45 protein-coding genes (1 of these 45 running past the window's edge) are annotated in these 57,671 nt (G+C 45.3%); 26 read left to right on the forward strand and 19 right to left on the reverse strand.

Annotated elements, in window-relative coordinates:
• The first annotated feature begins 224 nt into the window (after nt 1-224).
• Together QUA90_RS17495 and QUA90_RS17500 are read left to right on the forward strand one after the other, a co-directional pair.
• Nucleotides 225-872, forward strand: a complete 648-nt coding sequence (locus QUA90_RS17495) for a sigma-70 family RNA polymerase sigma factor (RefSeq protein ID WP_333446839.1) — start codon at nt 225-227, stop codon at nt 870-872.
• A 112-nt stretch (nt 873-984) separates the two neighbouring features.
• Nucleotides 985-1,305, forward strand: coding sequence for a 2Fe-2S iron-sulfur cluster-binding protein (locus tag QUA90_RS17500; protein WP_242724852.1), 321 nt, complete (start codon nt 985-987; stop codon nt 1,303-1,305).
• Nucleotides 1,306-1,652: 347 nt separating this feature from the next.
• Here QUA90_RS17500 and treS read toward each other — a convergent pair whose 3' ends face one another.
• Nucleotides 1,653-5,033: a maltose alpha-D-glucosyltransferase gene (treS, locus tag QUA90_RS17505; RefSeq protein WP_333321701.1), complete on the reverse strand. Its 3,381-nt coding sequence runs from the start codon at nt 5,031-5,033 to the stop codon at nt 1,653-1,655.
• Between the two features lie 566 nt (nt 5,034-5,599).
• Here treS and QUA90_RS17510 point away from each other — a divergent pair.
• Entirely contained in the window at nt 5,600-5,830 is a 231-nt protein-coding gene (locus QUA90_RS17510; protein ID WP_006634333.1) for a photosystem II protein, Psb35-related, read from the forward strand.
• Nucleotides 5,831-6,117: 287 nt separating this feature from the next.
• On the opposite strand, the gene QUA90_RS17515 is transcribed toward QUA90_RS17510, so the two are convergent.
• The 3 genes from QUA90_RS17515 to QUA90_RS17525 form a co-directional block, all read right to left on the reverse strand.
• Nucleotides 6,118-6,369 carry a DUF5615 family PIN-like protein gene (locus tag QUA90_RS17515; protein ID WP_332947107.1) on the reverse strand — a complete coding sequence of 84 codons (252 nt, stop codon included), beginning with the start codon at nt 6,367-6,369 and terminating at the stop codon, nt 6,118-6,120.
• Nucleotides 6,366-6,596: a DUF433 domain-containing protein gene (locus QUA90_RS17520; protein ID WP_333446774.1), complete on the reverse strand. Its 231-nt coding sequence runs from the start codon at nt 6,594-6,596 to the stop codon at nt 6,366-6,368. Before QUA90_RS17520 ends, QUA90_RS17515 begins: the two co-directional genes overlap by 4 nt.
• A gap of 82 nt (nt 6,597-6,678) precedes the next feature.
• Nucleotides 6,679-9,627 (reverse strand): AAA family ATPase, encoded by a 2,949-nt coding sequence (locus tag QUA90_RS17525; RefSeq protein ID WP_333446776.1) that lies wholly within the window; start codon nt 9,625-9,627, stop codon nt 6,679-6,681.
• A 275-nt stretch (nt 9,628-9,902) separates the two neighbouring features.
• Here QUA90_RS17525 and QUA90_RS17530 point away from each other — a divergent pair, with 275 nt between their 5' ends.
• The 3 genes from QUA90_RS17530 (at nt 9,903) to QUA90_RS17540 (ending at nt 14,347) form a co-directional block, all read left to right on the forward strand.
• The gene (locus tag QUA90_RS17530; RefSeq protein WP_333446778.1) at nt 9,903-11,318 is read left to right on the forward strand and encodes an MBOAT family O-acyltransferase; all 1,416 of its coding nucleotides are present in this window, start codon (nt 9,903-9,905) and stop codon (nt 11,316-11,318) included.
• A 5-nt stretch (nt 11,319-11,323) separates the two neighbouring features.
• Entirely contained in the window at nt 11,324-12,295 is a 972-nt protein-coding gene (locus QUA90_RS17535) for a DUF459 domain-containing protein (protein WP_333321689.1), read from the forward strand.
• 276 nt (nt 12,296-12,571) lie between these two features.
• Nucleotides 12,572-14,347: a hypothetical protein gene (locus QUA90_RS17540; protein WP_333446780.1), complete on the forward strand. Its 1,776-nt coding sequence runs from the start codon at nt 12,572-12,574 to the stop codon at nt 14,345-14,347.
• 93 nt (nt 14,348-14,440) lie between these two features.
• Here QUA90_RS17540 and gloA read toward each other — a convergent pair whose 3' ends face one another.
• The 4 genes from gloA to QUA90_RS17560 all read right to left on the reverse strand — a co-directional run bounded on the left by gloA (nt 14,441) and on the right by QUA90_RS17560 (nt 17,998).
• Complete coding sequence (gloA, locus tag QUA90_RS17545) at nt 14,441-14,869, reverse strand: lactoylglutathione lyase (RefSeq protein ID WP_333446782.1); 429 nt, start codon at nt 14,867-14,869, stop codon at nt 14,441-14,443.
• Between the two features lie 110 nt (nt 14,870-14,979).
• Nucleotides 14,980-15,492, reverse strand: coding sequence for a cupredoxin domain-containing protein (locus QUA90_RS17550; protein ID WP_333446783.1), 513 nt, complete (start codon nt 15,490-15,492; stop codon nt 14,980-14,982).
• Between the two features lie 19 nt (nt 15,493-15,511).
• Complete coding sequence (locus QUA90_RS17555; protein WP_333321677.1) at nt 15,512-17,767, reverse strand: heavy metal translocating P-type ATPase; 2,256 nt, start codon at nt 17,765-17,767, stop codon at nt 15,512-15,514.
• A 36-nt stretch (nt 17,768-17,803) separates the two neighbouring features.
• Complete coding sequence (locus QUA90_RS17560; protein ID WP_333252630.1) at nt 17,804-17,998, reverse strand: heavy-metal-associated domain-containing protein; 195 nt, start codon at nt 17,996-17,998, stop codon at nt 17,804-17,806.
• Between the two features lie 321 nt (nt 17,999-18,319).
• Here QUA90_RS17560 and QUA90_RS17565 point away from each other — a divergent pair, with 321 nt between their 5' ends.
• The 5 genes from QUA90_RS17565 (at nt 18,320) to QUA90_RS17585 (ending at nt 25,474) form a co-directional block, all read left to right on the forward strand.
• Nucleotides 18,320-19,051 carry a DUF305 domain-containing protein gene (locus QUA90_RS17565; RefSeq protein WP_333321674.1) on the forward strand — a complete coding sequence of 244 codons (732 nt, stop codon included), beginning with the start codon at nt 18,320-18,322 and terminating at the stop codon, nt 19,049-19,051.
• Nucleotides 19,052-19,404: 353 nt separating this feature from the next.
• A complete protein-coding gene (locus QUA90_RS17570) occupies nt 19,405-19,602 on the forward strand; it encodes a hypothetical protein (protein WP_333321670.1) in 198 nt (65 codons plus the stop codon).
• A gap of 193 nt (nt 19,603-19,795) precedes the next feature.
• On the forward strand, nt 19,796-21,751 hold the full coding sequence (locus QUA90_RS17575) for an efflux RND transporter periplasmic adaptor subunit (protein ID WP_445300118.1): 1,956 nt from the start codon (nt 19,796-19,798) through the stop codon (nt 21,749-21,751).
• 90 nt (nt 21,752-21,841) lie between these two features.
• Nucleotides 21,842-24,955 carry an efflux RND transporter permease subunit gene (locus tag QUA90_RS17580; protein ID WP_333446786.1) on the forward strand — a complete coding sequence of 1,038 codons (3,114 nt, stop codon included), beginning with the start codon at nt 21,842-21,844 and terminating at the stop codon, nt 24,953-24,955.
• 39 nt (nt 24,956-24,994) lie between these two features.
• Entirely contained in the window at nt 24,995-25,474 is a 480-nt protein-coding gene (locus QUA90_RS17585; RefSeq protein ID WP_333321665.1) for a hypothetical protein, read from the forward strand.
• Nucleotides 25,475-25,587: 113 nt separating this feature from the next.
• Here the strand turns inward: QUA90_RS17585 and QUA90_RS17590 are convergent, their stop codons facing one another.
• From QUA90_RS17590 to QUA90_RS17600, 3 genes are all read right to left on the reverse strand, one after another.
• Nucleotides 25,588-26,532, reverse strand: a complete 945-nt coding sequence (locus tag QUA90_RS17590) for an FTR1 family protein (protein WP_333321663.1) — start codon at nt 26,530-26,532, stop codon at nt 25,588-25,590.
• 73 nt (nt 26,533-26,605) lie between these two features.
• Nucleotides 26,606-27,637 carry a helix-hairpin-helix domain-containing protein gene (locus tag QUA90_RS17595; RefSeq protein WP_333321660.1) on the reverse strand — a complete coding sequence of 344 codons (1,032 nt, stop codon included), beginning with the start codon at nt 27,635-27,637 and terminating at the stop codon, nt 26,606-26,608.
• A 160-nt stretch (nt 27,638-27,797) separates the two neighbouring features.
• Nucleotides 27,798-28,802 carry a multicopper oxidase domain-containing protein gene (locus tag QUA90_RS17600; protein WP_333446788.1) on the reverse strand — a complete coding sequence of 335 codons (1,005 nt, stop codon included), beginning with the start codon at nt 28,800-28,802 and terminating at the stop codon, nt 27,798-27,800.
• Nucleotides 28,803-29,103: 301 nt separating this feature from the next.
• Between QUA90_RS17600 and rppA the strand changes: the two genes are divergently transcribed.
• The 5 genes from rppA to rpmB all read left to right on the forward strand — a co-directional run bounded on the left by rppA (nt 29,104) and on the right by rpmB (nt 34,274).
• Complete coding sequence (rppA, locus tag QUA90_RS17605; protein WP_333321656.1) at nt 29,104-29,793, forward strand: two-component system response regulator RppA; 690 nt, start codon at nt 29,104-29,106, stop codon at nt 29,791-29,793.
• 77 nt (nt 29,794-29,870) lie between these two features.
• Nucleotides 29,871-30,110, forward strand: a complete 240-nt coding sequence (locus QUA90_RS17610) for a hypothetical protein (RefSeq protein WP_333446790.1) — start codon at nt 29,871-29,873, stop codon at nt 30,108-30,110.
• Between the two features lie 198 nt (nt 30,111-30,308).
• On the forward strand, nt 30,309-31,640 hold the full coding sequence (gene rppB / locus QUA90_RS17615) for a two-component system sensor histidine kinase RppB (protein WP_333446792.1): 1,332 nt from the start codon (nt 30,309-30,311) through the stop codon (nt 31,638-31,640).
• A 253-nt stretch (nt 31,641-31,893) separates the two neighbouring features.
• Nucleotides 31,894-33,882 (forward strand): molecular chaperone HtpG, encoded by a 1,989-nt coding sequence (gene htpG, locus QUA90_RS17620; RefSeq protein WP_333446794.1) that lies wholly within the window; start codon nt 31,894-31,896, stop codon nt 33,880-33,882.
• Between the two features lie 155 nt (nt 33,883-34,037).
• A complete protein-coding gene (gene rpmB, locus QUA90_RS17625; RefSeq protein ID WP_006634309.1) occupies nt 34,038-34,274 on the forward strand; it encodes a 50S ribosomal protein L28 in 237 nt (78 codons plus the stop codon).
• 84 nt (nt 34,275-34,358) lie between these two features.
• Here the strand turns inward: rpmB and QUA90_RS17630 are convergent, their stop codons facing one another.
• From QUA90_RS17630 to proS, 3 genes are all read right to left on the reverse strand, one after another.
• Nucleotides 34,359-36,419, reverse strand: a complete 2,061-nt coding sequence (locus tag QUA90_RS17630; protein WP_333446796.1) for an adenylate/guanylate cyclase domain-containing protein — start codon at nt 36,417-36,419, stop codon at nt 34,359-34,361.
• Between the two features lie 143 nt (nt 36,420-36,562).
• A complete protein-coding gene (locus tag QUA90_RS17635) occupies nt 36,563-39,541 on the reverse strand; it encodes an adenylate/guanylate cyclase domain-containing protein (protein WP_333446797.1) in 2,979 nt (992 codons plus the stop codon).
• Nucleotides 39,542-39,984: 443 nt separating this feature from the next.
• Nucleotides 39,985-41,790, reverse strand: a complete 1,806-nt coding sequence (gene proS, locus QUA90_RS17640) for a proline--tRNA ligase (protein WP_333446799.1) — start codon at nt 41,788-41,790, stop codon at nt 39,985-39,987.
• On the opposite strand from proS, the gene QUA90_RS17645 reads away from it, so the two are divergent.
• The 4 genes from QUA90_RS17645 to QUA90_RS17660 all read left to right on the forward strand — a co-directional run bounded on the left by QUA90_RS17645 (nt 41,789) and on the right by QUA90_RS17660 (nt 47,040).
• Nucleotides 41,789-42,190: a hypothetical protein gene (locus QUA90_RS17645; RefSeq protein ID WP_333446801.1), complete on the forward strand. Its 402-nt coding sequence runs from the start codon at nt 41,789-41,791 to the stop codon at nt 42,188-42,190. The genes proS and QUA90_RS17645 overlap by 2 nt on opposite strands.
• A gap of 66 nt (nt 42,191-42,256) precedes the next feature.
• Nucleotides 42,257-43,180: a hypothetical protein gene (locus QUA90_RS17650; RefSeq protein WP_333446803.1), complete on the forward strand. Its 924-nt coding sequence runs from the start codon at nt 42,257-42,259 to the stop codon at nt 43,178-43,180.
• A 90-nt stretch (nt 43,181-43,270) separates the two neighbouring features.
• Nucleotides 43,271-43,516, forward strand: a complete 246-nt coding sequence (locus QUA90_RS17655; protein WP_333446805.1) for a hypothetical protein — start codon at nt 43,271-43,273, stop codon at nt 43,514-43,516.
• 368 nt (nt 43,517-43,884) lie between these two features.
• Nucleotides 43,885-47,040, forward strand: a complete 3,156-nt coding sequence (locus QUA90_RS17660) for an MFS transporter (protein ID WP_333446807.1) — start codon at nt 43,885-43,887, stop codon at nt 47,038-47,040.
• An 86-nt stretch (nt 47,041-47,126) separates the two neighbouring features.
• On the opposite strand, the gene QUA90_RS17665 is transcribed toward QUA90_RS17660, so the two are convergent.
• On the reverse strand, nt 47,127-47,714 hold the full coding sequence (locus QUA90_RS17665) for a Uma2 family endonuclease (protein ID WP_333446809.1): 588 nt from the start codon (nt 47,712-47,714) through the stop codon (nt 47,127-47,129).
• Between the two features lie 288 nt (nt 47,715-48,002).
• Between QUA90_RS17665 and QUA90_RS17670 the strand changes: the two genes are divergently transcribed.
• Nucleotides 48,003-48,482 (forward strand): orange carotenoid protein N-terminal domain-containing protein, encoded by a 480-nt coding sequence (locus QUA90_RS17670; protein WP_333321637.1) that lies wholly within the window; start codon nt 48,003-48,005, stop codon nt 48,480-48,482.
• A 222-nt stretch (nt 48,483-48,704) separates the two neighbouring features.
• On the opposite strand, the gene QUA90_RS17675 is transcribed toward QUA90_RS17670, so the two are convergent.
• From QUA90_RS17675 to QUA90_RS17690, 4 genes are all read right to left on the reverse strand, one after another.
• Nucleotides 48,705-49,379 (reverse strand): acetoacetate decarboxylase family protein, encoded by a 675-nt coding sequence (locus tag QUA90_RS17675; protein WP_333446811.1) that lies wholly within the window; start codon nt 49,377-49,379, stop codon nt 48,705-48,707.
• Between the two features lie 272 nt (nt 49,380-49,651).
• A complete protein-coding gene (locus QUA90_RS17680) occupies nt 49,652-51,133 on the reverse strand; it encodes an S-layer homology domain-containing protein (RefSeq protein WP_333446813.1) in 1,482 nt (493 codons plus the stop codon).
• A 166-nt stretch (nt 51,134-51,299) separates the two neighbouring features.
• On the reverse strand, nt 51,300-52,286 hold the full coding sequence (locus QUA90_RS17685) for a DUF6263 family protein (protein ID WP_333446815.1): 987 nt from the start codon (nt 52,284-52,286) through the stop codon (nt 51,300-51,302).
• Between the two features lie 4 nt (nt 52,287-52,290).
• On the reverse strand, nt 52,291-52,980 hold the full coding sequence (locus QUA90_RS17690; protein WP_333321628.1) for a polysaccharide deacetylase family protein: 690 nt from the start codon (nt 52,978-52,980) through the stop codon (nt 52,291-52,293).
• A gap of 594 nt (nt 52,981-53,574) precedes the next feature.
• Here QUA90_RS17690 and QUA90_RS17695 point away from each other — a divergent pair.
• From QUA90_RS17695 to QUA90_RS17715, 5 genes are all read left to right on the forward strand, one after another.
• Complete coding sequence (locus QUA90_RS17695; RefSeq protein ID WP_333321626.1) at nt 53,575-54,342, forward strand: ChaB family protein; 768 nt, start codon at nt 53,575-53,577, stop codon at nt 54,340-54,342.
• A 369-nt stretch (nt 54,343-54,711) separates the two neighbouring features.
• Nucleotides 54,712-54,870, forward strand: a complete 159-nt coding sequence (gene rd, locus QUA90_RS17700) for a rubredoxin (protein ID WP_333321623.1) — start codon at nt 54,712-54,714, stop codon at nt 54,868-54,870.
• A 24-nt stretch (nt 54,871-54,894) separates the two neighbouring features.
• Entirely contained in the window at nt 54,895-56,142 is a 1,248-nt protein-coding gene (locus QUA90_RS17705; protein ID WP_333446817.1) for an NAD(P)/FAD-dependent oxidoreductase, read from the forward strand.
• A gap of 176 nt (nt 56,143-56,318) precedes the next feature.
• Nucleotides 56,319-56,996: a hypothetical protein gene (locus QUA90_RS17710; protein ID WP_333446818.1), complete on the forward strand. Its 678-nt coding sequence runs from the start codon at nt 56,319-56,321 to the stop codon at nt 56,994-56,996.
• 95 nt (nt 56,997-57,091) lie between these two features.
• Nucleotides 57,092-57,671 carry the 5' portion of a class II aldolase/adducin family protein gene (locus tag QUA90_RS17715; RefSeq protein ID WP_333208643.1) on the forward strand. The gene runs 194 nt beyond the window's last position, so the window shows 580 of its 774 coding nt (coding positions 1-580); its start codon is at nt 57,092-57,094; its stop codon lies beyond the right edge, outside the window.

Genomic DNA, 57,671 nt, shown 5'->3' on the forward strand with positions numbered 1-57,671 from the left:
GTTAATATTAAGCACTTTAAAAACTGGTTTACAAGCTGCTGCTACTGTACTTCATAAACCTGGAATCCCCTGTATTATCTTGAAAGAGGGACAAAATGCCAGAAATACCGCTCTGCTGGCACCGCACCGCTAAAAAATGGCCCTCAACTCTGGAATGTCGATCGACAAATCGTGTAGAATCGGGCTGCACCCGCATTTATTCTCCAAACCTTTCCAGAACAATTGTGCAAACACCTAATTTTTCCGAATTCAACCATCCTGTGGTCAAATCCCTGTTTCACCACAGCGACCAGGAATTATTGACTCTGTTTCAAAACCATCCCGATCAGGGTAGGTTCTTCACGGCGATTTTTTGCCGCTACGCTCAAATTGTACACTCCCTGATTCGCCATTCCGTACGATCGCCCGTACAAGGCGATTACCTGTTTGCCCACACTTGGCTGCACATCTATCACGAACTCCGAGGCCTCGATTTGCGCCGCGAAATCCAAGAGTCTGATGGCGGAAATCTCAGTCTCCAAAACTGGCTGATTAATGTCACCGCCGTCTGCATCAATCAAGCGGAATTGCCCCCTGTTGAGTCGATTCACTACTCTTTACAATCGGCTCCGCCTCCCCTATGGTGTTACGTCAAACAAGCCTTAGAATTGTTAGCGCCGCTGCCGCGTTTAGTGGTGTTGATGGCTCAGACTTTCCGCTGGAGCGAAACTCGAATTGCAGCTTATTTGCAAGCAGAAGGCGAAGCTATTTCGCCAGCTCAGGTAAAGGCTTTACTGCAAAAAGGATATCAAACTTTAGAATCAAATTTGCCGGAGGATATTCGGGCTATTTATCTCGATGAAAATCTCGATTATCAAGAAGCAATTGTCTAGATATACACCATATAAATCCGCCCTTTCTAGTTGTAGGGGCGGGTTTTACCCGAAATATTTGCTAGGACTAACAGCATCGTAAACCCGCCCTTTCGCAAGGAATAAGAAAAAAATGGCAGTTTATCAAGTTCGGTTGGTGAATCAGGAACTTGCGCTCGATCGCACGATCGCAGTACCAGACGACCAGTATATCTTAGATATGGCAGAAGATGCCGGCATCCGCTTGCCGAATGGATGCAAGCAAGGAGAGTGTTCTGCTTGCGTTGTCAAACTGCTGAGCGGTGAAATCGACCAAAGCGAACAAAAGTTTTTGAAGCCCTCAGAATTGCAAGCTGGCTATGCTGTTACTTGTGTGGCTTACCCGCTTTCTGACTGCACTTTGTTAACTCATCAAGAACAAGTTTTATATCAAGCCGCTCTTTATTTTAAGTAATACGAAATCATTTTTTTACCATCTTTTCTTCTAGCCTCGCGGGGCGCGAAATTTGTTTGTAGAAGAGCGCATTATATTCGCCGATCAAATCGTTATCAAAGTAGATTTGGTATGGTGTCATATCGTTTCCGGTTGCATCAGAATAATAAAATCGAGTCAACAGTTAACACTCAACCATTCAGTTTTTCGACCCCGATTCAACAGTCAACAGTCAACAGTCAACAGTCAACAATCATGTATGAGTGCAACCGGAATTGATATAAGGTGCGTGACTTTCTAGCATCTCGCTGTTAATTGAGGAACTAAAAAGCCACGCACCCTAACGAGTATAGATAAACCCGCCCTTATTAATTCAGCAATTGTAGAATCCGCTGAAGCGGAATTTCCGCGAAATCTAAGCGGTAATTGAGTTCGTAGGCTAGCTCGGCAACCGCTTTTTCCAAAATGTAAGCATCCAGCAAAACTTGTAGTTCCGGTATAGATTTGGGCAAGAAACTTGCATCGGCTGCAGTCGCCAAATAACTCTTGACAAAAGTTAGGCTGACCCAGCGGTGCCAAACGTTCGCCCACTGCTGCATCTCCGGGAGATTTTCAGGGCGAATCATGCCGCTTTCTACTTCATTGCGGAGTGCCAAAGTAACAGCGTAACTTATAGATTGCAGCATTCCTGCAACATCTCGCAGGGGCGACCTCTTCATCCGCCGCTCGCTTAAGGGTCGATCGCGTTCTCCTCCGAAATCAATAATTACGAAGTCTTTACCTGTATAAAGAACTTGCCCGAAATGAAAGTCCCCGTGACAGCGAATTCTATCGGCGGTGATTCTCAAGTTCAAAATAGACTTGAAACGTTCCATGAGCAAATCTTCGCGGTTGAGGAGCTTTTGCGCCGATTTTTGTATTTCTGGCGGCAGTTTGGACAGCCGTTTTTTCAGATCCAGCAAAGTTCTTCCCGCCAGATTTCTCATGTGTTGATAGATGGAACGCTGGTAAAAGGAGGTGAAGCTTTCTGGGGCAAAAGCGGGATTTTCTGCGTCAGACGCTAAAGCGAGGTGAAGTTCGGCTGTCCGTTGACCTAAAAGCTCGGCTGATGCTAAGTAAGAGCCGATGAGTTCGCGAGCTAATGGCGGAATTTCTAGGGATAAATCCGCTACTAGCGAGTTTGGCTGTCGCTGGGTTTGTCCGGTCAAAGCGTTCGGCAAATAATTTTCCGGGGCAGTAGATAAATTCTCGCCAGAATGCTTTGCTTCTACTGTCATTACTTGCTCGAAATAGTCGCGCAGTGTGTCTAATGTATAAGACCAAGCATCTACGCTGTCGGGGATTAATTTTTGTAGGATTCCGACTGTAAGGACTTGTTGTGCTGGTGTGTGATATTCCAATGCTCCGGCAATTGGAGCATAGTGTTGGATCGAGTTGCGCTCTGTTAAAAAGCGTCCGATTTCTAATTCGGGGTTGATTCCTTCCTCGATTTTTCGCAATATTTTCAGGACGAAGCGGTCGCCGTAACCTGCGGATGTATTGCTTTGTTCTTTTTTAAACAGGTGAGGATCGAGCTGCGATAAATCTTGTTCTGAGTTGAATGAACTGTCGGCAATTCCTACCAGTTGACCTGCACCACCTCTGTAACTGCGAGAATTGCCGATCGCCCCCAGCAGCGCGCTCAGAAAACCTTTCTCCCCAGCAGCATCAAATAGTACCCCGATTTCCTTTTTGGTTTCTGGGAAGTGCAGGCGCGCGATCGCCCGATCGTCCACATCGCCTTTAATCTCTTCCCACCCTAAAGGCAAAACGTAAGTTTCCGGCATACCTTCAGTATAATTCAACCGCAAAAACAGAATGTAAACTTGAGATTCCTCTCCCGCGCTATCTTTACATTCAATCGGTACAACCTCACTTATTTCTAAAGATTGAATTGTCCTATCAGAACCGCTAAACCAGCGATTACGCCGCAAGTATCCCGGCAAAAGATTAAGCAGCATATCGCTTAACTGACTTGTAGCAAAAGCAGTTTTCCAATTACCTATGACCGCCAAAGTAGGCAAGTCTGTGGGAACACCGTGCAGCGAAAAATCTTCGTGTTTAACAGTAAGAGTAAACCAGTAAAACGTGTGAGGACTCAAACTCAAAAAGTAAGGCGAATCGCCAACAGCAGGAAACTCCGTGCGGCCGAAAATCTCCACCGGAACAGCACCTTTAAAAGGCGCCAGGTCTAATTCTGCCGTCTGGACAAAGCGTGACAAATTAGCCACTACGAGGATGTGTTCGTCTTGATAAGTGCGTACAAAAGCTAAAACTTTGCGGTTTTCCGGGTACAGAAACTCGCAAGTTCCGCGACCGAATGCTTGGAAGCGCTGCCTAATTGCAATCAGGCGTTTCATCCACCACCAAAGAGAACTCGGATTCGCCCGCTGCGCGTCCACGTTAACAGATTCGTAGTGATATTCAGGGTCAACAATTGGCGGTGCGTACAGGCGCTGCGGGTTCGCGCGGCTAAAACCGGCATTGCGATCGCCACTCCACTGCATCGGAGTTCTCACCCCGTTGCGATCGCCCAAATAGATATTGTCTCCCATGCCAATTTCATCGCCGTAGTAAAGCACCGGCGTACCCGGAAGAGACAGCAGCAAAGCATTCATCAACTCAATGCGGCGGCGGTTATTTCCCATCAAAGGAGCCAAGCGGCGGCGGATGCCCAAATTAATTCTCGCCTGAGTGTCTTGAGCATAAACCCGATACATATAATCTCGGTCTTCATCACTCACCATTTCCAGCGTCAATTCATCATGATTCCGCAAAAATAATGCCCACTGACAATTATTGGGAATATGTGGAGTTTGCTGGAGAATGTCGCTAATTGGGAAGCTATCTTCCATATGCAAAGCCATAAATAAACGCGGCATCAGCGGAAAATGAAAGTTCATGTGACATTCATCCCCATTAGCGTAATATTCAACCGCATCCTCCGGCCACTGATTCGCCTCAGCCAGCAGCATCCGGTTCGGGAATTTCTCATCTACGTGCTGCCGCAATTGCTTCAGGAATAGGTGAGTTTCGGGCAGGTTTTCGCAGTTAGTACCTTCGCGCTCGTACAGGTAAGGCACCGCATCCATTCGCAGTCCGTCTACTCCCAGTGCCAACCAGAAATCTACTACATCTAAAATGGCTTGGCGGACGGCGGGATTGTCGTAATTCAAATCGGGTTGGTGGGAATAAAAACGGTGCCAGTAATAAGCTTTTGCTACCGCATCCCAAGCCCAATTAGATGTTTCAAAATCTTGGAAAATAATCCGAGCATCTTGATATTTTTCCGGCGTGTCACTCCACACATAAAAATCTCTTTCGTTACTGCCTTTCGGGGCGCGACGCGCTCGCTGAAACCAAGCGTGCTGGTCGGAAGTGTGGTTAACAATTAACTCAATAATGACCCTAATTCCCCGTTGGTGCGCTGCTTCTAAAAGGTCTTTAAAGTCCTCTAATGTGCCGTAAATCGGGTTGACCGTAGTATAGTGAGATGTATCGTAGCCGTCGTCTCGGAGCGGTGAAGGAAAAAATGGCAGTACCCAAATTGCTGTTACTCCCAAGTTTTGCAGGTAATCCAGTTTTTCTGTGAGTCCTCTAAAGTCGCCGATCCCGTCTGCATTGCTGTCGGCAAAAGCCCGAACTGGTACTTCGTAAATAATCGCGTCTTTGAACCACAAGGGGTCGTCATTTAACATTGAGTTGGGCATGATTTGTAGCGATGATTGGTAATTAGTAATTTGTACTTAAAATTTGGTAATTGGGATTTGTTAGTTCCCATCCAAACCGATAAATCATAACTCATAATTTGACCGCAATTCCTCATGCCAGCGGCAGACTTTTAATCGTAATTTATTAACGCAAAACTTATAATTTCTTAACTATAAAATCTCAAAAATCTGTTTTGCTATTTCGGATACAGTTCACAATCCGGGTACTGTGCTAGCTACCGATGGGCGGTAGCTAGCACAGTACCAAGGCGTGTCAACTTAAGCCTGAAACCCCTCTGTATCTCTCGCTGCTAGCCCAGTCTAGATCCCCCTAAATCCCCCTTGATAAGGGGGACTTTGAGAACACTCTTGTTCCCCCCTTATTAAGGGGGGCTAGGGGGGATCGAGCCCTTGTTGACACTAAGCGCACCCTACAGACTCAGGATTAGGTGCGGTATTTACTACCTGCCGGACGGTTGCCACGACATTACACTACCTTGACGTTTATTAATAATTTTCGTTACATTAGTTTACATAAAGCAACAAAAGTTAAGGAAAAAGCAAAAATGACTATTGTAATCGCTCTTTTAATCGTCGGTTGGGTCGCGGCCTCAGTAATTGGCACTCAAGCATATTTCCTGGGCGAACAGTCAAAGCCCATCCACGAGCGGAATTGGAACGATGAATCTTTTGAACAACTGGCAAAATCAGTGACGGGAACAGAAATTGATTACCGCGTTCGCGTTCCCGCCTACAGCATGGATGCTTACGGCAGCCGCACGATGAGCAATTCGTAATATTAAGTAGCAGGCTTGACTATTTTCAAGAACAGGCAAGATGCCTGTTGCACAAGCAGATTAATTTTTTGTGGAACAGGCAAGATGCCTGTTCTTAATTTTTGAATGACAGGCAAGATGCCTGTTCCACAAGCAGATTAATTTTTGTGAAACACGCCCTAAATAATTATCGAAGTGTAATCGGCAAAATTCTCACCCTAGAGCGCGTTTCATCCACAGAAATGAACGCCCCCGACTCAATTTGTGGCTCAAATTGATGGCACACTTCCACAATCAAACTCTCTATATTAGCAGGCAGCACGTCTTGAATACGGACTTGAATGACACGCTAGAGCATCAGCTTGGGTTGCGGCCAGCAGTGCGCCAAAATCTAAATCATGAGTGAATACGGCATAGTCATTTACTCGCGCCCACTCCATAATAACGCGATCGGTGGCACGAGGATCGCCGACTGTAGACCAATGAAGAGACTCTATTCCGTATTTAGTAAATACGACAGTCCATTCAGGTGACAGGTTCATATCAATCAAAATTTTCACGCTATTTTGATAGGAATTTCTACTTCTTCAACTCGCCACGCTGCATAGGCAAGCGCTTCATATATATCTGCTTCTTCCAGGTAGGGATAAGCCTGCAAAATGCCTGACGGTAAGTGTCCCGATGCCATCAGTCCGACTATAGTACCCACAGTAACTCGCAAGCCACGAATGCAGGGTTTTCCTCCCATTACTTCGGGATTCAGAGTGATTCTAGTTAGTTGTTTCATGATTTTAAACTACCAGGATTTCTGGGACAAAAGAAGATTAATTTTGGGTGGAACAGGCCAGAAAGCCTGTTCCTAAATGCAACTACAAACTGTTACCTACTAGCGCGGGGAGAGAGTCTTTTTTGCGAAATTGCAAAGAGTTATTTTCACAGTCGATCGCAATTGTATCGCCCTCAACAAACGCATTTTCCAGAATCTTGTTAGCCAGCGGGTTTTCCAGCTCCCGCTGGATGGCGCGTTTCAAGGGACGAGCGCCGTAAACCGGGTCGTAACCGACATCTGTGATATGGTTTTTCGCCGCATCGGACAGTTCCAAAGTAATTTTTTGCTCGGCCAACAAACGCTCGATCCGCTTGACTTGAATGCTGACAATTTGCCGCAATTCGACCTTGCTCAAAGTGTGGAACAAAATTATCTCGTCCACCCGATTGAGAAATTCGGGCCGGAAGTGCGATCGCAGCGCTGTCATCACCCGTTTTAACATCTGTTCGTACTCTTGGTCTGTCTCCCGGTCTTGAGTCAATAAATTTTCATTTTCACTCTTGTTTTCAGTCTTGTTTTCACTCTTAGTTACAGTATCACCATCAACTCGCTGAGCCGACACCTCAACAGTACCATCGGCAGCCACTTTATAATCTGTCTTTTGACTTGACAAATCTTTCGTTTCCTGCTTCCGATTAGCAGGTTTTTTGACGGTTTTTTCCTTCTTAGTAAACACGTCTAAAATGTGGTCGCTGCCGATATTGCTAGTCATCACAATTACGGTATTTCTAAAGTCAACCACTCGACCTTGAGAATCGGTAATTCTGCCGTCATCCAACACTTGCAGCAAAATGTTAAATACGTCCGGGTGCGCTTTTTCCACTTCGTCAAACAGCACTACCGAATAAGGATGTCTCCGCACTGCTTCGGAAAGTTGTCCGCCTTCGTCGTAACCGACATATCCGGGAGGAGCTCCTACCAACCGGGAAACGCTGTGCTTCTCCATGTATTCCGACATATCGATGCGGACGATCGCATCATCGCTGTCAAACAAAAACTCCGCCAACGCCCGCGCTAACTCAGTTTTGCCGACGCCTGTGGGGCCCATAAACAAGAAAGAGCCGATCGGTCTTCCGGGGTCTTTCATACCCGCCCTAGCGCGCCGAATTGCCGCCGCCACGGCTGTTACAGCTTCCTCTTGACCGATGACTTTTTGGTGCAAGTGTTTTTCCAATTGCAGCAATTTTTGGCGTTCCGATTCTAACAACCGGTTAACCGGAATCCCTGTCCATTTAGCGACAATTTCCGCAATATCGCCCTCAGTAACTTTTTCGCGCAGCAGGGAAGAACCTTGAGCTTGCTGTTTCAACAGTTCCGCTTCTTTCGCTTCGCGATCGCGCACGGCAGTTTCCAGCTTGCCGTACTTTAACTGGGCGGCTTTATTCAAATCGTAAGCCCTTTCTGCTTGTTCGATTTGCACTCGCAATTGGTCTTCTTCTGCTTTCAATTTATTGATTGCATCCAACAACTGCTTTTCGCCCAACCACTGAGAGGACAATTTTTCCTGCTTGACTTTTAAAATGTCAATCTCCGATGTGATGCGTTCGACGCGGAAGCCGAGCCCAGGGGCGAGAGCACCTTTTCCTTCGCCTTCGATCGACAATTTTTCCATTTCCAACTGCATCACCCGGCGGTCGATTCCTTCCAATTCCACAGGTTTAGAGGTAATCTCCATTTTCAAGTGGGCGGCCGCTTCATCTACCAGGTCGATCGCCTTGTCCGGCAAAAAGCGATCGGAAATATAGCGGAAAGACAAAGTTGCAGCAGCTACCAGGGCCGAATCAGTAATTTTTACCCCGTGGTGGCGTTCGTAACGGTCTTTCAATCCGCGCAAAATCGAAACAGTATCCTCAACGCTGGGTTCGCCGACAAATACTTGTTGAAATCGGCGTTCTAGGGCTGGATCTTTTTCAATATTCTTGCGGAATTCGTCGAGAGTTGTAGCGCCGATGCAGCGCAATTCGCCTCTCGCCAACATTGGTTTTAACAAATTTCCCGCATCCATTCCCGAACCGGAACTGCCACCGCCGCCGGTGCCGACAACCGTGTGCAATTCGTCAATAAATAGGACAATTTGCCCGTCGGAATCGATGACTTCCCGCAGGACAGACCGCAATCGTTCTTCAAATTCGCCCCGGAATTTTGCCCCAGCAATTAAACTGCCCATGTCGAGGCTAAATAGCTGGCGATTTTTCAAAGATTCCGGTACGTCACCGTTGACAATTCGCTGGGCTAAACCTTCGGCGATCGCAGTTTTTCCGACTCCGGGATCGCCAATTAACACTGGATTGTTTTTTTGACGACGGGAAAGAACTTGTACCACGCGGCGGATTTCCTCGTCGCGGCCGATTACTGGGTCGAGTTTGCCGGCTTTGGCGGCTTCTGTCAAATCGCGGCCGTACTTGCTGAGGGCGTCGGAGTTAGCTTCGCCATCTTGATCTTGGGCTTTAGCGTTGCTGCGGCTGCCTTTCGTTTCGGAATTTTTTTCTTGGGCTTTAGCAGTGGCGCGGAAAGATTTGATTGCTTCTTCGAGTTTTGGTCGATCGAGTGTACCGGCTGGGGGTTTGCGATCGTAACCTGGGCGGCCCGGCGGCCCGTCGCCTTTTGTCAGCAACCTGCGGCCGACTCGTTCGTCTTCTACTAAGCCAATTAATAAATGTTCAACGGCGATAAAATTATCTTGCCAAGTCGCCCTGGTGGCCTCGGCAACATCTAACATCACTTCTAAGCCGCGACCGAGGTATAGTTGGTCAGCGTTAGCAACTCTGGGCTGTCGTTTGGCAAAAGCATCTAACTGCTGGGCCAAGCGGGGGGCATCGACTCCAGCTTTGCTGAGAATGCTGTTGGCCTGGCCTTGCTGTTCGAGAAGGGCGATGGCTAAATGTTCAACCTCTAGCTGCTGATTGGCAAAGCGGCGGGCTACATCCTGGGATTTGACAATGGCTTCCCAGGCTTGATCTGTAAATTTGCTAGGGTCTGTTGGCTGCACGTTGGTTCCTCGCAATCAAGGGGATTCCTGTTGTTATCCGTTAATACATCGTCTCACAACCATCATAATCTTTAAACAGGATTATTAATTTATGAGTGCGGTTAACTAAGGCGGAAGTTGTGGCCTAATTGACCTGTTGCAAAAGCTTACACTCCGCAATCCACCCCGAAATTTGGTGCGTTCAGACCGACTCTGGCGATACCCTTGGGGATAGGTTCGCTAGCCGTACTTATAAAAATATTGCCAGAAACAAGATTTTTTATCGGCTGAGACTTATGCTATTTCCCACTTACCAATTTCTAGTTTTTTTCCTAATTATTTTTAGCCTGATCGTCTCTGTGAAACCCCAAGTCGATTTGTATAAAATTGTCTTGTTAGTTGCGAGTTTATTATTTTATTCGTTTTGGAGTTTTGACTTTCTCTTGCTCCTCATTTTCTCTACATTCTACAATTATATCATTCTCCGGGTTCTCTGCAAGAGTAAGTATAAAAAATTTGCTTTAATCTCCGGTCTAATTTTCAACATTGGCTATCTAGGCATCTTTAAATATTGCAACTTCTTTGTAACTTCCTTATTTGAGGTACTGAATCAGCTACAAATTCCAGCCAACTTTCCAGTTTTGCAAATAATTGCCCCCGTCGGCGTGTCTTTCTATACTTTTAGAATGATTTCTCATTTAATCGACTGCTACCAGCAAAAAATCCCTTGTCCGAAATTTGTAGACTATGCCGCCTACATTACCTATTTTCCGCAAATTGCCTCCGGGCCAATCTCGCGAGCTCGCGAATTTTACTTGCAGCTAAATTCACAGGAAAAATACGACTATAAAATTGAAGAAGTTATAGTTTTGATTTTGTCTGGACTATTCAAAAAATATACTTTAGCCAGCTTTTTGTTTAACTTCACTGACTTGCCCTTCAAAGTCCCCCAGCAGTACAGCAGCATCGATTTAATCCTCGCGGCAATTTCCTATTCCTGTTTGATTTACGTAGATTTCAGCGGCTACTCGGATTTAGCCAACGGCATCTCCTGTTTGCTGGGTTTTAAACCCATTGCTAACTTTAATATGCCATACCGATCGCTCAGCCTGCAAGAATTTTGGAAACGGTGGCACATCAGTCTTTCCGAGTGGCTGAGGGATTACGTTTACTTTCCCTTTGGTGGCAACAAATACGGCAAGTTGAGAAAGTACCTAAATCTATTTTTAACAATGGCGATCGGCGGATTGTGGCACGGCGCCGGTTTAAACTTTATTTTCTGGGGAGCAATTCACGGTTTAGGATTAATTGTCAACCATTTATGTAAAGATATCCCCCAAGCTATCCACTTTAAATTAGACTATGCCTTTCCCCGATTTGCTAAATTTTGCAGTTGGTTGTTAACATTTAGTTTTGTTACTTGTAGTTGGGTATTTTTCGGCACTCCCAACTGGGAAACTGCGGTGAGTTTTTTTGAAGGAATTGTCAATCCTGCTGTAGCCACTTTTCAATTTAACTTTTGGCAATTGTATTTAGTAATTGCAGTCATTGGCGCGATCAACTTGTGGGGCGATCGCATCGCCAAAATATTGCAAACCGTATTGTCCTTAAAAAACATTTTCTTTCGGGTTGTCTTAGTTTCGCTGCTCGTGTATACTATCTTGATGTTGGGGCCAAGTACCGTTCCGCCTTTTATTTACTTTAATTTTTAAGAAATATGAAAGACCGGGAATTTTTGCTAATTGTTACTTCTGTCATTCTCACTTTAATATTTTCCAATTTATCATTATTTCTGAAAAGCTTCGCTTCCACTCCTTTCGCCAGTCCAGAAATTAAACAAGCCGCGCGCCAGATTGAAATAGACGGTTTCCGAAAATCCGAACAAGATTTTTGGAGCAAAATTAAAGATATTAACTTCGATACCATCCCCAAAGAATCAGAACTTCCTCCTGTCAAAACCGAAACAAAAACTGCCGTTCAACCCCCAAAGCCTGCTACTGCTAAAAAACCCACTCCAGCTAAACCCAAACTGACCATACCTTATCGCAAATTTTTATTTATTGGAGATTCCGTAATGTTCGACTTAGGAATTCAACTCCAGTACACTCTTAAGAAAAAATACAATATCGCCGATACCAAAATAGACTATAAGGTCTCGACTGGATTAAATCGGATAGATTATTATGATTGGTATGCCAGAACTAGCCAAATTTTTAATAATTACCAGCCGGATGTAGTGATAGTTTTGTTCGGAGCAAATGACCGTCAAAATATTATTGATTCTCAAGGAAAAGGCCGCGCTGTCCTGACCAAGGAATGGCAAAAAGCTTATCAAGAAAGAGTTGAAAGATATGCCAAGTTACTGGATTCGTCATCCGTCAGAAAAGTGTATTGGGTCGGTCAATCGATCCCTAACAAATCTTCGTATCTAAAAGCTTTTCCCATCATGAACGATATTTATAAAAATGCCAGCAAATCTTCATCCAAAATCGAATTTATTTCTACTTGGGAGACATTTGCACAAGCAGGAAAATTTGTTCCAGTAGTTGCTAATAAATCGGGTAAGCGAGGCTATGTTAAAAATAATGACGGCTTGCACTTTACCTCCCACGGAGCTCAAATTATCAGCGACTTAATCGTTGATCAAATGGTAAGCGACAAAATATTAAAAGCCCCAACCAAAAAATAACTATATTAGGTTGGGTTTCGTTGCCCAACCTATACTTTGGACATTTGACCAATTATTGCTAAATAATATATTTAGTTCGGGGTTCATATTGGCTTTTATTAACTAGCTTTATAGGGAAAATCTAGGCTTGAGTTATAATAAACTTCCTCGTGAAACCGGGTTTCAAATTCCCTATGCGTCCAGGAAGAATATTGACAAAAAGCAGCAGTAGATGTAAAATTGAAGTGAGCATCAAACAACAGCGTCAAGATATAGTAATTGTCATCGCGACAAATTATGACGAGCAATGTGTGGAAACTCGATCGCACTAACATCCCTGAGTCAAGGGGGTGCAGCGGCACAGCACTAATCTTCCTTCTCACTAAATATACTCAACCTTGGCAAAGAATAAACCTAGTTGAAAAATTCCTGCAACAGTGCGGCATCGAGCCTTTTGCTGAAGTTTTGGGCGTACCCAACAGCGGAATATTCAGAGAAAATATACCGCAAGCCGTCAGAAAACCGCATCCGAATTTGCTGTTTCGGGCTTTGGCAATTCAGGCATTGGGGAAGGTACGAGAGGGGCTGATATCAAGTGAGAGAGAAGCTAGAGCAAGTGATTTTAGCAAAAATCTGCTGGCGGCGTTAGAACAGGAAGCGCGAGGGGGAGTGACTCCTTTAATTCGGTGGTCTGGGGCTGTTAGTATTAAGTCAATTTGGTTGGATGAAGCAGGGCAAGGGCAAGGCAAGGAAGGTGCTGTCAATTCCACAATCAATGCAGAGGAAATTGAGCGACGGGTTGTAGAAGAGCAAATTCAACTATTAGCAAGCAACAAATTTGCTTTAGGTGACAGCAGCAGACATGACAGCCACAAGGAATATGAGAATTGTCTCGATTTTTGGGTGTACGGCCCTAGCTGGCTGCTGCCCATTCTGCCAATGGATTGCGAAGAATATCTGTTTTGGATCGATCGAGTATTTGCTGCGATCGCACTTACGGGCCCGTACAAATTGAATGCTGAAAACGATGCAGCGGTAACAAACTTTTTGGAAGTTGCAGAAAATAATTTTAATGACTGGGAATTCTCTAAAATACTTGCCAAAATTTTTGAGTTCCTGCACCACCCGGAAGCGAAAGTCAAAAATCTAGCTACAATTATTTTAGAACCTTACAAAGATAACCTAGACCGAAAATCGGCGCAGATTATGACAGCGCTTGTATATAAATTTAATGTAAAATATCAGCCCTTAGAATGTCTGACTCTTCCCGAAATAGAAGAGTACAAAGCGTCTCTGTATTTCGGTAAAATGGAAATTGACGACTTGTATGGTGAGGCTTTGTCGCTGTGTGGCGATCGGGATGTCGAACTCGCAAGTTTATTGTCAGCTAAACAAAGGGAATCCCAAAATACTCTAGAGGAGCATATCAACAATCTCAGCAAGTTAGTTAAGTCAATCATAAATTGCCAGAGCTTGTTAGATGCTAATAGGGAACTTTTGTATTTGACTGTAGATCGGCTGGAAAAATGGGATTACACTCTAGACAATAAACTGGCGGCGCACCGCAAACAAATCCAAAACCTGAGCTTGGATAAAAGTACATCCGAGCAGTGCATAAACCTGGACAATGAACTCAATTATATCAGAGATGCTTTGCAGTATACTTTGTATGAAATCACCTCAAATATTAACAGCCAAATTAGAGAGTTAGAACTTTCTGCGTCCAAAAATAGCAAGACTGCAACAGATATGTTTAAGTGGACGTGGCTATTATTCAGGGTGGGGTTTTCAGTAGGGCTGTTTTTGTATTTATCGGATTTAGTGATTAAGTGGATATTCGCAGTCAGCTACACAAGCGAATTTCTAGTTTATTGGACTATTTTATTTAGTGTGATAGTAGTATTTTTGTTAGTATTATCTGTATTTTTTTCTGGGATCGCTGCTTTAGACCAGCGCCGAGAATCTAAATTAATTCCAAAATTTGATAGCTTAAGCCAAATAGGGAGCAGTTTTTCTATATTGTGGCAAAAAATTTATTTGCAGCAGTTTGTCCCGTCGGTGCGATCGAATTAAAAGTTTCAGTTGACAGTTGACAGTTGACAGTTGTCCAAAGGAAAACGGAAGAGGGAAGATAGTTTTTCCTTCCCCTTCCCCCTCTTAAGAAAGTTAGGATGCGGTTGTTGCTGCTACTTTATGGGTGTTGCTACCTTGATTTTCCAGTTGAATTAATTCAACTTTATATCCATCTGGATCTTGCACAAAAGCGATGACAGTTGAACCGTGCTTCATCGGGCCGGGTTCCCGAATAACTTTACCGCTGCGGGCTTTAATTTCTTCGCAAGTACCGTAAATGTCGTCAACGCCGATCGCAATATGACCGTAAGCATCACCCAAATTGTACTCTGTGACGCCCCAGTTGTATGTTAACTCCAAAACTGTAGTGTCTGATTCCTCGCCGTAGCCAACAAAAGCCAGAGTAAATTTACCGTCTGGATAGTCCTTTTGCCGCAGCAATTTCATGCCCAGAACCTCGGTGTAAAATTTGAGGGATTCTTCCAGGTTGCCGACTCGGAGCATCGTGTGTAGTAGTTGCATTTAGCTCACTCCAAATTTTTTAAGCTTTCATCTATTTTAGCGATTTCTTGCTGAAAAAACTCGCGCCTCAACCGTCGCAGTTGCCGCAGGTTGATAACTGTCTATTTGATTTAGCTTTTTACTTCCACCACACCCCGAAACATATTCATGCCGCAAGTAAATAGGTATCGTCCAGGTTTTTGAGGGGTGAATTCAACAGCCGTTACCTGATTTAGAGGTAATTCTCGCACAATGTGAAAATCTGGTAACAACACTTTTTCAAGACAACTGTTGGGATCGCGCCTCAAGAAATTGAGCCTGACTAATTGACCTGCTTTCACAACTACAGTGGCAGGCTCATAACCCCCGTCTACAGTAATAGTCAACTCTTGTATCCCCTGAATATATTCAGCTTGCTGCCCTTTAGCTTTACTGAACAAAAACCACCACAATTCCAAACCAATTAATGTCAAACCACCTATTGTGACGCCAACTTTTAAACCTAGTGGCTGTTCAATGCTGCGGAATTTAGTTGTTGAAGTAGAATGCTGGACGGGAATTTGGGAAGCTTGAACTCCCGATGCCATTCCCATCACAAGTCCTAAACTCGCGAGACTTCCCCAAATTTGACTAGGCTGTAACATTTTTCTAATTCCTCCAAATTTATGCACTAGATTTGGCTTGAAAATTCCGCAATCGCAAAGCATTAGTAAGTACAGAGACTGAACTGAAAGCCATTGCTGCACCGGCGATAATTGGATTGAGCAGCCAGCCAAAAATGGGGTACAAAATGCCCGCCGCGATTGGTATTCCAGCGATGTTATAAATAAACGCAAAAAACAGATTCTCGCGGATGTTCCGCATGGTGGCACGGGAAAGTTTAATTGCTGTAACTATGCCTTGCAAATCTCCTGAAATTAAGGTAATGTCGCTGGCGGCGATCGCCACATCTGTGCCGGTGCCGATCGCAATTCCCACGTCTGCTAAGGCCAAAGCCGGTGCGTCGTTAATCCCATCTCCCACCATCGCGACAATTTTTCCTCCCCGTTGCAGGGCTTGGATTTGAGCTGCTTTTTGGTCGGGTCTAACTTCCGCAAAAACGCGAGTAATGCCCACGGATTGGGCGATCGACTCCGCAGTCGCGCGGTTGTCCCCCGTCAGCATCGCCACCTCTAAACCGAGTTTTTGAAGTGCTTTCACCGCCTGCGCTGACGATGGTTTGAGAGCATCCGCAATGCCCAGAATTGCCTCTATTTTGCCTGCTACAGCCATCCAAACAACCGTTTTGCTCGCAGCTTCCAAAGCTCTCGCGCGCAGTTCCAGATATTCAGTATCGCAGCCTAGTTCCTGCATCCACCTCAGCGTTCCCAGGGCGATCGACTTTCCGCCTACAACCCCGCGCACGCCACTCCCGGCGATCGCCTCAAAATCCTTAACATCCGTCAAATTAACCTCTTGAGATTGAGCATATCTAACAACAGCTTCCCCCAAAGGATGCTCCGAATTTCGCTCTACAGACGCCGCCAATTGCAGCAACTTTAACTCATTGCTATTCTCCGTTCCTTTAATTGTCACAAAATCAGTTACAGTCGGCTTGCCTTCTGTGAGAGTTCCCGTTTTATCTAATACGATAATTTGGATTTTATGAGCCAATTCTAAACTCTCGGCTCCTTTAATTAAAATCCCATTTTCTGCACCTTTACCAGTTCCCACCATCACAGCAGTCGGAGTCGCCAAACCCAAAGCGCAGGGACAGGCAATAATCAGCACTTCCACCATTGTCACTGTGGCTAGAGTGAAGTTTCCCGTCGCGTTAAACCAGATAAGAAAAGTAGCTAAAGCGACGGCAATTACTGTGGGAACAAACCAACCAGTCACTTGGTCTGCTAACTTTTGGATCGGTGCTTTTGACCCCTGTGCGTCCTGCACCATCTTGACAATTTGAGCTAAAAATGTATCTTTACCAACTCTTGTCGCCCGAAACTTGAAGCTGCCAGTTTTGTTAATTGTGGCTCCGATAACTTCGTCGCCAAGCTGCTTTTTGACAGGCAAACTTTCTCCCGTAACCATTGCTTCGTCTACTGTGGAAGAGCCTTCAATAACATCTCCGTCTACCGGGATTTGCTCTCCCGGCCGCACCTGCACGATGTCGCCAATTTCCACTTGGGCGATCGGCACTTCCAACTCTTCCCCGTTGCGAATTATCCGAGCAGTTTTTGCTTGCAAACCCATGAGTTTGCGAATGGCCTCCGAAGTCTCTCCCTTCGCCCGATTTTCTAGGGTTTTCCCCAACAAAATTAAGGCGATAACGCTGGCTGCAACTTCGTAGTAAACGCCAGAATTTAAACCTTTGGCTGTGAATAAACCTGGGAAAAATGTCACAAATACAGAATAAAAGTAAGCAGCACTGGTACCCAAGGCAATCAAGGTATCCATTGTCGCCACCCGCCGTTTTAGGGATTTCCAAGCTCCCACATAAAACGATTTCCCGCACCAGAATTGTACGGGGGATGTCAGGGCTAATTGCAGCCAATAATTGTGCAGCCACGCGGGAATAAATGGCAGGTGCAAGCCGGTCATGGCTGGAATAGCGCCCACAACTAGCAGGATGCTGATGATACCTGCTGTCCAGAGTTTCCGCTGCAAGGTTTGAGATTCAGATTTGCGATCGGCTTGTTCGGAATCATCCTCTGGCGCCGCCATTTCTTGAAGCGGCAAAGCTTGGTATCCCGCATCATCAACCGCCGATTGAATTGTTTCTAAGTTGGTTTGCTTGGAATCGTATTGGATGGTTGCTTGTTCCATCCCAAAATTGACATGGCACTCAATTACGCCGGGAACAGATTGAATTGCTTGTTCGATAGATGAAGCACAAGAAGCACAACTCATGCCCCGCAATTTAAGTGTGAGATTGTCCATAGATGCCATCCTCAATGAGACATTTACCCTTTGTCTTTAAATAGTTGGATAGCCCGCCGATGCGATCGCTTTCCTAACTTCACTTTCTGACTTAGCGGTGTGAATCGTGACCAATTTTGTCTTGAGATCAGCCTCAACCGTTGAGGCTGAGTCAATGGCTTGGACTGCTTTTGTGATTGTAGTCGCACAAGCAGAACAAGCCATCTTAGGAACTTTTAGCTGAAAAGTCATAATTTGAACCTCAGCAGAAACTACTCTGCTCAATCAATGAATTAACTGTATTGTAATGTCTCCAGTACACTGGAGAGTCAAGGGGAATTGCAAAATAAATCAGGAATTATGAAAAAAGTGGTTTGACACGCTACCCCTAGGGGTAAGGCGCGCACTGTGTACATAGATAATTAGGTGCAAGTGAGTTCTGTAAATCTTAACTTTGAGTGCGATCGAGGGCACAGAAATAATTCTTTACAAGTTTGCCAGAAAAATTTCATCCTAATTTCATTTATATATGAAAAACTGAAAATAAATGGCAGTTTTAAGGATATAAGCTCTATGAAACCAATTTCATTGAAAACAGGCTTTGCAGCGCTGATGTTGACCGCCACAGCCGCTTTTACCAGTGGAGTGCTTGCAGCTTGTTCAAAAGCCCCTTCCAGCGAAACTCAAGCCCCAAATGTTACGGCTGCAACTGAAGCAAACAACAAGCAAGACGTGGTACAAGGCGGTGGCATGGGTGGCATGAATCATGGCATGAATCATGGCATGAATCACGATATGTCAATGGATTTAGGCCCTGCTGATGCCGACTACGATTTGCGATTTATTGATGGCATGACAGTACACCATCAAGGTGCTGTAAACATGGCTCAAGATGTGCTTAAACAATCCAAACGCCCAGAAATGAAGAAACTTGCCACTGATATAATTGCTGCTCAAAAACGCGAAATAAATCAAATGAAAGAGTGGCGAAAAACTTGGTATCCCAAAGCCAGCAGTACGCCGATGGCTTATCACGGTCCCATGGGTCACATGATGGCAATGACTCCCGAACAAATGCAAAGCATGATGATGAGCATGGATTTAGGGGCCGCTGACGACCAATTTGACTTGCGATTTATTAATGCGATGATTCCTCACCACGAAGGAGCTTTAGTGATGGCTGAAGATGCTTTGAAGAAGTCAAAACGCCCGGAAATGAAGAAATTAGCTCAAGAAATTCTGACTTCGCAAAAGCAAGAAATTCAGCAAATGAAACAGTGGCGGCAAGCTTGGTATAAACAGTAATTTAGCTACCCTAAACAAAAGGTGACACAAATCCCCAAAATGAGTGACATTAATCACAGTAGCTCAAGATTTCCGAAAATACTTGCTTCACAAAAGCAAGAAATTGAGCAAAGGAAAAAGTGGCGACAACCTTGGTAGACAAAGTAATGTAGCTCGACTGTGGCTGTCAGCATTTGTCTGACTCCACCTCAGTTTCCTGAGAGTACCTACACTACACATACTGTAGATAATTGAACCGTCCTACCTCTAAAGTAGTAGAAAGTTACGTAAGAATACTGTAGACACTGGATCGAATCTACGTCTAAAGTAGTAGATAGGTCAGCAAAAAGCTATATAGATAGAGAGGGTAGTGTATGATATTGAATAGCTTGGAATTAAACACCAGTTATAAATCAAATACAGCCGTAGATGATCTAGTCAGCGCATTGACAAACGAAATTGAAGCGCGAGCAGAGATTAAAAAACCGGAAAAAAATATACAGCCCAATCGCTTGTCATTAGGCGAAACTTATCTTCGTATTTTAGAATCTGGTGGGCATCTGGGCTGCTGATGCGAAATTTCATCCTAATTTCATTTGACCATGAAATACTAGGTTGAGTAGAGCATTTCTAGCTCTTGGTCATTGCTTAGCGGTCGCTTCTTGGAAAATGCTAATAAGTAACTTTACTTAATGGGTATCACTTACTTACCTTGGCAAAATACCAACTGCTAAACCTGTGGCACTCAACCTGATTTCAAGGACAATGCCAAAGATGATATTTCATAAATATGCTCAATCTCCGGCAATTATTAGCAGCTTTTCGGGAAGTTTGTTCAGCCTAATTTTGCTAAGTTCTCCTGCCGCTGTTTTTGCCCACGCTGGCCACGGAAATGAATTTCACCATAGCGGCGAAACAACTGAAACTCCTGCTGCTATTTCTGTCGATGCCGAAACAGCAAAACGATTAGGAATTAAAGTCTCCCCTGCCGCTCGCCAGCGACTAGATATCGGCATCAAAACCACAGGACAAATTGAAACTTTACCCAACGAAAAAGTAGAAGTTACGGCTCCTGTTGCTGGGAAAGTAGTAGAGTTGCTGGTTAAGCCTGGGGACAAAGTATCAAAAGGTCAAACCCTTGCGGTTGTATCGAGTTCAGAATTAGGACAATTGCGGGTTGAATCTCTCTCGAAACGTGCCGAAGCTGAGGCCGATTTGCAGCAAGCGGAAGGAGATTTCAAACTAGCACGAGAAAATTACGATCGCCAAAGTCAAATATCCGCAGCAGAAATCGCCCAAGCCCAAACCCAGTTGACAGCGGTAACTAAGCAGTACCAGCAAGAACAAGAATTAGTAAATAATCGTTCCGTGGTGCAAGCCGCTCAAGAAAACTATCAGCGTCAAGTTGAAATAGCGCAAGCAGAAATAGCGCGGGCAGAAACTGAACTGACAGTGGCTAAAGAACAGTTCGATCGCGACAAAGAATTAGTGGCATCTGGGGCGATCGCGCGGCGCACAATGCTGGAATCGCAAGCCCACTTCGCAGAAGCAAAAGCCGCTGTTGCTAAGGCAAAAAGCCGTCCTGAAGTTATCAAAGCCCAAACCGAAATTAAACAAGCCGAAGTAGACCTGCCAATGCGGGAATTGCGGGAATCTCAAGGCAGAGTAGCAGAAGCAAAAGCTCAACTTACCAGAGCTCAGAGTCGCCGGGAAGTCCTAGAAGCCGAGAACCAACTCAAACGCGGCAAAACTGCCGTCGAAGTCGCTCAGTCGCGCATTCGCTTGGCTGACGCAGCCTATCAAGCGCGACTGCAACAATTAGGAACTGTTGCCAACGATCAAGGACTCGTTACCGTAGTTGCTCCGATTTCGGGCACGGTAGCCGATCGCGAAATTACCCCAGGCGAGTCAGTAAACGCTGAAAAACCGTTGATGAGCCTCTTAAATGACAGCCGCGTTTTTGCCACAGCCAATATTTACGAAAAAGACCTGAATCAAGTAAAACAGGGCCAGGAAGTCAGGGTAAAAGTCGCTAATTTACCCGATCGCACTTTCAAGGGAAAAATCGCCTTAATTGGGTCATCCGTGTCAGGAGAAACGCGGGTTGTACCCGTGAAAGCAGAACTAGATAATATTAACGGTGAATTAAAGCCAGGACTGTTTGCGGAGTTGGAGATTTTAACAGACAAAACTGCCACAAATATTTTAGCAATTCCGAGTGCGGCGGTAGTGGATGTTAGCGGGAAAAAAACCGTTTACGTCCAAAATGGCAATGCTTATCAAGCGGTTGAAATTGAACTCGGTCAAACGGCCGGAGATTTAGTTGAAGTTAAGAGGGGTTTATTCGAGGGAGATTTGATAGTAACGCAGCGAGCACCTCAACTTTACGCACAATCTTTGCGGGGGGACAGCAAGCCCTCAAAAGACGAGGCAAAGAAAGACGCAACTCCAAAAGCAACAGAGGTTAATTTTAATAATTTACCCGTGTCTTTATGGTGGGCGGGAATAGGGGGAGGAGTTGCGATCGCATCTCTGACTTTCACAGCCGGCGTGTTGTGGGGAAATCGGCGCAAATTGCCAGCAATAGCAGCGGATTCTGGAAACCATGCTGCAAATAATGGTTTTTCCGCCTCTACATCGACCTGGGACGAGGAATTGCTGTTAAACAATAACAACCATCACGTTAAAACTCAAGAGACAGAAGTCAAGAGTTTAAAGTAACAGCACGACACGAAAGTCACGGATACACGGAGAGCTGTTTTTATCAATGCCCAATGCCCAATTCCCAATGCCCAATTCCCAAATTATTAAATGTTCAGCACTATTCTTAGATGGGTAATTAACCGTCGCTGGCTAGTCCTTGTCGCCACGATTATTGTTAGTCTGTGGACATTTTCTATCATCCCCAAAATGTCCCTTGATGTCTTCCCTCCTTTTGCACCGCCGCAAGTCGAAATTCAGACAGAAGCACCGGGGCTCGCGCCGGAAGAAATCGAGTCTTTGGTAACACTACCAATTGAAAGTGCAATTAATGGAACTCCTGGGGTGACAGCAGTGCGATCGTCTTCGGCTGTGGGCCTTTCTGCGGTTAAGGTAATCTTTGATTGGGGAACTGAAATTTATCAAGCGCGGCAGTTGATCACAGAACGGTTGCAGCAAGCGCAAAGCAAACTCCCGGCTGGGGTAGAAACACCACAAATTTCTCCCACAACTTCTCCTGTGGGCACTGTTATTACCTATGCTTTTACCTCGGAAACTACTCCTTTGATGGAAGTGCGCCGTCTAGTTGATTGGCAAGTCACAAATCGGCTTTTGGCAGTGACTGGCGTTGCTCAAGTAGTAGCTTACGGCGGCGAAGAAAGGCAGTATCAAGTATTAGTAGAACCTGCCAAGTTGAAAGCTTTTAATGTGTCTTTGCAGCAAGTTGCTGAAGCGGCGGCGGCTGCGAATGTTAACGCGCCGGGGGGGTATTTAATTACGCCGGATCGAGAAACTTTAATCCGGGGGGTGGGGCGGATTGAGTCTCTGGAAGATTTGCAGCAATCGGCGATCGACTCTCGCCACGGAACACCCGTCAGAATTAGTGATGTGGCTGATGTCAAGATTGGGGCTGCTATCAAGCGGGGCGATGGCAGTTTTAACGGCAAAAAAGCTGTGATTGTGATGGTAAACAGACAGCCAGTTGCTGATACTCCGACGGTAACGAAAGCGGTTGAGGCAGCAATGGCTGAGGTGCAGCAAGCTCTGCCCAAAGATATTAAAGTTACTGTGACTTTTCGACAGGAAGAATATATTAATTCCTCGGTGGAGAATGTGCGATCGGCTTTAGTTGAAGGTAGCATTATCGTCACCCTGATTCTCATCCCGTTTTTGATGAATTGGCGCACTCTGGCGGTTGTTTTGCTGGATTTCTTCCTAACTTGGCTGTTGGCGTTGCTGGCGATGTATTGGCTGGGGCTGGGGCTGAATACGATGACTTTGGGGGGTTTGTCGGTGGCGATCGGCACTGCGATCGACGATGCGATCGTCTATGCCGAAAATACCTACCGCAATTTGAGAGAAAATGCGTCTTCTCTTCATCATCGCCCGGTGATGGATGTGATTTTTGATGGCAGTCAGGAGGTGCGCGATTCGTTAATTGGAGCCACTGTTATTGGCATTGTGGTGTTTTCGCCAATTTTTACTTTGCCCGGTGTAGAAGGTCGAATTTTTACGCCTATGGGGATTACTTATTTGGTAGTTGTGGTGATTTCTAGTCTGGAATCGCTGTTAATATCTCCGGCCCTTTGCGCTATTTTGTTGCCTACCAAATGCATGAGTGGTAAAGAACCTTGGTTGCCGAGATTTTGCAAGCATATTTATCATTATTGTATCAGAATTTCAATGCGTTATTCGGCGATTATTTTAGCTTTTGCGGCTGCTAGTATAGTGGCTGCATTAATTATTTTGCCATCTTTTGGGCGGGTGTTTTTGCCGGAGTTTCAGGAGCAAACTTTGGTGAATACTATTATGCTTTATCCGGGGGTGTCTTTGGAGACAACAGATAGCGCGGCTTTTGCTATTGAAGATGCACTGAAGGATGATACCAGGTTTCAATACGTGCAAGTGCGATCGGGCAGAGCTCCGGGTGATGCTGATGCTGCGGGAGTTAATTTAGCTCACATTGATATTGGTTTAAGCGAGGAGGGCATGAAAAACCGGCCGAAAACTTTGGAAGCGCTGCGGCAGGAGTTTGGTAAATTGCCGGGAGTTGCACCAAATATCGGCGGTTTTATTTCTCACCGGATGGATGAGGTTTTATCTGGTGTCAGAAGTCAGATTGCTGTCAAAATCTTTGGCCCGGATTTGGATCAGCTTCGTAGCATCGGTGCCAAAGTTGAAGAGCAAATGAAAACAGTGGAAGGCATTGTGGATTTGCAACTAGAACCGCAGGTGCCAGTGCCACAAATTCAAATTAAGTTTAACCGTCAAGCTGCGGGTAGATACGGTTTGAAAATCGGAGAGCTTTCTGAAATTATTGAAACAGCTTTAAACGGCAAGGTTGTTTCTCAAGTTTTGGAAGTGCAGCAAACTTTTGACTTAGTTGTTTGGTTGCAGCCGGAAGCCCGAAATAACTTAGAAACTATTCAGAATTTGCTGGTTGATACTCCAAGCGGCAACAAGATTCCCCTCGCCCAAGTTGCGACTGTTAAATACGGTACGGGTCCCAATACGATTAACCGCGAGAATGTTTCTCGCCTGATTGTAGCGGCGGCTAATGCTAAAGGTCGAGATTTGCGATCGGTTGTGAATGAAATTCAAGCTAAAGTCAAACGAGAGGTGCAGTTGCCTTTTGGCTATTTTATCCAGTACGGTGGTCAATTTGAAGCCGAGCAAAGAGCTTCGCAAAATATTATGATATTTAGTGCGATCGCCTTTTTGGTAATTACAGTATTGATGTACTTGTCCGTCAAGTCAATTCCTTCAACTGCTATGATTATGATTAATTTGCCGATCGGCTTAGTGGGAGGAGTAATTGCGGTAGCTGTGACTGGTAGCATCATCTCTGTAGCTTCCCTGGTTGGCTTTGTCACATTATTCGGAGTTGCTACCCGTAACGGCTTGTTATTAGTAGACAACTACAACACTAAATTTGCTGAAGGACTGCCTTTTAAGGAAGCAATTATTAAAGGCTCGATGGAACGGCTCAACGCCATCCTGATGACCGCTTTAACTTCAGCTTTGGGTTTAGCACCTTTAGTATTTGAAGGTGGGGCGGGCAAGGAAATTTTGCAACCGCTGTCAGTCGTAGTTTTAGGAGGGTTATTTACTTCTACTGCCTTGACTCTGTTAGTTTTACCAGCTTTGTATGCTCAATTTGGGCATTTTTTACGACCTCAACAACCTCAGCGAGTTATTGAAGACGGCAAGGTAGTTAATGTGTGATATTTTCTAATTATTGTCAGTCAGCAAGGAGTCAAACAAATGAAATCGCTTAAGTCAAATTTAATTGTTCTAGGTAGTGTCGGATTGATGTTTTTGGGAGCTTGCAGTAAAGGCGACCAAGCAAGCGATCCAAATACCACTCCAGCCTCCCCTCCTGTCGCCTCTCAACCTGCGTCTTCGCCTCCCGCCACTGCTCCTGCAACAGCAACTCAAGGGGGGCAAGTTGTAAAGTCGGGAGCTTACTATTTAGAGTTTGTACCGGAAAAAGAAGCTACCGGAACTCATTTAGATTTATTTTTGCAAAAAGGGGAGAAAAAAGAACCAGTTCCTAACGCCAAAGTGACGGCTCAAGTGCAGTTGCCGAATGGAAAGCAGCAAACCCTAGCTCTCAAGTATGATGCTGAGGGCAAACATTACGCTGTGGTGTTTCCCGGCAAAGATGCAGGAAGTTATCCCGTGAAAGTGACTGCGGATATTAACGGAGAAAAAGTTGACGGTCGTTTTACCTTCAATCAATAGATAGCTAATAACTAATGCGCTCTAAGTTAGGGGCGCATTAGTTATTAGCAACAAACAACTGCCTTCTGCATTTCCACTAACAAGCCGATCGCGTTTCGATCGCACTTTATTTCCTATTTCGTTACCTGAGTTTTTTTGAATGGGAAGAAAACTCTACCTGCCAGACTTTGGAAGTAGATGCCACCGACAGTACCTAAAAATATCAAATAGGCGATCGCCTGCACGACATAGAGCTTATCCGTGTAGCCAAACAGCGCACTCAACAACAAACCGGGAAACTTTTCTTCGGGAAGCAATTTCGAGGTATTCCACACCATCGGCCCGAGAATGCAGGAGTGGATTTTAGTAAATCTTTCGTAATAGAAACACATCCCTGCTGACTCGCGATTTGCTTGCGATAAAATATTCACCGCGCTGTCAAATAATCCCAAAGTAGATACCACTAAACCCGCTACAATGAAGAGCAATAAAATGCCCATATATTTGAAAAACAGGCGGATATTAATTTTGACTCCCCATTTAAACAGCAGGACACCAAGTCCGGCTGCTGAAAGTATTCCTCCCAAAGCGCCGAGGGCTGGAATAATGCCTTGTTGAAACTTGGCGACGACAAACAAAACAGTTTCAAACCCTTCGCGCAAAACGGCAATAAAAACTAAACTAAATACGCCCCAACCGGCATGAGAGTTGTGCGTTAAGGCGGCACTCACAGCGCCTTCGACTTCGGCTTTCATAAATCGCGCTTGCTTGGTCATCCAAATCAGCATCCAACTCAGCATTGCGATCGCCACAAGCCCAAAGATTGCCTCTAGCAGCGACTCCATAATCGGTGCAAAAGGCTGATTGGATGCGGACAAAATTTGAATAGTCCAGCCGAAAAGTACACCTATCAAAGCGCTGGCAATCAGTCCAACGCCAACACCGCCGAAAACCCAAGGACTTAAATAACTTTGTCCCGACTTTTTGAGACAAGCGAGAACGATTCCGACAACTAAGGCGGCTTCGACTCCTTCGCGGAGAGTAATTACAAATGTGGGCAATGCTTCGCCAAAATTCATTTTTTTAGTTGAGGTAATATCGGGAGGTAATTGGTAATCTTTTTACCAATTACCGTGGTTTCAGTTAACTTTTTTAAGAGGCGGGTTTGAGAACTTTTTGGCTGTCGCTTTCGATGGTTTTAACTAGCTGGTTGACTTGTTCGGTGGTTTTGACGGGGGCGGGGGGTGCGATCGCCGTTGGCCAATTTGTCTTCAGTTCTGTCATGTTAGCCACAATTGCTTTGTCAATTTCCGGGCTGGTTTTAGCCACTTGCTCGGCTATATCTTTGTACAGCATTTCCGCGTACATGACAAAACCCCGCGAATCTTGATATTCAATAATTGCGGAAATTTTGCCGTTAGCAACTGCGGCTCCGTATTCGGAATTAGCTGTATCTAGCAAGCCGTTAATCACTTGCAGCACGAATTTCGGATCTTTGCGCTGGGTTTCGGGAAGGGCGGCAATTGCTCCGTCAACTGCTTGCATTGATGTGTCAAATTCCGCCTTCACTTGAGCCGGATCTTTTGCACCCGCTTTAACTAAATCCTGCAATTTAATTAAAGTAGTCTTAAATTCAGGAATTTTACGATCGTTTAGCTGATCTTCCACATCGGCATAAATTTCTTCGACTGGATGCCCGATGTGTGGTTCTGCCTGGTCGGGTTTGCCTTGATCCAATAGTTCTTGGGCTACGAAAAGATGCCCTTTCATCAAGCCAAGTTTAGTCATGTAGTCTACATCTTTGGGTTCGCCTGTCAGCACCACATTTTCAATAGTTACCAAGTCTTTTATTTGGTCGAATTGGGCTTGAGTAATGACATTTTTTGAAACCAATTCTTCGACTTTTCCGTAAGGGCGGCTGGCTTGAATTTTGTTAGAAAGTGCCGGTACTCCTAACTTGGCTTCGAGTTTATCTAACTCTGAAAGAATGGCAGTATTGATGTTGATGCCGCCTTTGCCGCCGTGGTTCATGCTGTGACCGCTTGTGGATGCGGGACTGGCTGTAGCAACGGGTGAGGCGCTGCTGTCGGTGTTGCTGGCCGTGGGGGTGGAAGCGCAACCAGCCAGAGCAACGAGGATGGCTGTAGCCGTGGCGGTCGGTAATAAGCGAAAGGATTGTAACATGGCAGTTGCTAATTTTTACGTTATGTGCTTTTCGACTCACAAGTTATTAAGAATAATTCTCAATTATTTGTGAGCTATTCATTCTACCTATTTGCGATCGAGCTTGTCAAATAATTTCATACTTTATTTGAATCGCCCCACTCTGGTAGCAGAATTTGGTTTAAGTGATGACTTCAAATACCCCCATGCAGCCAGCTTCGGCGATCGCATCTTGATGGGGATGAAACATAAATTTTCCAGCATAGCCGTAAGTAAATTCTAAAATATGTCTTTCAGCTACTCCCATTGTGATGACATCGGTTCTTTCACTGGGAGTCAAAGTCATTCCCGTGCGATATACGTCAAAAAAGTTGGCGTGCAGGTGAAAAGTTACTGCCGCTTCATACTCAATCATGTTGAGAACGTAGAGCCGGATTAGCTGATTTTGGTAAATAGGTATCGGGTTGTTCATGTAATAATTGGGCAACCCGTTAAAAGCGTAAAGCTCGTTTTTTTTGTCGTCGTTTACGTCGTATCCTCCCATGATTAACAAGATTTCATCGGCGGGAGGGCGGGGTTTTGGCGGATCGATGATGAACATTCCATAGAGTCCTTTACCTATATGGCGAGTTACGGGTTCAATATGACAGTGATATAGATGCACTCCGTAGGGATTGGCATCGAATTCATAAATAAATACCGAACCGTGTTTCACTGGTTTAACGCCATCCATTTCGCTGGTATGAACGCCGTGAAAGTGCAGCGAATGAGAATCTCCGGCTTTGTTATAAAAAATGACGCGGATTCGATCGCCCTCAGTGGCCCTCAATGTCGGCCCCGGCACGCGATTGTTCACGTTCCAGGTGTTGAAAGTGACGGCGCTGTTAAGTTGGACGATCGAAGTATTAGCTTCCAGGCGAAATTCCCGAACTGTGCGCCCGTTTTCGCGCGTCACCGTGCCGTAATCAAAATCCCGCGCAATTTGCATCGGGTTGATATTGCTTACGGCGAGTGCATCTGCGGGCATGGGCGGTATTCTCGCAACTGATGTCGGTTTGCGAGTCAAATGTTGAAGTGCGATCGCGCCGCCCGCTACCCCAGCCCCAGCTATTCCTAGCTGTAGCAGTTGGCGGCGACTCCAGCGCCCCGGCTTTTTCATGGCGGGACGATCGGATAAATCTGTCATACTTATTGAAAAATATTCTCAAAATTTTGATTGCGTTTGAGTATAAGACATTTCCAGCTTGTTGTCAATTATTGTCAACTGTGATCTTTTTCTGCGAAGTCAATCAATTTTAGATTGTAGATTTTAGATTTATTCCCGTCAGTCAGCCTGTGCGTTGGAATCAATCCGGGGGCTTGCGATCCAATTAGTTTCGGTCATAAAATTTCATGCTGATTTCATCTCAGTATGTGAGGTTAGATGTTGGGGTAGATGCTGCCGAGCGCTAACAATGTATAAGGATTTACCGCTATAAATTAGAGTTATGAGAGTTTTGCTAGTTGAAGATGAGCCCGATTTAGGGAAAGCGATCGAGCGAACCTTAAAGCAGGAAAAATATATAGTTGATTGGGCTTTGGATGGCAGTGAAGCTTGGGAATATTTAGACAGTCACTGGATGCAATATAACCTGGCTATTTTTGACTGGTTGCTACCAGGATTGTCAGGATTGGAACTGCTGCGGAGATTGCGTGCTAAAAATAGCGCTCTGCCAGTTTTGATGCTAACAGCAAAAGACCGAATGGAAGATAAAGTTGCGGGACTAGACGCCGGGGCTGACGATTATTTAGTTAAACCGTTTGGCATGGCGGAACTATTAGCAAGATTGCGGGCTTTGCAAAGGCGATCGCCCCAAATTCAACCGCAACAGCTACAGGTAGGAAATCTGGTTTTGGACTGCGGAAATCGAACTGTGTGCCATCTCGATCGAAGTGGCAACAACCAGATAATTGATCTAACAAAGAAAGAGTTTCAACTTCTAGAATACTTTATGAAACATCCCAACCAAATTATCACCACTGACCAAATTCGGAATCAGCTATGGGAGGCGAGTGCAGATACCTTTAGCAATGTGGTAGCAGCTCAAGTGCGCTTGCTGCGGCGAAAACTTGAGTCTGTTGGCGGCACGAATTTAATTGAAACTGTACACGGCGTCGGATACCGCATGAGAAATTAAAGCTGTAGGGGCAACAGCGGCCCGATTATATCTCGTTTCCAGTATCTGGCTATAATATAGAAAATTCTATCGTCAAAATGACTGCTATGAAAGATTTAATCCAACAAGAGTTAGAAAAGCTCGATCTAGAACAACTCAAACAAGTATTTGAATTTATTGCCTTCCTAACATTCCGTGCCCGATTAGCTACTATTCCAGCAATCGATGAAACTAACTTAGCTGCACTCTACGGCGAATTTGCCGAAGAAGACCGACAACTTGCGGAACTTGGAATAAGCGAATATGCAGAACTCCTAAAAAATGAGAATGTGGCATGACAGTCAAATATAAAAAATGTATTATTTGGCGGAGAAATTTTATCTTATTAGGAATTAGGTACGGGGTTCAGAAACCTTATTGTTTAAGCTTATTATCTCTTTTATCCTCCTCTGCGTTCTCTGCGCCCTCTGCGGTAGATAAAAAAAATATCATCTTCAACTAATTACCAATTACCAATTACTAGCAAGATATGAAAGGTGAATCAAAATAAACTATTTAACCGAACTCGCTGGCAATTAGCCATTTCCTATGCAGCAGTAATGGGTTTGATTTTAAGCTTGCTGGGATTTGGCGTATACAAGGCGATCGCCCACGCTCACTGGGTAGCCATAGACCGCGAATTAGAATCGGTAGCGGGGACGCTACACGACAGCCTAGAACTCAAATTGCAGCAGCCCGGACGCTTGGAGCCAATAGTAAACGAACTTTTGCCCAACCTCCGCCTAATGGGAGTTAAAGGCATTAAAGAACAGTTGCCAAGTCGCCATATTTTAAGCGCTATCAACCAAGGCTATTACTATATTCGTTTATTTGATTATTCGGGTAAATTAATTGCTACCGCTGGCGCTTATCCCAAAGAATTGCCAGCCGAATTTAACTCCCAATACTGGCAAACAATAACTGACAACAAAGGTAATGTTTATCACCAAATTTCTGTAGAGCTCCACACCCAAACACAGCAAGATTGGGGATATTTTCAAGTGGGGCGGAGCCTGCAAGACTTCAATGATTATCTCAGTACAGTGAAATGGGTTTTGAAATTAGGATTACCTACAGCATTGATTCTGATCGGCTTTTCTAGTTGGTTATTGGCAGGATTAGCCATGAAACCAATTTATTCTTCCTACCGACAAATACAACAGTTTACAGCGGATGCTGCTCACGAATTGCGGACGCCTTTAGCGGCTTCGCAGGCGACAGTAGAATCAGCACTGTTGATGCCTCAATTGGATGAAAAAGAAGCGCGGGAAATTTTGCGAACTGTAGAGCGCCAAAACCGACGGTTAACTCAGTTAGTGGCTGATTTGCTGCTGCTGGCTCGCATGGATAATCAAGTGATACGCGATCGCCCTCAATTGTGTTGTTTGAATGACCTTGTTAGCGATTTAGTAGAGGAATTGGCAGCTTTGGCGATCGCCTCAAAGGTAGCCCTAACATCCGAAATGCGCGTACAGCAGCAATTAAATGTTGTCGGCAATTCCGACCAACTTTATCGCTTAGTTGCTAATTTAATTGTTAATGCCATTCAATACACTCCGGCGGGCGGGAAAGTAACAGTTATTTTAGATTGCAATCACATCGAGGCGATCGTTCAGGTTCAAGATACCGGTATTGGGATCGCCGCGGCAGATTTAGAGCGAATATTCGATCGATTTTACCGAGTCAATAGCGATCGATCGCGCCATACCGGCGGTTCGGGACTGGGATTGGCGATCGCCCAAACCATTGCCCGGGCACATCGTGGCAGCCTCAGCGCCAGCAGCGAATTGGGGCAGGGCGCTACTTTCCTGCTGCGGTTGCCTTTGTGAGCTACTATGTGAGGGAAACTGACATCTTGCACCATGCTCAAGAACAGGCTTTCCGGCCTGTTCCACAAAGAGTGATTCTTGTTGTGGGGTGGGCATCCTGCCCGCCCGTCAAAGGCTGATTGAGAATTGTGCAAGATGTGGGGAAAACCGAATCATCTTTTTGTGGTAATCCCTTTTGCAGAAGAGAGCACGATCGCCGAAAATCATTAAATAGCTATTTCTCAGCAATTAGCAGTCATCAGAGAGAAAAATTATGACAGTTTTAGAACAGGGAACAATCTCCATCCATACCGAGAATATTTTCCCGATTATCAAGAAGTCGCTATATACTGACCACGAAGTCTTCTTGCGGGAACTAATTTCTAACGGAGTGGATGCCATTGCCAAACTCAAAATGGTTTCTCGTTCCGGCGAATACGGCGGCGACATGGGCGAACCGCAAATCACCATAGCGATCGACAAAGAAAACAAAACCCTCTCAATTTCCGATAACGGCATCGGCATGACCGCCGATGAGGTAAAAAAATACATCAACCAAGTCGCTTTCTCCAGCGCAGAAGAATTTATTCAAAAATACCAAGGCAACGGCGACGACGCAATCATCGGTCACTTCGGTCTAGGTTTCTACTCTTCTTTCATGGTGGCGAAGAAAGTAGAGATTGATACTCTTTCTTACCAAGAAGGCTCCCAAGCAGTACACTGGTCTTGCGACGGGTCTCCCGCTTTTGAACTATCAGAATCTTCCCGCACGGAACGCGGCACTACTATTACTCTTACCCTCCAAGACGAAGAACAAGAATATTTAGAACCCAGTCGCATTAAGCAGTTAATCAAAACTTACTGCGATTTCATGCCAGTTCCCATCAAATTTGAGGGAGAGGAACTCAACAAGCACAAAGCAATTTGGCGGGAATCAGCCAGTAATTTGCAAAAAGAAGATTACTTAGAACTTTACCGCCACCTTTATCCGTACCAAGACGAGCCGCTGCTGTGGGTACACCTGAATACAGATTATCCTTTTATTGTCAACGGGATTCTTTATTTTCCAAAACTGCGCCCGGATGTCGATGTTACCCAAGGCAATATTAAGCTATTCTGCAACCAGGTTTTTGTCAGCGACCACTGCGAAGAAATTATCCCGAAATTCTTGATGCCGCTGCGGGGCGTTATTGACAGTACCGACATTCCGCTGAACGTTTCTCGCAGTTCTTTGCAAAGCAATCGCACTGTGCGGAGAATCGCTGATTATATTGCGAAAAAAGTGGGCGATCGCCTGAAAGAACTCTACCGCGACGACCGTAATGAATACATCCGCTGCTGGCAAGATATCGGCACTTTTGTCAAGTTCGGAACGCTCAACGATGACAAGTTCAAAAAGCAAGTCGAAGATATTTTAATCTACCGCAGCACCTACGAACCAACAGCCGAGAAGCCAGAAACTGTAACGCCCGAAGTTCAGGTGCAAAGTGAGGAAGGAGATTTGTGGCAGGATGTGACTCCGAAGTCGGAAACTTCTACTTCGACGCAACCTTACACGACGCTGAAAGAGTATTTGGAACGCAATCAAAAACGCCATGAAAATCGCGTGTTTTATTGTACCGATCCTGCCTCTCAAGCAACTTACGTGGCAATGCACAAAAGCCAAGGTTTAGAAGTGCTGTTTATGGATTCTTTCATCGACACGCACTTTATCAGCTTCCTGGAACGAGAACACTCAGATGTCAAATTCTCGCGGGTTGATTCCGACATCGACGAAACGCTAATTGACAAAGAGAAAGAAGCGGAAATTGTCGATCCGGCGACGAATAAAACTCGCAGCGAACAAGTTAAAGAAATGTTCCAAAAAGCTCTCAATAAGCCGAAAGTGAACATTCGCACAGAAGCTTTGAAGTCTGACTCTGCGGAGGCGACGCCACCTGCGATCGTACTTTTGCCGGAAGCTTTGCGCCGGATGCGGGATATGACGGCGCTTTTGCAGCAGCAAGCCGCCGAATTCCCCGAAGACCACGTTTTGCTGGTGAATACGTCTCACCCGCTGATTCAAAATCTGGCGAGTTTGAGTCAGGGTGCGATTATTCAAGGCGGCGGGGAGTCTCCGTCGGCTGAGTTGGCGAGTATGATTTGTCACCACGTTTACGACTTGGCTTTGATGGCCCAGAAGGGTTTCGATGCTGAAGGGATGAAGGATTTTGTCGAGCGATCGAATCAAGTGTTGACAAAATTGACTGAACGTGCAATGTAATTAACCCCCCCAACCCCCCCTTGCTAAGGGGGGGAGTAAGAGTTTATTTCTATTGGTAAAGGGATAAGTCAAGCCTTCTTCCTTCTTCCTTCTTCCTTCTTCCTTCGGGTATAATAAAAGGCTGCACGCAAAAAAACGGTAATCTGGAGGGCAATATGTCACGGAAATGTCAGCTAACGGGAAAGAAGGCGAATAACGGTTTTGCAGTTTCTCACTCGCACCACCGCACTCACAAATTGCAAGACGCCAATTTGCAGTGGAAGCGGGTTTGGTGGCCGCAGGAGAAGCGCTGGGTAAGATTGCACCTTTCTACAAAAGCAATTAAAACCTTGCAACACAAGGGTTTGGAAATCATGGCGAAGGAAGCTGGAATTAACCTGTACAAGCTTTAAAAAACTTGGCTAAATTAAAATGAGGGCGATCGCACATTTGAGAGTGCGATCGCCCTTATTTTTAGAGAAAAACCTTTACTAAAGCTATTTTCGGCATTGCAGTAAATAAGTAGTCATCTGACCTTTGCCTTTAACTTCGATCGCGCCACGGTTTTCAAAGAAATACTTTTCTCGCAACTGCTGATAAGTTGTCTCTGTTACGTGAATGCACCCCGGCAAGCCGTGAGATTCCATGCGGGAAGCAGTGTTAACGGTGTCTCCCCATAAATCGTAAATAAATTTTTTAATTCCAATAACTCCGGCAACAACCGGGCCACTGTTAATGCCGATTCTGATGCTGAAATCTTGATTGTGGGTATTGCTGAAGTCAGTAATTGCCTGCTGCATATCCAAAGCCATTTCTGCGATCGCCTCTGCATGATCCCTGCGGGGCATGGGCAGCCCTCCAACTACCATGTAAGCGTCGCCAATCGTCTTAATTTTTTCCAAACCGTGCCTTTCTGCTAGGTTGTCAAATGTCGAAAAGATGTCATTCAGCAAGGCAACTAATTGCGTTGGAGAAACTCGCGAACTGAGTTGAGTAAAGCCTACTATGTCCGCAAATAAGACAGTAACATCAGCAAAAGTGTCTGCGATCGTACTGTCTCCCCGCTTCAACCGATTCGCTATTTCTTCAGGCAAAATATTCAACAGCAAGCGTTCTGATTGTTCCTGTTGAACTCGCAGTGCACTTAAAGTCTCATTCAGAGCATTAGTTCGTTCTTTCACTCTAAACTCTAACTCGTCATTCAGCTTTACAAGCTGCATTTCAGCCCGCCTGCGTTCTGTGATATCCGTACCGATTGCCAGCATTCCCGCGAACTTTCCTGCCGCGTCAAACAGCGGTTTATTTGCCCACGATACCCAAACCCGCTCGCCGCTGCGCCGGATACTTTCATTTTCATTTCGCGTATATTGTTCTGGGTTTTCCAAAATATCTCTCAACTTTGCTGCCAAGTCATTTCCTCTTGTATCTCTCTGGGGAATAATTGTTCCCACGGCGTTTTTGCCAATTATCTCTTTTTCATCGTAACCAAAAAACTTCTGTGCAAATTCGTTAAAAAAAGTAATATTTCCTCGCCTATCTATTTTTAAAATAATGCTGTTAGCATTTTCCACTAATTCCCGATACTTAATTTCGCTTTGCCGCAGCGAATCCTCAGCAGAGGCGCGTTCCGCTACTGTCGCCGCCAACAGCAGCGATGTAACTACAATTACGCTCATAAAAGCCTGCAAAAATAAGATTGCCTGATTGATATTTTCCGCTTTTGCAATAAAGGGGCCACCTCCCTGAGAACCGCCCCAAATTGCGATACTGGATACAATGAAAGATGCTAAAACAGCCCCACCCTGGCCGAATTGAATGGTTGCCCAAATTACCAAGGGAAATGGCAAGTATTCGAGGGGATAACCGGAGAGATTACTTTCACTTTTGGAGTTGTAGACTAGCCAACTGACTGTTACTAATAACAGCAGGCATATTCCGGCACCTATACGATTTAGAATTGTTTTAGAAGCTGTATTTTGTGACGGGCTGGGCGCTGGTTTGTGGTTGTATATAATCAACAGCATGGGAGTAAAAATTAAAACTCCTAATGTATCTCCCAGATACCAATTCCACCGAATGTGCCAATATTCGCTCCAGTCAACTAAACCAGTTACACAGAGGCGTAGCGTGCCGAGAGTACAGTTGATTTGAGTGGCAACTACAGCACCGCAGAAAACTAAGTTTACTACATCTATGAGCCGTTCTAGTGACGGGCGAAACTTGAGTTTCTGCAACAAACTAAATGCGATGAAAGCTTGCATACAAGCACTTAATGCAGATATTAATCCACTTATCAAGGAGACTTTTTGGTTAAAAATATCGAAAAAGAAGACGCCTAAAGCTATTCCAGGCCACACCTGCCGCCCAAACAATAAAAGTGCAGCTTGTGCAATTCCTGCGGGTGGCCAGACGCACGTACCTAATGTATTTACGCCTGGGATTGAAACAGCTATTTTTGCTCCCACAGCGTAAGCAAAAGCAATGGCAGCTACTTTTGCTAAGTATTGCCACTTTCTAGATTTAGGGAACCGCAGAAACTGAATTTTTGGGGGTTTCATACTGAGTGTTATATTTTTAACTATAGTAACCGCGACCAAATATTAGGAGGTTCTTAATTGCTGAAAGATGAGTTATTATATTGCTTCTTCCTTCTTGCTTCTTCCTTCTTTTTATCCGGACCGAATCCGAAGGATCTTTTTCCTTACGGCTCTAACTTGATGCCTGTAAGAAAGTAAGTGTTCATCTCGCCTTTGCCTTTAACCTCGATCGCGCCGCGACTTTCAAATACATACTTGTCCTGCAATATATCATAAATTGCAGAGGTGACTTGAATGCACCCCGGCAAGCCGTGAGATTCCATGCGGGAAGCAGTGTTAACGGTGTCTCCCCACAAATCGTAAATAAATTTTTTAATACCGATTACTCCAGCGACAACTGGGCCGGTGTTAATGCCAATTCTGATGTTAAAATCTTGATTGTGGATATTACTGAAAGTAGTAATTGCCTGCTGCATATCGATCGCCATTTGGGCGATCGCCTCTGCATGATCACTGCGGGGCATCGGCAGCCCTCCTACTACCATGTAGGCGTCGCCAATAGTCTTAATTTTTTCCAATCCGTGCTTTTCTGCTAGGCGATCGAATGTGGAAAAAATGTCGTTAAGCAAGGAAACTAATTCTGGCGGAGAAATTTGGGAACTAATTTGGGTAAAACCGACTATATCTGCAAATAATACTGTTACTTCGGCAAAAGTATCGGCGATGATGCTTTGGTCTTGTTTTAATCTGTCGGCAATGGGTTGTGGTAAAACGTTTAACAGGAGACGATCGGATTTTTCTTGTTCTAAGCGCAAAGCTGCTTCAGCTTCTTTGCGAGTTGTGATGTCTTGAACAGTACCTTCGTAATAAAGCAAATTTCCGTAGGAATCGCGCACGGTATAAGTATTTTCTGAAATCCAGATTATGCTGCCATCTCGGCGGTAAATTTGAGATTCAAAATCCGATACTTTGCCTTGTTCTTCTATTAAGCGGACAATTTCGGCGCGGCGATCGGAGTCAACATAAAGCTGTTGGCTAATATCAGTTAATGTGCTGACCAATTCCTCGCGTGAACTGTAACCGTAAATGCGAAGCAAAGCAGGATTGGCGCTGAGATATTGCCCATCTGGGGTAGTTTGAAAAATGCCGACGATCGCATTTTCAAAGATGCTGCGGTATTTTTCTTCAGCTTGCCGCAGCGCTTCTTCAGCCCGCTGGCGTTCTCGCGCTTCCATTGCGAAAGTTACAGAGTCTGCTAGAGAAACAGCGAAACTTTGTTCTTCAATCGTCCAAAAGCGGGGCATTCCTACGTGTTCTAAACAGAGAACTCCTGCTGTTTCTCCGCCTATTTGAATCGGCGTATCTAGCATAGAAGTGATGCCCAAGGGAATTAGGTAAGATTCCGCAAATTCTTTAGTTCTAAAATCGTTTTGCGCGTCAAAGGAAGCAATTGCGCGTTCTTCTCGCAGTATTTGAAAATAGACAGGATAGTCTGCTGCTGCTAATTTCAAACCGTGTGAGTGTTGGTTGAGAGTGCGATCGAACAAATCTAGGCACTCCATCTTGGATTTAGTGTGATCGTACAGCCAGACGCTCGATCGGGCAACTTCCAGAGTACGGCTAGCAGTTTCAGTTATTTCTTGAAGCGCTTTTGTTAAGTCGCCTTGATTCAGCGCTTTATTTTTGGCTAAATCAATTAATGCCGATTTCTGTTTTTGTAGCTGAACTTCGCTTTGTTTCAGGGCATTTGTCCGCTCTTCAACTCGGATTTCCAGCTTTTCATTAAGCTTTTGCAACGCTATTTCAGCTTTTCGGCGATCGGTGATATCTGTCCCGATGCAGAGGATGCCCAAAAGTTTGCCCGCTGAATCAACCAGCGGTTTATTTGCCCAAGATACCCAAACGCGATCGCCACTGCGCCGGATATTTTCATTCTCATAGCTGGTAAAGCGATCGGGATTTTGTAAAAGTTGACTATAAACCAACTCTAAGTTATTCCCTTCCATGTCCGTCTGTGGAATAATGGTTCCCAAGGCATTTTTTCCCAAAATTTCTTCCTCCTTGTAACCAAAGAATTTTTCGGCAAATTCGTTAAAAAAAATAATATTGCCATCAGCATCCATTTTCAAAATAATACTGTTAGCATTTTCTACCAATTCTCGATACTTAATTTCGCTCTCCCGCAGAGAATACTCTGCTGATGTGCGTTCAGCTACTGTCGCTGCCAATAAGAGCGAGGTAATCGTAATTACACCCATAAAAGCTTGCAAAAATAAGATAGCCTGATTAATATTGTCAGCTTTGGCTGTGAAGGGCCCCCCTCCATGAGAACTGCCAAAAATTGCGATGATTGAGACAATAAACGATGCTAGGACAGCGGCTCGCTGACCGAATTGAAGCGCCGCCCACATTATCAAAGGAAACGGCAAATATTCCAGGGGATAACGAGAAATAGAAGCTTCTTGTTTCGACTCAAAGACCAGCCAGCTCACCCCAATTAATAATATTAACCATACTCCTCGCTCAATTAAATAATTTTTCTTTGTTTCTGTTTGTATTTTTAAACGATCTCCTGCCAATTGAGGACGAATAAATATTAAAATTAAGGGAGTTATAATTAAAACTCCCATTGTGTCTCCCAACCACCAATTCCATCGAGCAGACCAATATTCACTCCACTCTATTTTCCCAGCTAAATATAGAGAAAACACCCCAATAGTGCAACTGATTTGAGTAGCAATTAGACCGCCAAACAAGATTAAATTAATTACATCTTTCAAGCGCTCGATAGAGGGACGAAACCGGAACCAGCTCAGGACAGTTACTGCAAAAACAGCTTGCAGAATCGCCCCGGCGTTTCCTCCCAGCCAAACCACGAATATTTGTTCATTTGGGTTAACCAAATTGAGCAAAAATGTGCCCAAAACTATGGCAGGCCAGACTTTACTCCCAAACAATAAAAGTCCAGCTTGTGCAATTCCTGCGGGTGGCCACACCGAGGCAGCAAAAGGATTGACACCTTGAATTGAAATTGCTAGCCTCGCTCCCACGGCGTAAGCAACAGCAACGACAGTTACTTGGGCCAAGTACCGCCCAATTCGGGATTGAGGGAATCGCAGAAACTGATTTAGGTTCAGATTCATACCGAGTTTTAAGTTTTAGATAATTTCACATCTCAAGGAAGAAGGAAGAAGGAAGAAGGAAGAAGGAAGAGGGCAGGGCTGTTTCATTCTCACCAAAAACATCATTTTGTAGGGGTAGTGCTACCCCTACTCCCCGTGCCTACCCCCTCTACCAACGAGCGAATGGGTGTTTCAGCAATCGGGGCAACCACGGGGGGATTGCCCCTACAAAGAATGGAACAGCCCTGGGGAAGAGGGGGGAGAATCTCATATTTATAAAAACACTTCTTCTGGCTCCTTCTTTCTGACTCTTTCCTCCTGTATCCTGCCTCCAAAGTCCAATTTCTAGCTGGGCTGCTTTCATTGAGATGCTCCCAAGATGGGAGCTAATGTAGGTGTACACCGCGCACATTGCGATCCTAAATGTAGGTGCGCCTAGCGCGCACCTTACGGGTTAAAAAGTCTTAGTTGATGGCGGCTTCAATCCACTGTTTTAAAGTAGAATTCACTTCATCAATGAGAATTTCCTGGGATTTGTGAGTTGCTCTTTCCACGACTTCAACTTTGCCTGCTTTCAGCGAACGGCCCGGAACAATCCGATAGGGAATGCCGATTAAATCAGCATCTTTGAATTTAACTCCGGCTCGTTCGTCGCGGTCATCTAGTAGGGTTTCAATGCCAGATTGATTGAGTTCTGCATAGAGTTTTTCGGCGACTTCTACTTGTTGGGCGTCGGAAATATTAGGGATGCTAATGATGGCGTGATACGGGGCGATCGCCACTGGCCAAATTATCCCGTCTTTGTCGTAGGATTGTTCTACGGCCGATTGAGCTAGCCGCGACACGCCGACGCCGTAGCAGCCCATAACAAAGGGCATTTCTTCGCCTTGTTCGCTGGTGTAGGTAGCGCCCATTGCTTGGGAGTATTTGGTTCCTAATTGGAAGATGTGGCCGACTTCGATGCCTCTGGCGCTTTGCAAGGTTTGTTCGGGGTTGTGCACTGCCCGATCGCCCTTTTTGGCTGTTCTGACACCCACAACCGTTGCTGGTAGAGGAAATTCTTTGTTCCAATTAGCACCGACAACGTGGTATCCTGATTCGTTTGAACCGGTGACAAAGTTTGTCAGGTCAACTGCAGTGCGATCGACTAAACGCAAAAACTTAGAGTTTACATCCTTGCTGCCAGCGATATAATCATCAGCAACATCGGGAGCCATATAACCGAGAGGTAAAGATTTAGCCACCCATTTCCGCTGAGCTTCCGCATCGGGAACAGTCAAAAATAAAACAGTTTTAGCTTGATAATTGCCCGCTAACTTCGTCAACTCATTCAGCAACTTTACCTGATTCACATCTTGGTCGCCGCGAATGCTTACCAATACCAAAACAGTCATGCCATTGTCGTAAACAGCTTGGTAAAGCACATTTTTGACAACTTGCGTCGGAGAACATTTCAAAAATTTGCAAAGTTTATCAATTGTTTCAGTTCCCGGCGTTTCCCGCTTTTCAAAAGTTGCAAATGGCGACAGTTCAGCATCAGCAGGCATCGATACAGCCTTTTCCACATTAGCTGCATACTGACCATCTTCAGTATAAAGAACTTCATCTTCTCCCGCTTCAGCCAACACCATAAACTCTTGAGAACCAGAGCCACCAATTGCTCCAGAATCAGCATCTACTGCTCGGAATTGCAAGCCCGATCGGCGCAGCATATTGCTATAAGCTTGAGCCATATCCTGATAAGTTTTTTTCAGGCTTTCTTCATTAGTGTGAAAAGAATAGCCATCTTTCATAATGAATTCGCGACCGCGCATCAACCCGAAACGCGGGCGAATTTCATCGCGGAACTTAGTTTGGATTTGATAAAGATGTAAAGGCAATTGCCGATAGGAACGAATCATATCTTTAGCAATTGTAGTAATTACTTCTTCGTGAGTTGGGCCCAGTCCCAATTCTCGCTGCTGCCTATCTGTCATGGCAAACATAATACCTTCAGCTTGAGTGTAGGTGTCCCAGCGACCGGATTCCCGCCACAAATCGGCCGGTTGCAATTGCGGGAGGAGACATTCTTGAGCGCCGGTAGCGTCCATTTCTTCGCGGACAATTTGAGATACTTTTTTGAGAACTCGCCACATTAAAGGTAGATAAGCGTAAATTCCGCTACCGATGCGCCGGATGTATCCGGCACGGAGTAATAATTTGTGACTGGGAATTTCTGCTTCTGCCGGGTCTTCGCGCAGGGTAACAAAAAGCATTTGAGAGAGTCGCATGGCTGATTTCCTTAAAATACCGGATGATTGTAATCTCAGATTAACTTCTGATATTATCAGACGTGAGGCGGATTTGATTAAATATATGAATAAAATTTGGCAAAACTACGAAAAAGGTATGGCAGTATTTGATAATTGTCACTCTCCTACTGTGCAATCTCAGTGGCTTGCCTTAAAAGATGAAATAGGAGAATTTGTTCGAGAACCTAATTTAAGCGAAATTTGGGATATTGTTCATGCTGCTGGTCGATTGCTTTACAAAATAATCGGAATTCCTTTACATTTGCTTGCCTATCCTACTGTTCGCAAACATAGTCAACGTTTCGAGGAGTACGGCTGTATTCGCAGCCTTCGCAACTGTGAGGGTAAATGCTGCAAACAGTTGACAGTTGACAGTTGACAGTTGACAGTTGACAGTTGACAGTTGATGGCGAGGTTTTTAAACAGTTGATAGCTAAAAATTATCATGACTAGATTCATCCACGACCAATTTGCTAAACAGTATTTGAAAGAACTCTTAACCCCTCTCGGTAATGTAGAAACCAGCCGGGATGTTGCTGGAGAAGTAAGGCAGGTTGACGTTTTATTTTCCCCGAAAGCAGAACCGGAAGTCGAAGCAACAGCCCTCGGCATTCTGGGTCAAATCGCAGCAAAACCCGCTGTATTTGAACCCTTCCGCAGCCCAGTCCAAATCGGAGAAATTCGCAGTTGTCTGGGCCAACTCTTCGATATCCACGGCGAATTTGAACGCGCCGCAGCTAGAGAAAATACCCGGATTGCAGAGGCAGACTTGCCCCAACTCTGGATACTGTCGCCGACTGTTTCCGATACGATGCTAGCTGGATTTCGAGCGATTCCCGAACCGGAAAATTGCGTAAGTGGAGTTTATTTTCTGGGTGCGTCTCTGAAAGCAGCGATTATTGCCATTCACCAACTCCCCCGCACTCCAGAAACACTGTGGCTGAGAGTTTTGGGGAAGGGAAACGTGCAGAAGCAAGCTATTGCCGAATTGAGAGAATTACCCTCAGATAATGTCTTTCGGTTGAATGCGTTAGAATTGTTGTACAACTTGCGAACTATTTTAGAAGTCCGCCAAGACATAGATCGAGAAGATCGGGAGTTAATTATGGAACTGTCACCCCTCTACTTGCAACGGTTGGAAGATGCAACTCAGCGCGGTATCCAGCAAGGTATTCAGCAAGGTATTCAGCGCGCTCAACGCCTGATGGTTGAGAGTATGCTACAAGTAAAATTTGGCGAAATTGATGAAGAATTAGCTCAAATAATCGAGCCTTTGATTCAGCTAGAACCCCTCGACCGCACGCGACTAATTAGGCAGCTCGATCGCTCTGAATTGCTAGCTCATTTTGAACAAAAAAATCAACCGTAATCCTAACCCAGCAGCGCACCATACAATCTGTATGGTGCGCCCAATATTACTAGACTATTTATTAGATATCGAGAAGATCGGGAGTTAATTATGCAACTGTCTACTCTCTACTTGCAACGGGTTGAAGATGCGAGTCAGCAAGGTATTCAGCAAAGTAAACGCCAGTTTGTTGAGAGTATATTCCAAGTAAGATTTGGCAATATTGCTGAAGAATTAGCCCAAATTATTGAGCCTTTGATTCAACTAGAACCTCTTGAGATAGCGCGACTGAGTATGCAGCTCCATCGATCGCAATTACTAGCTCGTTTTGAGCCTGAAAATCCAACGAAATCCTAACTCACTAGCGCACTCTACGATATGTAGGGTGCGCCGAATCTCAGTTTACTACTATAGATAATTGGTGGCGATCGCCCCAGCCTCAAACTTGCCACTTTTATGCGAACTCTGCTGCTATTAGCCCTAGAAAGACTGATTTCTGACTTTAGACGGATTTATTTTTTAGCTTCCACAGCCATAATAAGCAGTAAGGATGAGATAACTAGAGAACTGATTTACTACTCATCTCAATTTCACTAATAAGGCTTTCCGTAAGATAAAGCTGAACCAAAACAAACCATCATCTAAAGATTACAAAATCCCCTATAAAAAAGTTGGGGACTCTTTTCGCTATGCCGAGTTAGGCATAAAAACTTAGGAGGGAAATTATGTTTCAAAGCGAGTTATTAATGTCGCTGTACACTCCCCAAGTCAATAGGGGCCAAATGCCAGTAGAAATGCCAGTACAAATGCCAGTAGAAATGGATGTGCCATTTGACCACCCCGATATCGGAGGCCTGATGTTTTTAAGCCCGCAGTTTTTCGTGGCATTAATCGCCGGAGTTATTATGGCTTTCGGCTTCCAATTCCTGTTGACAAATTTCTCGATCGCTGCCAAAATCTCAAATTGGGACGAGGCTTTACCCGACGATGACGATGATGATGAGTCGGAAAGTATAGGCCGTAAAGTTCGGAAAATCGAAGGTTTAGTCGGGGGTTGGATTTTAGTCACGGTTAACCTGGCTTTATTTTTGGCTTGTTTTCTGGCCGTCAAACTAACTTCAATTGCCAGCGTAGACGGAGCGGCAATTATTGGTGTGGTAATCTGGGCTGCGTACTTTTTAACCCTGGTGTGGCTCGGTTCTAGCGCCGTCGGTTCCATGATCGGTTCCTTGATAAAAACTGCTTTTTCAGGCGTTCAAGGGCTCATGGGTACTGCTGGTGCTGCGATCGGCGGCAAGATGGCCAGCGACCAAATGGTCAATACTGTAGAGGCATCTGTTGCCGCTGTCCGCCGCGAATTGAGTTCGGCGGTAGACCCGGATAGCATTCGCGAAACACTGCAAGATTATGTGGGTTCTTTGCAGTTACCGAAACTAGATATTAAGGAAATTCGCGGTCAATTTGAAAAGTTGCTGGGCGATGCAGATATCAAATCTCTTGCGGGAAGCGACGTTCTGAAGAATGTTAACCGTCAGACTTTTGTGGATTTAATTAAGAGTCGCACCGACTTTTCTCAAGAGGAAATAACTCAAATTGCTGACCAACTCGAAGGCGTTTGGAAGCAAACATTTGGCAAGCAGCAAGAGCAGAAAGACCCGAATTTAGAGTTGGTTGATTTTCTCAAGTTTGCGGCTCCGGATTTGCTGAAGTCTGACGAACTCAACGCCAAGCTGTCTCAAATTCTGGAAACTCGGGAAAACAAATCGGAATCCAGCAGCGGCATGAAGCGAGCGATGCAGTTGGGCGTGGAAGCTCTTGTGGGCACTGTTTTGTCGCGGACGGATTTGTCTGATTTGGATGTTGAAAAAATCTCTGGTCAGTTGCAGCAACTGACAGCCAAAGGGACGGAACAAGCTAAATCTTTAGCTTCTAAGGTGGGCGACAAAGTGCCGGCGCTGCCTTTCAATACAGCTAAGGCTGATGTAGAAAACTACTTGATGAATGCCCAACCGTGGCATCTCAACCGGGAGACAATCAAGCAGGAATTTAGGGATGTGATTTACGACCCGGAAGCCTCTCCTGGGGCTGTTTTGCGCCAGTTAGAGCTGTTTAATCCCGATTATTTTGTAGGGATTCTGGGTCGCCGCGAAGGGTTTGCTCCCGAACAGGTGACGGAAATTGCCGAACAGCTTGAAGGTGTCCGCCAAGAAGTGTTGGAAATTGTGCGAGATGCTGCTGGTGAAGAACAGTCTCAAGATTTGCGGAGCCGGATTGAGAATTATTTGCGCTCGACTGGCAAAGATGAGCTGAATCCTGAAGGTATCGAACGGGATTTCCAAGCGCTTTTGGAAGATCGCGATGCTGGTTTTGAAGCTTTGCGCGATCGCCTTTCGCAGTTTAACCGCGATACTTTGGTGCAGTTGCTCGGTCAGCGGGAAGATTTCAGTCCAGAGGAAGCCGATCAGTTAATTGGGCGGCTCGAAAGTTCGCGCGATCGCGTGATTTCTAGAGCTCAAGAATTGCAAGAGCAAGCGCAATCGAAAGCCCAAGAATTGCGACAAAAGGTAGAAGACTATCTCCGCAATACTAATAAGGAAGAGCTCAATCCTGAAGCTATCGAGCGCGAGTTTCAAACGCTGTTAAACGACCCGGAAGCCGGATTTAAAGCGCTGAGAGAACGCTTGTCTCAATTCGACCGCGATACGCTGGTGCAGTTGCTGTCACAGCGCCAAGACCTCAGCGAAGAACAGATCAATCAGACTATCGACCGGATCGAATCTGTGCGCGATAACATTATCCACGCGCCGCAAATGGTGGCAGATAGAGCTAAGCAACAGTACGAGGAAGTTACTGCAAAAATTGGCGAGTACCTGCGGAATACAAACCTGGAAGAACTCGATCCAGAAGGCATCAATCGAGATTTAACTCAATTGTTTGAAAATCCGAAAGAGGGTGCTTTGGCACTTCGGGATAGACTTTCTCAGGTCGATCGCGAAACTTTGGTCAAGTTGCTGTCCCAGCGGGAAGATTTGAGCGAAGAACAGATCAATCGGACGATCGATCGCGTGCAAGATTCGATTCGCAGCATCGTGAAATCGCCCCGCCGCTTGGCATCTCGCGCTCAGAAAACAGTCCGGGATTTCCAAGGCAGTTTGGAAAATTACTTGCGGAATACGGACAAGGAAGAACTCAATCCTGAAAGCATCAAACGCGATTTGCAGTTGCTGTTTAGTGAGCCGGGAATAGGGATGCAAAGTTTGGGCGATCGCCTGAAGCACTTCGATCGATCGACTCTGGTAGCATTGCTGTCGCAGCGGGAAGACATCTCGTCCGAGGAAGCTAACAGAATTGCCGACCAAATTGAATCTGTCCGCAACCAAATTGTCGAACAAGTTCAAATGGTTCAGGACAAGTTCCAGTCAGCAATGGATGGTATTTTCGGGAAAATCCGGGATTACCTCAATTCGCTCGATCGACCAGAACTCAACTACGAAGGCATCAAGCGGGACTTGCGTAAAGTGTTTGATGACCCGCAGGCAGGATTTGACGCGATTAAAGAGCGTTTAGGTGAGTTCGATCGCGGTACTTTAGTTGCCCTGCTGAGTTCTCGTTCCGATATTTCCGAGACAGACGCTCACCGAATTGTTGACCAAATGGAAGGAGCCCGGGACAGCGTTTTATTGCGTTCAGAACGCCTGCAAAATGAAGCCAAAAAACGCATTAAACAGCTCAAAAACAAGACCAAGCAGCAAGCAGAAGATGCGCGCGAAGCCGCAGCAACTGCTGCTTGGTGGCTGTTCGGTACGGCTCTGACTTCTGTGGTTGTTTCGGCTTTGGCGGGAGCAATAGCAGTCAACGGGATTTCGGGTTTGTTTAGCTAGATTTTCCACCAATTGGAAATAAAGTTCTCCTGATTCTAGGCTGGCTATTTGCCAGCCTATTTTCTTTGGAATAATATCAGAGTCCTTCAGGATTCTATAGTTGGCGGAAATACTCTCGATAAATCGAGCGCCAAGTCGTGAAAATAAGGCAGATTAACAGACTCGTTGGGCAGAAAAATCAGCGTCCTGCGATAACCAAATTGGCCAGGGGCATTCTGATACGGATCGCTGTAACATTCCAAGCAAGTTTGTAATAAATTAAATATCGAATAGTTCGAGATTCCGGCTTCAGCATAAAGGGGGAGCTTAACCTTTTTGTGGTAACTCAAAGAAGAATCTGCAATCTCAATCAGCAACAGTATATCCCCTGGACAGGGGTGAGAGGATAGATAGTCGTCAGGGCGATTTTGTACGAGCGAAAAATCAGGTTGAGGTTCGCTGTTTGTCGGTAAAACGATGGGAGATTGACACTGTAAAGTTGCCCGCTCTGCTACTATGGCGCTTAATTCCCGCAATAATCTTCTCAGACAGGTTTCGTGAGCGGTACCTTTAGCTGCCCTTTTCACAAGTTCTCCATTAATTAACTCAACTCGATCATCCTCACCAAAGAACCCCAGTTCTGTGAGGCGATGATATTCCGCTATGGTGAAGCGTTTTGCAGTTGCGATCGACATAACAGCCACCTAAATACAGGTCTGTTGCGATTATAGGCGATCGTCGATCGGCTAAACAATGCTAATCATGAGCTCCGCTAACAACAATCTGGTCAAATTTTCCTCATCCTTTGGTTGCAAATTTTCGCAATTTTGGTTAATTTACTCCCCGAACTTATGTCCGGGATCATCTCTGTCTTAAGCAAGATTCTAGCATCACTATTTATTAGGTACTTTAACTTAAGTAGCAAACAAAAGTTTTCTAAAAAATAAGAAAACTGAGCAATAGATATTATTTTGGAGGCTTGAATGACTTTTACTACTGCCGGTGCTTACGACCAAGGAAAAGCAGATATCCAGAGCTTGAGTGTAGACGACCAATTAGGTGTGCTGTGGTTTGTTTACACCGAAATGGGCAAGTCAATAACGCCAGCGGCTCCCGGTGCTTCCGGTTCCGAAATCGCTCAGGGTTTGTTCGAGCAAGTCAAACCCCTGCCCCACGAAGCACAACTACAAGTAATGCGCGACATTGCCTCAAAAGCCAATACTGAAATCAGCCGGATGTACGGCTCGATGAGCCCAGAAACCAAGCTGGCTTTTTGGTATTTTCTAGCAGTAGGAATGGACGAAGGAACTATTATTCCTATGCCTCCCGACTATCAACTTCCTGACGCCGGAAAAGCTTTATTAGGAAAGGTTCAGGGGATGGACTTTCAGCAGCAAATTGATTTCCTTCGCGGTACAGTTTTAGAAATGGGTGCTGAAGCAGCTCCGGGGGCTGGCATTTAAAAATAGGACTTACTTACTACGAAAAAAAACCCGGTTTCTCGGATGTCGCAACGACGCATTTAGGAAAAAACCCGGTTTTTAGCCGTTGGATGCCTAACTCCTCAAAAAGATTAGTAAGTAGCTCAAACTAATACGTCGCGACAGAAACCCGGCTTCTTCAAGAAACCGGGTTTCTGGCTGTTCTGTTTTTTTAGGTTGACGGAAAATACCCGCACTTTACAGCTAATAACTGAATTCAACGACTCTGTTTCCCACACATTCCGGCGCACCGACTGTTAAACGCATATCTTCGCAGGCAAATGTTAGCAAGGGCTGGCCTAAGTTTAAAGTGGCAAAAGGACTTTCTTCTGCCACTTCTAATTCGCCTTGGATCAAACCGATGCGAGACTGTAATCCTCCTTTAAACAACAGTAAATTGCTGCGGTCAGCGCTGAAAACATTTCCGCTAAAAGGCAGCGGTAAGGCTAAAGTTTGCTGGCTGTAATTGAGGCTACACAGTTGACGGTTTTCTTGGCAAACCGTGACGCGGTAGCCTAGCGGTGTTGCCTTTACCGCATCGCTGCCTTCCCAACTAAATTGAGCTAATTCTTTAGGAAGCCCCCAAATTTCGCGTCCGCCGGCTACCGAGTTAGGATTGTCTACGTAGATGTGGGAAATCCAAGCGCCCCATTTTCCTGCATAATTGGCGATCGCGCTAACTACAATTAACTCATTGTACTCCATCACCGAACCCAATCCGTAGGAGGATATATAAATGCCACCGAGGGTTTTTCCGGGCAATAAAGAGACAATTTCTAACTCCGAGGGAACCAAGGGGCGCACTCGTGCCACATCTACCAATTGTACAGTCTGAACAGCATAACCTTGCAGATTCCAAGGTGCAGGTGGATATACCATTTTCAGTGATTTAATCGGGGATATTTTATATTTATTTTAGCTTGGCGCTTCAAAAAGCAACAATTTTTGGTATTTCTTCACAAGTAATTTGCTTTGTTTAAATAAATTAATCTGTGACGATAAATTTGATAAATAATTGACGTAGGTTATCTGTTGTATGGGGGCGGGTTGAGTAATATTCTTAGTAAGAATTAGATATTATTCGTAAAACCCGCCCCTACAGATATTATCAGTGTTTATCCGAGTTCATCTGCGGTTAAAAACCTCGAAGTCTACTTACTGGCATAACCCGTACTTACCAAAAACTCCCGCAACTTCCCAAAGAATTGAGTGCGATCGCGCCCTTGATAAACCCTCTCCAACAACTGCCAACCTTCCGCCTCCTGGCCCATGACATACTTGTTCGCCATGAAGGCCGCCAACACCCCTTTCACCTCCCCATTTTCACTCAGACGCTTGTTAGATTCCAGCCAAAGCTCAGCAGAATTTGTGTATACTTCCACCGGATACTGTTTGCTAACATCTTGCATTTTACCTTGGCGGTACTGCCAAATTTGCAGCGGAAAGCGAGAATCAGCGTAATTTGTAAAAGCCTCGGAAAATCTGCCGTCCTGACTCTTAAACTCTGGGATATCATTTTTTCCCAAATCGACTATTTCGTAACTCACATTGCCCCAGAAATGCTTGATGTGAGTGTATTTGTTAGCTGCCGAGTCGTAGCGGTAAATAAACGAATAATTGCAGCAGCGGACGCCGCTTTTGGTTGAGACTAAATCTGCCAGCACTTCCGGTTCCTTATCGCCGTCTAAATCACGGATTCGTAGCGATAAAAAACGTCCTTCTGATATTTCTTCGCTGGCTCTTTGGTCGGGGTTATCTACTAGAGAGCGAGTCGGAATCAGCACTGGTTCTTCTAATAAACTTTTACCGTCGCGGATAATTCTGATGCGGAGATTTTTAGCATTTTCTGCTTCTTTTACGAAAGAAACTTCCGCCCGAACTTTCCCCGCTTCCGAGGTTTCTGTTGTTCTCGGCGGGCCGATATTCGCCGGAACTTGGGCAATATATTGGGTAGGAACTAAGGCAGTTTGGCCGGGTTTGGCGATCGCCTGACAGAAAAAAGTTGCGACTTCGGCGCGAGTAGCATTGCGTGTAGGTTCTAGCTGTTTGACGGCGGGATAATTGACCACAAGTTGTTTTTCTGTGGCGGCGGCGATCGCACTTCTGGCTAGTTCGGGAATGTCCCGCGCATCTTCAAAAGTCGCATCCAAAATCTCAGCCCCCGACCCCGTAGGTGTATATTTCAAGCCGCTGGTTAAAGCTACCAAAGCCTGCCAGCGGGTAATATTCAAAGTGGGGTTAAAGATACTGCCACTGTATCCAGACATAAAACCCGTCTGATAAGCTTCTCGAATTGCTTTAAAACCCCAGTAATTTGTAGGAATATCTGCAAAGTCGATCGGAGCTCGGACGGTTTTGGCATCGGGAAAAGCCATGCGAACCATCGCCGCAAACTCAGCGCGGCTGACGGGGCGATTCGGGCGAAAACTGCCGTCTTCGTAGTAGCCACTGATAATTTTTTTATCTGCTAACTCCTCAATACAAGCTTGCGCCCAATGGTTGTTAACATCCTTAAATTTGGCTTGAGCAAATGCCGGCGCTACATTCAGACCCGGAAACATTAAATTTCCGATGATTATCACTAGGGCTACCACTAAACCGATAATAGCTTGCCGTCTGTGCGATCGAATCATAGAACAGACTCCTCTACTTACAAATTGTCGTTCCAAACTTTGGGAAACTTTGTTTATATAATATCAGCTATATTAACCAGATTTAATACCATTTATTAAAAATTTACCGACGACCAAGGACACGGCAGTGCCGTGTCCCTAATTTTTCGAGTTCCTATAATAAAGCTTACTTCGACTCTAAAGTCATCTCCATCGCCATTTTTGTTGTGATTGTTAATTCTTCAGAACTGCCCGCATTTTTACCACTCATTTCGCTATTTGAACTAATAGACACAGTAGAGCGAAAAGGATTTAATCTATCCAAGCGCATTGTGGCTGCTCCCCGACCCTGAGAACTAAAAGATTTTAGGGTTAGGGTAGTTCCAGCAGGCAGTTGGGGAGAGGTAAGATTTTGGGGGTTGGCTTGCTGCTCTATACTTACATTCAGAGACACAACCCCATCTTGCCAGCTATCCAATTCATAGGTAGCAATTTCATTCACATTCATGCCACTGAAATCAGAGGAAGAAGAAACGCGCCATTTGGCTCCTTTGCCGACTGCTTCGGCAGGCAGCGGCGAGGCTAGTTGTTCTAGAGATTTAGACATTTGTCGAACCATTTGTTTGAGGTTGTTGTCAGCTCCTTCGGGCAAAATAATGTCGCCTCCTTTATGAAAACCGCGATTGTCCATGATGAAAGAGCCTTTCACTCCCACCATGCTTTTGAGTGCGGAACGCATGGCATCTCGGACGGCTGGCGGCATATTTCCAGTATCGTCGGCGATATCTGAGTTAGTATAAGCAAACTCGTAGTGAATATCGCCATTGGGATCAATTTTAGTGACTTTTGTCTCGAAAGTCATCACCGATACTGGAATTTTAGCCCCAGGCGAAGACCGACCGGATGCGGATATTTCCATATCCATTTTTACGGTCATCACAGTTGTTTCTTTGACATCAATAGCTGGTTTTAAACGCAGTTCCTGTCGTGGTTCCACTCCCGGATTTAGCAGTTCCACTTGTGGGGTTTTGGAGTTGGCGGCAGGCGCGGATACGCCAGGGGCTGGCTGCTGCACTAGAAGTGGAGTTTCAGCACTTAGGGAAGCAGGAGAAAGCTCGATCGCCCATCCGGCACTCGCCAAACAAAGAGATGCTAGAAATAGTGTTTTTTTCATGGATTTAATTTCCTGTTATTTGAATGTTGGTCTGTTCCCACAGCCGATCGACTGTCACGAATTTGTAACCTTTATACAAAAGTAATGGAATTATTTTATCGGCCGAAGCTGCAACATCTTCACCGCCACAATAGCCGTCGTGCAGTACAATAATAGATCCGTTTTCAGTTTGCTGCACGATGCGACTAATAACTTTCCTCACCCCCGGTCGCACCCAATCTTCCGGGACGACACTCCACATTACGGGGCGATATTCCCACTGTTGCAATAACTCTAATGTTCGCGGCGTAAAAATGCCATTGGGCGGCCTCACGTCCAGGATTAATTTTGGGTCTAAATCGCAAGCTTTGGCAATTGCTTTCTGCGTGTCTTCTAAACTTTGTTTGAGTTCGTGGGTTTTTAGTTTGGGAAACGATATATGCTGATAGCCGTGGAGGCCGACCCAGTGTCCGCGATCGTACACTTCTTTAGCCGTTTCTGGATGCCGATCCACGCAAAAACCTAGCCAGAAAAAACTAGCTTTGATGTCGTATTTATCTAAAACTTTTAAAAGTTGAGGTGTGTGCTGACGGTGTGGCCCGTCGTCAAATGTGAGGGCAATTTCTCGGCTGTTGATATCTCCCGTCCACAGACATCTGGGAAAAGCAGATTTGAGGATGGGATGAACGACAGGAAACAGGGGTGCTAATGGCATTGATTAACCTTGATAAATGCGATCGGGTAGAAATGAAGCTGCGTTACAATAGAATAAAGTTAACTCAATCGAGGTAAATATGACAACTGCCGTTGATATTGGAACGCTAATTGTCCGCACGCCGGGAACTTGCGACTGCCGCCCCCCATTGCCACAACCCGAATTACCGTAAAAAATATTGCTATTGATTTTAATGCTGGGCTGACTCCAGAAAAAATCATTAATTAAAAACCGCATTTGACTCGCTCGCAAATTTATGGTCTACTAGCCTAATATTAGGCGAAGCCAGACAAAATTGAGGCAAATCTAGCAGCCCAAAAAGCTGATGGAAAGCGCTTGCTATCGGAATTTACGATAAAATTTAAGCCTTTAACATAGAATAAAATAGCAAGATTAAAAAATTATATTATCTGAATAACTATCTCGAATAATAGATGAACAATCGCACTTAAAAAAAACTTTAACTCTTTTGATAGATCCTCAAAGTATATCGGCTCGCATCGACCTCTATCTCGCGGTTGATGCGATCGCCCTGCGGTGTGCTCCTATACTGAAAACCAGCACAACTAATCGAAAAACCATCAAGGAGGAAAAATGACCGAGGAATATTTAGCCGAACGCACAGTTTCAGCCGTATTTAAGGAAGAAGAACAATTAGACGGCGTAATTCGGCGCTTGCTCGATCGCGGAGTTTCCCGCGACCACATCTCAGTAATGGGAAAAAACTTTCAATCTAAAACTAAAATTGCCGGCTTTATTACTAAAAAAGATGTGATATTAGGCGGTCTCCGAAGCGGGGCGATTTTTGGTTCCTTATTCGGTTCTTTTTTGGGTTTGCTAACAGGCGTCGGTGTCCTGTTTATTCCCTTTGTCGGTGCAGTAGTATCGGCGGGCCCGCTGGGTGCTGTACTGTTGGGTGCTGCTAGCGGCGCGATCGCAGGTTCGGCCGGTGCGGGTCTAGTTTCCGCTTTAGTCGCTTTGGGAATGCCCGAAGACAAAGCAACTATCTATCAAACCCGTGTTGAAGCAGGCGAATTTCTCGTGATGGCAGAAGTTCCCGCAGATAAATCGGGCGAATTTCAACTCTTGCTAGAAAGTGCAGGTGGCGAAGAAGTTTCAGTTAGCGAAATGACGCTGCCGCGCGCCGTCAAAGGTCGCTGCAATAGTCCGGCAGACTTATCTCCAGAAGTGCGATCGCACCTGTCGGAAGCTGCTCAAAAAACCTTTATGGAATCCTACAACGCCGCATTTGATGAAAGCAACGACTCGATACAAGCGGAACACACCGCTTGGAATGCCATTCACCAGCAGTACGAAGAAGATGAAAGTGGCGTTTGGACTAAGCCTTTAACGAAAGTCTAGTCTTCCCATCGCAGTAAACTAATAAAAAATACAATCAAGCCTCTAGAACTGCGGTTTTGGAGGCTTTGACGATTTTAGATTTTAGATTTTAGATTTGAAGATGGTGCAAAACTTATATCAATTCCGGTTGCACTCCTTATGATATAGATGACACGGCATTGCCGTGTCCCTACCGAAAATAATATTGTAGGGACACGGCACTGCCGTGTCCTAATTTTGGCTAATAATTCCGGTACTACCGGAAACGATATTAATTCGTAAAAACTTGGAAATTACGGAAAGTCTCATTACTGTTTGAAATTGGTATTGCACTAGGTTGCGTTGTCAAGTACAATCTATAGGCTTACAATATAAAATTAAGTTAAGCAAATGCAAAAATACGTTTGTACAGTTTGCAATTACGTCTACGATCCAGAACTAGGCGACCCCGACGGAGGCATAGCTCCCGGTACTGCCTTTGAAGATATCCCCGACGATTGGGTTTGTCCCATTTGCGGGGCGGCAAAATCCGATTTTGAACCAGAATAAGCGAGAAAAAATTTGTCCGATCGAATGCTCAAAATTACAATCATAGGTGGCGGTGCTGCGGGTTTTTTTAGTGCAATTACCTGTGCCAAAACCTACCCGCAAGCCCGCGTCACTTTACTAGAAGCTGGCCGCCAACTCCTGGCAAAAGTTCGCATCTCTGGCGGCGGGCGCTGCAACGTTACTCACGCTTGTTTTGACCCTGGTGTTTTAGTGCAGAATTACCCCAGAGGTGGGAAAGCTCTGCGCGGTGCTTTTACTCGATTTCAACCGCGCGATACTGTTGAATGGTTTGCCGGTCATGGCGTGAAGTTGAAAACAGAAGAAGACGGGCGAATGTTCCCCACCACAGACGATTCGGGGACTATTGTTAACTGTTTGATCCGCGCTGCTGAGGATGCAGGCGTAAAAATTCGCACGGGCGATGCAGTAGTTTCTGTAAAGAAATTAACGGGAAATACTGCAGAGGGCGAACATGAAGACACCGCCCCTAGTTTTGAAATTGAGTTGAAATCCGGGGAGAAATTGAAGTGCGATCGCATTCTTCTGGCTACAGGCAGCAATCCTTCGGGTTATAAGTGGGCAAAAGAGTTAGGTAATACTGTAGAACTGCCTGTTCCTTCTCTATTTACTTTTAATATTTCCGACAGCAGAATCAAAGATTTAGCCGGAATTTCTGTTCCTAATGCTAAGGTGAAATTGCCGGGAGCTAAATTAGAACAAAGCGGGCCTTTGCTAATTACTCACTGGGGTTTAAGCGGGCCTGCTGTACTAAAACTTTCTGCTTGGGGTGCGAGATTTTTGCACGATCGCCATTATAAAACATCTGTGCTGATTAATTGGCTTCCCCAGTACAATGCGGAAGTTTTGCGGCAGCAACTGCTAGCGGTGAAGTCGCAGTTGTCGCACCGATTGATTGTCTCTAGCTGTCCGTTTCCGGTGCCGCGCCGCCTCTGGGAACGTTTGACAAGTTCGATCGGCATTGATGAGCAAAAACGCTGGGCAGACTTATCTAACAAAATCCTCGATCGCCTCCTGCTAGAACTCGTTCAAGGCGAATATCAGATTGCCGGAAAAGGCGCATTTAAGGAAGAGTTCGTCACCTGCGGCGGTGTCAACCTCAAAGAAGTAGATTTTAAGACAATGGAAAGCCGCCGCTGTCCCGGACTTTTCTTTGCCGGCGAAATCTTGGATATCGACGGCGTGACGGGCGGTTTCAACTTCCAAAGTGCCTGGACTACGGCGTGGTTGGCCGGGAACGCGATCGGCAAATGATACGATTTTAGATTGGGGAATACTTGCTCTATAAAGGTTTGGGAGTTGCGATCGGGCGATCGGCTTACCAATATTAAGTTTTGTGTTATTTTTGAATTAAGGCGCACCAAATGTGTGTCAACTTCAGCTTGTAGACACAATTCGCAGTTTTGCGGAGTTAACATCGGCGAATACAGATGAAAAACTTGAATCTACAAACCCTAAAGTTCGATCGCAACCTTGAGGGCCATCTTGACTCACCTTTCATCGAAAAAAATGGCTTGCTGGAATTCAACCCCAAATTTATCACTCCCGAATATTTAACAACCTGGACGTTTGAAACACACCTGTACGACGAACAAGTTGCGATCGACCACTTTGTCATCACATTTCCTAGCCGCACCGAACTCGAAAACTACGCCAAATCTTTTGACCCCTTCGGCGCCAAAACAGTTGAAGGCCCCGACTTGTTCCCGATTAACTTTTGTGCGGAAAACATTAATGTTCCCTCCGACTTGTGGCTGCATTTAATGACCTTATTAATGCCAGCGGGCGGCTTAGTAGTATTAGATGCGCCCCACGCAGCCGGCGACCAAAAAAACCGTTTCCAGGAAGAAAGAGGATTAGCAGCAGTTCACCACGTCGCGATTCGAGTCGAAAACGTGCAGAATGCTGCTAAAATATGGCAAAATAAAAACTTTAAACCGCTATCAGAGCGTCCTCTAGACTACGGCTCATTAACCCAGTGGTTTCTGCAAAACCCCGCCGGACAAATCATCGAATTAATAGAACGTCGCCCCGGCAACAACGCCACCTTCGACTGCAAAAACATAGCAGGTTTGCGTCTCAGCGAAGATAAAGTCAGTAGTCAGTAGTCAGTAGTCAGTAGTCAGTAGTTAACTGTTAACAGTCAACGGTTAACAATGCCCAATGCCCAATGCCCAATTCCCAATGCCCAATTCCCAAATCTATGGTTGCAATAAAAATCCCCAAAGTCACTTTTCAACCCCCGACATTCAACTCAGTTGAAGAAGAACGCCGCCACCGCAAACAGCGTTTAGCCGCCGCATTCCGATTATTTGCCCGCTTCGGATTCAGCGAAGGAATTGCCGGACACATCACCGTCCGCGATCCCGAACACCTAGACCATTTCTGGGTCAATTCCTTTGGGATGCACTTTAGTTTAATTCGAGTCAGCGACCTAATTTTAGTCAACCACAAAGGCGAAGTTGTTGAAGGAAATAAACCCGTAAACGAAGCAGCATTTGCCATTCATTCCCAAGTGCACAGCGCCCGCCCCGACGTAATCGCAGCAGCCCACGCTCATTCTCCCTACGGCAAAAGTTGGTCGAGTTTGGGCCGCCTGCTTGACCCGCTGACGCAAGATGCTTGTTCTTTTTATGAAGACCAAGCTTTATTTGACGATTACACCGGAGTTGTTTTGGAAATCGAAGAAGCTAAACGCATCGCCAAAACTTTAGGTGAGAAAAAAGCTATTATTTTACAAAATCACGGACTGTTAACAGTAGGTCAAACAGTAGATGAAGCGG

Source organism: Microcoleus sp. D3_18_C4 (assembly GCF_036702355.1).
GTDB lineage: Bacteria > Cyanobacteriota > Cyanobacteriia > Cyanobacteriales > Microcoleaceae > Microcoleus.

Coding starts and splice junctions, on each gene's coding strand:
- QUA90_RS17550 (WP_333446783.1), bottom strand. CDS start 15,492: ATGTTACAGCCTAGTCAAATTTGGGGAAGTCTCGCGAGTTTAGGACTT.
- rppA (WP_333321656.1), top strand. CDS start 29,104: ATGAGAGTTTTGCTAGTTGAAGATGAGCCCGATTTAGGGAAAGCGATC.
- QUA90_RS17590 (WP_333321663.1), bottom strand. CDS start 26,532: ATGAATTTTGGCGAAGCATTGCCCACATTTGTAATTACTCTCCGCGAA.
- QUA90_RS17500 (WP_242724852.1), top strand. CDS start 985: ATGGCAGTTTATCAAGTTCGGTTGGTGAATCAGGAACTTGCGCTCGAT.
- QUA90_RS17555 (WP_333321677.1), bottom strand. CDS start 17,767: ATGGACAATCTCACACTTAAATTGCGGGGCATGAGTTGTGCTTCTTGT.
- QUA90_RS17595 (WP_333321660.1), bottom strand. CDS start 27,637: ATGTTACAATCCTTTCGCTTATTACCGACCGCCACGGCTACAGCCATC.
- QUA90_RS17680 (WP_333446813.1), bottom strand. CDS start 51,133: ATGATTCGATCGCACAGACGGCAAGCTATTATCGGTTTAGTGGTAGCC.
- QUA90_RS17520 (WP_333446774.1), bottom strand. CDS start 6,596: ATGAAACAACTAACTAGAATCACTCTGAATCCCGAAGTAATGGGAGGA.
- QUA90_RS17530 (WP_333446778.1), top strand. CDS start 9,903: ATGCTATTTCCCACTTACCAATTTCTAGTTTTTTTCCTAATTATTTTT.
- rd (WP_333321623.1), top strand. CDS start 54,712: ATGCAAAAATACGTTTGTACAGTTTGCAATTACGTCTACGATCCAGAA.
- QUA90_RS17660 (WP_333446807.1), top strand. CDS start 43,885: ATGTTTCAAAGCGAGTTATTAATGTCGCTGTACACTCCCCAAGTCAAT.
- QUA90_RS17565 (WP_333321674.1), top strand. CDS start 18,320: ATGAAACCAATTTCATTGAAAACAGGCTTTGCAGCGCTGATGTTGACC.
- QUA90_RS17540 (WP_333446780.1), top strand. CDS start 12,572: ATGACGAGCAATGTGTGGAAACTCGATCGCACTAACATCCCTGAGTCA.
- QUA90_RS17690 (WP_333321628.1), bottom strand. CDS start 52,980: ATGCCATTAGCACCCCTGTTTCCTGTCGTTCATCCCATCCTCAAATCT.
- QUA90_RS17670 (WP_333321637.1), top strand. CDS start 48,003: ATGACTTTTACTACTGCCGGTGCTTACGACCAAGGAAAAGCAGATATC.
- QUA90_RS17570 (WP_333321670.1), top strand. CDS start 19,405: ATGATATTGAATAGCTTGGAATTAAACACCAGTTATAAATCAAATACA.
- QUA90_RS17600 (WP_333446788.1), bottom strand. CDS start 28,802: ATGACAGATTTATCCGATCGTCCCGCCATGAAAAAGCCGGGGCGCTGG.
- QUA90_RS17710 (WP_333446818.1), top strand. CDS start 56,319: ATGAAAAACTTGAATCTACAAACCCTAAAGTTCGATCGCAACCTTGAG.
- QUA90_RS17610 (WP_333446790.1), top strand. CDS start 29,871: ATGACTGCTATGAAAGATTTAATCCAACAAGAGTTAGAAAAGCTCGAT.
- QUA90_RS17575 (WP_445300118.1), top strand. CDS start 19,796: ATGCCAAAGATGATATTTCATAAATATGCTCAATCTCCGGCAATTATT.
- QUA90_RS17685 (WP_333446815.1), bottom strand. CDS start 52,286: ATGAAAAAAACACTATTTCTAGCATCTCTTTGTTTGGCGAGTGCCGGA.
- treS (WP_333321701.1), bottom strand. CDS start 5,033: ATGCCCAACTCAATGTTAAATGACGACCCCTTGTGGTTCAAAGACGCG.
- htpG (WP_333446794.1), top strand. CDS start 31,894: ATGACAGTTTTAGAACAGGGAACAATCTCCATCCATACCGAGAATATT.
- QUA90_RS17645 (WP_333446801.1), top strand. CDS start 41,789: ATGGCTGATTTCCTTAAAATACCGGATGATTGTAATCTCAGATTAACT.
- QUA90_RS17630 (WP_333446796.1), bottom strand. CDS start 36,419: ATGAAACCCCCAAAAATTCAGTTTCTGCGGTTCCCTAAATCTAGAAAG.
- QUA90_RS17705 (WP_333446817.1), top strand. CDS start 54,895: ATGCTCAAAATTACAATCATAGGTGGCGGTGCTGCGGGTTTTTTTAGT.
- QUA90_RS17665 (WP_333446809.1), bottom strand. CDS start 47,714: ATGTCGATCGCAACTGCAAAACGCTTCACCATAGCGGAATATCATCGC.
- proS (WP_333446799.1), bottom strand. CDS start 41,790: ATGCGACTCTCTCAAATGCTTTTTGTTACCCTGCGCGAAGACCCGGCA.
- QUA90_RS17675 (WP_333446811.1), bottom strand. CDS start 49,379: ATGGTATATCCACCTGCACCTTGGAATCTGCAAGGTTATGCTGTTCAG.
- QUA90_RS17580 (WP_333446786.1), top strand. CDS start 21,842: ATGTTCAGCACTATTCTTAGATGGGTAATTAACCGTCGCTGGCTAGTC.
- QUA90_RS17655 (WP_333446805.1), top strand. CDS start 43,271: ATGCAACTGTCTACTCTCTACTTGCAACGGGTTGAAGATGCGAGTCAG.
- gloA (WP_333446782.1), bottom strand. CDS start 14,869: ATGCAACTACTACACACGATGCTCCGAGTCGGCAACCTGGAAGAATCC.
- QUA90_RS17560 (WP_333252630.1), bottom strand. CDS start 17,998: ATGACTTTTCAGCTAAAAGTTCCTAAGATGGCTTGTTCTGCTTGTGCG.
- QUA90_RS17635 (WP_333446797.1), bottom strand. CDS start 39,541: ATGAATCTGAACCTAAATCAGTTTCTGCGATTCCCTCAATCCCGAATT.
- rpmB (WP_006634309.1), top strand. CDS start 34,038: ATGTCACGGAAATGTCAGCTAACGGGAAAGAAGGCGAATAACGGTTTT.
- QUA90_RS17585 (WP_333321665.1), top strand. CDS start 24,995: ATGAAATCGCTTAAGTCAAATTTAATTGTTCTAGGTAGTGTCGGATTG.
- QUA90_RS17535 (WP_333321689.1), top strand. CDS start 11,324: ATGAAAGACCGGGAATTTTTGCTAATTGTTACTTCTGTCATTCTCACT.
- QUA90_RS17650 (WP_333446803.1), top strand. CDS start 42,257: ATGACTAGATTCATCCACGACCAATTTGCTAAACAGTATTTGAAAGAA.
- QUA90_RS17510 (WP_006634333.1), top strand. CDS start 5,600: ATGACTATTGTAATCGCTCTTTTAATCGTCGGTTGGGTCGCGGCCTCA.
- QUA90_RS17695 (WP_333321626.1), top strand. CDS start 53,575: ATGACCGAGGAATATTTAGCCGAACGCACAGTTTCAGCCGTATTTAAG.